This window comes from Aquilutibacter rugosus (assembly GCF_036541335.1).
Classification (GTDB): Bacteria; Pseudomonadota; Gammaproteobacteria; order Xanthomonadales; family Xanthomonadaceae; genus Aquilutibacter; species Aquilutibacter rugosus.
On record NZ_JAZHBO010000002.1, the window covers coordinates 337,838 to 395,508 of the forward strand.

The following is a 57,671-nucleotide window of genomic DNA, read 5'->3' on the forward strand; positions in this document are numbered from 1 at the left end:
GGTCAAGGCCGCGATGACGGCGCCGATCAGGCTCAGTAGCAGCGAGCCAATGGTCAGCGACAGCATTAGCCACGGCAATTGCGCGGCCGGGAACTTCATTAGCAGCGCCAGCAGCGGTATGGCAATCAGCAAGGGAAGCGTCGTCACGCACCAGTGCGAGAACGTACGCGCGGCCATCAGCCAGCCCAGAGGAGCGGGTGAAAGCAACCATTGTTCCAGCGAGCCGTCTTCGGCATCGGAGCGGAACAGTTGATCGAGAGTCAGCAGTCCGGCCAACAACACCGTGACCCAGATGACGGCGACGGAAACGCGCTGCAGCAGTTGCGCATCGGCATTTAACGCAATTGCGAACAGGGCAATGACCAGCACGCTAAACCAGACGGGCTGTAAGGCATCGCCACGACGCCGCCAGGCTAGGCGGACGTCCCGACGCATCAGGGCAGCAGCGGTTCCAATCAGCGACGGCATCATGCGGTGGCCGCCTGCAGGTGCAAGGTGCGCGTGCGCACCGGTGGTGCGGCGTAGGCCCCGTGTGAAGTCAGAATGGCCGCGCCACCGGCGGCAACGTGTTCGGCGATCAGTTGATTGACCAGCTCAATGCCGGGCAAGTCGAGGTTGGCGTACGGCTCATCGAGCAACCACAGCGGCGCTTGCGATCGCCACATGCGGGCCAATGCCAAACGTTTGCGTTGACCGGCAGACAGTTGCCGGAACGGTGTAAAGGTGTAGGCCAGCAAACCCACGCGCTTTAGCGCTTGCATCACCGTGCGGTCCGAACGGTGACCCTGCAATGCGCCCAGATGTTCCAGGTTCTCAATACACTGCAAGTCGGCCTTGAGGCCGGGCAGGTGGCCCAGGTAGCTGATGCCCGTGGCTTGCAGCATGGGCGTAGCGACTAGTCCGTTCAACGTGACCTGGCCATTCTGCGCCTTAAGCAAGCCGGCCAACACACGAATCAGGGTGGTCTTGCCGGCGCCATTTTCGCCTTCGATCAGTAAGGCCTCACCGGACTCGACCGCCAACGACAACGGCCCGAAAACGATCTGATCGTTACGGGCAAAGCGCAGATCCGTTGCGCGCAATAGCGGTGGGTTGGACGGGGCAGTCAAAGGCGACTTGAAAATCCGGACGGTAAACAGCCCATTTTAACCGTTTGGCCACACAGGCTGGTGGGCAGGTGGCTTAAAATCGGTACTTCAATCGCCGATTTGGGCGATAGTCCCGAACCGAATTCAGGAGTTGCACCGAGATGTCGCGAGTTCCCGCGCCGATTACCCGTCTGCCCAAGGTGGGCACCACCATTTTTACAGTCATGTCGCAGCTGGCTATGGAGCATCAGGCGGTCAATCTGGGCCAGGGTTTTCCTGATTTTGATGTGCCGGAACGTCTGATCAACGAGTTGGACAAGGCGATGCGCACCGGTCAGAACCAATATGCGCCAATGCCCGGTACACCGGCGTTGCGCGATGCCATCGCGGACAAGACCTTGGCCTGCTACGGCGTGCGTCCGGATCCTGCCACCGAGATCACCGTGTGTTCCGGTGCGTCGGAGGCCATCTTTAACGCCGTTGCCGCGGTCGTGCATCCCGGCGACGAGGTCATTGTTCTGGATCCCTGCTATGACTGCTACGAACCCGCGATTGATCTGGTCGGCGGTGTTGCCGTGCATGTAGGCCTGGATCCGGAAACGTTCGCGCCCGACTGGGATGCGATTCGCGCTGCGATCACGCCCAAAACCCGTTTGCTGATGATCAACTCGCCGCACAATCCTTCGGGTGCGATCTGGTCTGCGCAGGACATGGCCACGCTCGATGCACTCTTGGCCGACACCGGCATCTATCTGCTCTCCGACGAAGTGTATGAGCACATCGTGTTTGACGATGCGCGCCATGAGTCCGCGCTGCGTTATCCGGGCCTGCGCGAGCGGGCATTCGTGATCTCATCGTTTGGCAAGACCTATCACTGCACCGGCTGGAAGCTCGGCTACGTTGTGGCGCCGCCGATGCTGACGGCGGAGTTGCGCAAAGTGCATCAGTACAATACGTTCTGCACGTTTGCTCCTGCTCAGGCCGCATTCGCTGCCATGATTCGTGATGAGCCCGAACATTATCAGGAGCTCGGAGCGTTCTACCAAAAGCGTCGTGATGCATTCCGTGAGCAGTTGGGTCGTACCCGCTTTCGCGCCTTGCCGGTGCCGGGCGGTTACTTCCAGTTGGTCGATTACTCGGCGATCAGTGATATGAATGACGTCGAGTTCAGTCGGTGGCTCACCATCGAGAAGGGCGTGACGGCCATTCCGTTGTCACCGTTCTACGCGCAGGCGCCGCAGGGTCAGCGACTGGTCCGACTCTGCTTTGCCAAGAGTGATGCCACGCTGGCCGCTGCGATTGAACGCCTGGAGGCTTTGTGAGCGAGCGCGTGAGCCAGCCGCAATTGCGTTTGGCCCTGGTGCAGGGCGATACGCTATGGCATGACCCTGAGGGCAATCGCGCCCATTACGCCAAGCTGCTGGAGCCGCTGCGGGGCCAGGCCGATCTGATTGTGCTGCCGGAGACCTTTACGTCGGGCTTCTCTAACGAGTTTCTGTCGCGAGCAGAATCCGAAGGCGGCCCCACGCTGGAGTGGTTGCACGAGCAGGCGCAGCGGACCGGCGCCGCAATCACCGGTAGCGTCCAGGTTCGCGACGGCGATCAGGTCTTTAATCGCATGTATTTTGTGACGCCCGCAGGCGACGTCAGCCGTTATGACAAGCGCCACCTGTTCCGGTTCGCAAAAGAGCACGAGCGCTACGCTGCCGGTAAGGATCGCGTCATTGTCGAATACAAGGGTTGGCGCATCCTTCTGCAGGTCTGTTATGACCTGCGATTCCCGGTGTTTTCACGCAATGCGCCGGATGCGCAGGGTGAGGCCGCCTTCGATCTGATGCTGTATGTGGCGAACTGGCCTGCGGTGCGCTCGTATCCGTGGATTCAGTTGGCCAAGGCGCGTGCCATCGAAAATCTTGCCTATGTGGCAAGCGTCAATCGTGCCGGAACCGATGGCAACGGTCTGGAGTATTCGGGCGACAGTGCCATCTATGACTTCAAGGGGAAGGTGCTGGCCGAGTGCCGCGATGCGGCCGAGCAAGTGGTCTTCGGATCGGTCTCAATGGCAGAACTGCAAGCGTTTCGTGCGCAGTTTCCGGCCTTGCTTGATGCCGATGCGTTTGAAATTACAGACCGCTAAGCGATTCCAGCCACTTCATTAGGCCGTACAGCACACCGCCGATCAGGGCGCCGATCACGGTGCCGTTGTAGCGTACGTACTGCAGGTCGGCGCCGATGCTTAGCTCCAGCTCGGAGGTGAGTTCGTCGGCCGGCCATCGTTCCACGCGCTCCACGATAAAGCGTCGAATGGATTCGCGATAACGCCCCAACGCGGGATCGACCAGGGCCTCGATTTGCGTATCGAGCCATTGGCGCATCGCTGCATCCTCGGCCAGATTGCTGCCGAACGCGGACACGGTACGCACCACATGCTCGCGCAGAGTGCTCTCAGTGCCGAGCGCTGTATCGGTTTCAATCCACTGCAGAAACTGTCGCCATAGACCTTGCAGATAATCGGCCAATGCAGGATTGGCGAGTAGGGTGTCGCGCAGCTGTTCGATGTGAGCACGGGTATCACCGTCATGGCGCAAGCGTTCGACAAAGGCCAGCATCTCGTCGTCGATTCGCTGCCGCATCGGATGCTCCGGATCTTCGATCATCTCTGCCAGCAAGGTTCGCAACGCATTGAGAATGCGCTCGGTAATACGGTCGGCCACAAGATCATCGACTTGCGCCCACTTGAGAATCTTCCACATCGAATCGCCAACGCGCGCAGTAATCTCCTGGCGCAGTTCATCGGATTCCAGCTTGGAATGCAGGAACACCAGTACGTTGTCGAGCAGGCCGGCATGTCGCCGATCGCGGGTCAGTAGCTCCAGAGCTTGGGCCGCAACCGTAGCGATATCCAGGCGTGCCAGTCGATCAATGGCCGTACGTTGGACAAAATGATGCAGCTGCGGACTGTCGAGCAGGCGGACCAGGTGCGGGAACACACGCAAGGAAAGGTCACCGAGCCGTGCATTGGCCTGCGGGTCATTGACATACCGCGACAGTCGCTCTGCGGGTTGCAGATCCCGCAGCTTGGCGATGACCTGTTCAGTTCCGAGAAAATGATCCGAGATAAAGTGTGCCAGATTGCTGCCGATGGCATCTTTTTTGGCAGGAATGATCGCCGTATGCGGAATCCAGCGCTGACCCATCGGGTGGCGGAATAAGGCGACTACGGCAAACCAGTCAGCAAGTCCGCCGATCATCGCGGCCTCGGACATTGCAATCAGCAGGCCAACCGACCAGTGCGATACGCGCCCCTGCAGCAGGCTGCCCACCACAAACAGCGCGGCAGCGAAAACCAGCATCAGTAGAGCGGTTCGCTTCTTCTGGCGCAGTTGCCGTGCTTTTTCGGCGCGTCGATCCTGGACGGGGTCACTCACTACGGGTAGTCCTTTTCCTACAACGAATGGCGTCGTTTTCCTAAGTGTACTTGGGAGCCGGTCTGATGCCCGTTGACGAAAATTAATCGGACATTAACCTTTCGAATCGGCTCAGCGCTATGAATCTAAGGTCCGAACCGAGCAAAAGTTCGGAAACGCCGATATTCGGGGTCGTAGACGTTGCCTGCTCTGTGTGGGAGAGGCTAGAACATCTACTGGGGGTTTAAAACAATCGAAACGGGGAAAACGGATGAAGCGAAAGCTCTCAGTCATTATTGTCTGTGCGCAGGCATACGTGCGGTCCGCATTGAGGATGCATCTCGAAGGTGCGGGTATTGAAGTCATCGGTGATCATTCCAACAGCACCACCGCATTGCGGGAAATTCGTTCGGTGCAGCCGGATGTGGTTCTCTGTGAGTCCAGGCTGGATGCGATCAATGGCATCGAACTCGCGGCCAGAGTCTGCAGAGCGCAGCCGAATACCAAGGTAGTGGTGTTGTCGGACATCAGTGCAGGCCCGTTGCCCGCACGGGTTATGGAGGCCGGGGCCAGCGCCTACCTGGATATCAACTGTCCAGTTGATGAGGTGATCCGCGTATTGCATCGGGTCAATCGAGGAGAGATCTATTTGTCGCGTAGGGTGGCGCAGCATCTGGCCCTTTCCAGGGGCGGGGAATCCGACAATCGTCTGGCATGCCTGTCTCGGCGCGAACTGGAGGTCGCCTTGCTGCTGGCGCGCGGGTACCGTCTGCAGGGTATTGCCGAACTGCTGTCATTGAGCGTCAAGACCGTGAGTACGCACAAGTCGCGCCTGTTCACCAAGCTCGACGTGAGCAATGTGCCACGCTTAGTGGCGACGTTGCGCGATAACGGTCACGAAGTCACTCCCATCTAAGCAAAAGCCGTCCGGGCACTCGGTGCACGGACGGCTTTTGGCCATACCGTAAACGGTGGCGCTTAGAAACCGCGGTTGCCGTTACCCAAAGCGTTTCGGATCGATGCGGACAGATCCACACCCTGCTGTTGCTGGGCTTGGACGGACTGATTCAGCATCTCGGTCAACGACGGGGCGGGAGCCGCAGGTTCGGTCGGCGCGGGTGCTTCGTCCGCTACGACGGTGTCGTTGGCTTCCGCTGCCGCTGCCGGGTCAGCGGCTGCTTCTGCAGGCGTAGCAGCGGCTGGCACGGCATCAGCGGATGGCTCATCGTCAAAGTCGAATTCCGGCTGATGCGCGCGCGTGGCCATTGTATTGGGCGTGACGGTTTCATCGTCGGTACCGGCATCGTCCTGGTCGTCCAGCATCGAATCCGAGCCTGCAGCACCATCGGCGCTACGACGACGACGACGGCCACCGCGACGGCCGCGCCGACGGCGATTTCCTGCCTCGCGCATGCCGGCTTCATCGGCAGCGGCTTCGGCATCGGCACCCGCGTCCAGTGCGTCCTCTGCGACTTCGGCCGAGATGTCGGCAAGATCAGCAGCAGGCTGCGAGCGGGCGGCAGACACGGGGGCGGTGTTGATGGTCGGGGCAGCAGTTACGGCATCCAAGTTATCCACCGCTGCCGTTTCATCGGTAGCGACTTCGGTGCCGGCGGCGACAGCAGCCGCATTGGCGGCAGCACGGGCACGTCGCGCGTCGCGACGGGCCTCGTTGCGCGAGCGACGACGTGCAGCTTGCGCCGATTCAACCGACTCGACTGTATCTGCAGCCGGCTCACGGTTAGCGACCGGAGCCGTATTCGCGGCCAGAGCGGCGTTGTTGTCCACGTCGACCGCCGGCTTGTTGGCATTGCGGTCACGACGGTTGCCGTTGTTGCCGTTCTTTTGCGAGTCCGGCTTGTTAGTGGCTTCGGCCTTGGCCGGAGCCGGTGTGGCGGCACGTTGCTGTTGCGGCTGCTGCGCCTGATTCGGATTGCGCGGTGCGCGTTCGCCCTTGTTGCCGTTGCCTTGCGCATTGCGGCCGTTACCGGACTCATTGCGACGGCCTTTGCGTTGACGATCACCACGATCCGACGAAGGCTCACCACGTTCAGCGCCTTGGCGATTAGCGTTTGCGTTTGCCGAAGCGCCGGCGGCAGGAGCCGTCGGTGCCGGTGCCCGGAAGAAGCGCATGATGCGTTCCATTACGCCAGCCGACGGTGCCTGTGGCGGCAGCTCGGCGACCGGCGGACGCGAAGGCGCGACGACCGGACGCTCACGCAGCGGAGCCGGCGAGCTGTGTTTGACCGAGGTCACGGCCGGTGCCGGCGGAATGTTCAGATGATCCTTGGTCAGCGCATGGGTCGGCAGCTTGCGCTGCGTACCGCGATGGTACGAGGGCTTGGCGGTTTCATCGCCGAGTTCGTTTTCACGGATGCGAGTCACTTCGTAATAGGGCGAGACCAGCTTTTCATCAGCAACGATGACGATCGGCGAATCGTGGCGACGTTCGATGTCACCAACGGCGCGGCGCTTTTCGTTGAGCAGGTAGTTGGCCACATCAACAGGCGCCTGAACCAGCACTTGCCCCGTGTTGTCCTTCATGGCGTGCTCTTCGACCAGGCGCAGAATGCTCAGTGAATGCGATTCGATTGAGCGCAGACGGCCCATACCCTTACAGTGCGGGCAGGAATCCTGCGATTTTTCACCCAGCGAAGGACGCAGGCGCTGACGGCTCATTTCGAGCAGGCCGAAGCGCGAGATGCGACCGACTTGGACTCGGGCGCGGTCGGACTTGAGGGCCTTGTTTAGAGTGGCTTCGACTTCGCGCTGATGCTTGCTCGAGGCCATGTCAATAAAGTCGATCACGACCAGACCGGCCAAGTCGCGCAGACGCATTTGGCGCGCCACTTCTTCAGCGGCTTCAATGTTGGTGTGATACGCGGTTTCTTCGATGTCGCCACCGCGAGTCGAACGGGCCGAGTTCACGTCGACGGCAGTCAACGCTTCGGTCTGATCAATGACCAGAGCACCGCCCGACGGCAGGCGCACTTCGCGCTCGTAAGCGTTCTCGATTTGCGACTCGATCTGGAAACGGTTGAACAGCGGGGTATCGTCGGTGTAGTGCTTGAGCTTGCGCAGATTGTGCGGCATGACCTGCTCGACGAACTCCAGGGCCTCGGCGTACATTTCGGGCGTGTCTACCAGAATTTCGCCAATGTCCGGGCGCATGTAGTCGCGCAGGGCGCGAATGATCAGGCGCGATTCCTGATAGATCAGGAACGGTGCGGGCTTGCTCAGAGCCGCCTCAGCGATGGCACGCCAGACGCTCAGCAGGTAATCCAAGTCCCATTGCAGCTCTTCGGCATCGCGGCCGACGCCGGCGGTGCGGATGATGACGCCCATGTCTTCGGGGATGATCAGGGCATCCATGGCGCGCTTGAGCTCGGCGCGGTCATCGCCTTCGATCCGGCGCGAAACGCCACCCGCGGTGGGGGAGTTCGGCATCAGGACCATGTAACGGCCAGCCAGCGAGATAAAGGTGGTCAGGGCAGCGCCCTTGTTGCCGCGTTCTTCCTTATCGACCTGAACGACGACTTCCTGGCCTTCGCGCAGCAAGTCCTTAATCGTGGCTTTGTTCGGATCGACCCCGGCCTGGAAATAATCGCGCGAGATTTCCTTTAGCGGCAGGAAGCCATGGCGGGCCGCGCCGTAATCTACAAAGGCGGCCTCGAGCGAGGGTTCAAGACGGGTGATTTTGCCCTTGTAGATGTTGGACTTTTTGAGGTCCGCATCGGGCTGTTCAATGTCGATGTCATACAGATTCTGACCGTCGACGATGGCAACGCGCAGTTCTTCTGCCTGCGTTGCATTGATGAGCATACGCTTCATGTTGGGTATTTCTCCGCGCTAAACCGGCGCGGACCCGAAGTGGCGTTTGTGCCTCTGGATCCCAAACTAGGGGCCGCCGTAACCTGCATCTGAACGCCCGCATCTTGGGCGGGTCTGTCCAACGCAGGCGGCCGACGAGCCACCTTAGGATTTGTCCAGCGCTACAACACCACGGCAGGCCGCGGGAGCGCTTGTCACTTGTTTCTAGGCTGGGCCGGCTGCCCTTGCATAACATGCAGGAAGGCCAACCCAGGGCTTTTGGCTCCGCCGCCGACCTTAATGGCCCGACGACGTTGCCGGATGTAAGTTCACCGAGCTTAACGCCCGAACAGTCCAGCACCCTGGCGCCGGCCCTGCTAAGATGACAACCCCACCGAACGGGCGGGATGTGCATTTGGCGGGCCGCAGCCATACTCCGGTGGGCGTTTGCGCCCTCAGGACGATCACCGGCCGAGCCGGACGTCATGACAACCGTTTGAAATCAGGGTGTTAGCCTGTCCTTTGATTGTAGCAGAATAAGCCGTACATGACGAAATCATCACCAGACCGTCCCGCCGGCGCCGCCAATACGGGCCTTGCAGCCCGCCTGCTGACCATCAGTGCGGATCGGGCCGGCCAGCGGCTGGACAATTTTCTGTTGGGTCAGCTCAAAGGCGCCCCCAAATCCCTCGTCTATAAGGTGGTGCGATCCGGCCAGGTCCGCGTCAACGGCGGCCGAGCCAAGGCGGAGCGTAAACTGGAGGAAGGCGATGTTGTCCGCGTCCCGCCGATGCGTCTGCCCGAACCGGGCGCGGCCGTCACGCCACCGCCGACCGCTTTCCTGCAAGTGCTCGAGCAGGCCATCGTCTTTGAAGACGACCGTCTGCTGGTCCTGAACAAGCCGAGCGGTCTGGCCAGTCACGGTGGCAGCGGCATCCGCCACGGCGCCATTGAATCCTTGCGGGCCCTGCGCCCCGGACAGTCGCTTGAGCTGGTGCACCGCCTCGATCGCGATACCTCGGGCCTTTTGGTCGTGGCCAAAAAACGCTCGGCGCTACGGCAGCTGCAGGCGCTCCTGCGCGAGGACCATGGCGCGGGCATCCGCAAGACCTATCTGGCATTACTCCCGGGTAAATTACCGAAGGGAGAACTGACCGTGCAGGCGCCCCTGCATGTCGGGCTGCGCCAGGGCGGCGAACGGCATGTCACGGTGCATCCACAAGGCAAGGAGGCGATCAGCCATTTCCGAGTCCGCGAGCGACTGTCCGGACTGTCGCTGTGCGAGGTCCGCATCGAGACCGGCCGGACCCACCAGATCCGCGTACATGCTCAGCATCTGGGCTTCCCGGTGGCGGGCGATGACAAGTACGGTCAGGAGACGGTCAACCGCCAGTTGCGCACCCAGGCCGGCCTCAAACGCCTGTTCCTGCACGCCGCTGAGCTGGAATTTGAGCTGGGCGAAGGCGCGGACCGCCGTACTTATTTACTGAATGCAGAACTGCCCGACGACCTGAACTCCGTGCTGCAGGCCTTGCGAAACACCTAAATCGCGGTTGTCCCGTTGCGAAGGCGCCTTAGGCGCCCGGCTTTTCGCACAGTGGATTGGGTTCTTCAGGTGCCTTGAACGACATCGGCGAGCGGATCTTTTTGGCTACCGCCTTGCCGTTGACGTAGGCCGGCTCGAATTTCCACTTGGTGACGGCCGCCTGAGCGGCTGCATCGAGTTCGGGGACACCGCTGGAGCGGTAGACCTGCGAACCGCTGACCTTGCCATCCGCGCCGACCTGCACATCGAGCTCAACGATGCCACCAATGCCATCGCAGGCCTGACGCAGGGGATATTCCGGCGGCGGGGTATCGACCGCCATAAGCTGCGAATTGCGGCCGACCGGCTGTTGCGGCGTTTGCGGGCCACAGGCACTCAGAACCAGAACGGCAGTGGCGCTCAGCACGGCGAAGGGAATGCGTTTCAGACGGTGGGACATGGTCGGAACTCCACAGCAGGGGCGTCGGGGACGCCGGTTAAGCAATCAGGGCGTCGGCCTTGGCGGCACAGATGAAATCATTTTCGCTCAGGCCTTTGACATCGTGGGTATTAAAAGTCACGACGCAGCGGTCATAGTGCACGCCAAGATCAGGGTGATGATCCTCGCGGTGTGCTACCTGGGCCAGCGCATTCACGAACGCCATGGTCCGATAGTAGTCGGCAAAACGGTAAGTACGGGTGATGGCCCGACCTTCGTCTGATAATTGCCAATCGGGGACTTGCGGCAGCAGTTCGCGCACTTGGGCCTCGGTCAGGCGGTGCTGGTCACCACGCTTAGGTGAACAGTGCGCTTGGGACAAGGGGATCAGGTCGGTCATGGGTTCTCCTTCTGGCATTAGAATAAACCCATGATCCAGATTTCTGAAACCGCTCAATCGCACTTCCGTTCATTACTGCAAAAAGAGGGGGTCGAAGGCATGGGCGTGCGCCTGTCCGCCGTCCACGCAGGCACCCCTAAAGCCGACGTCCGACTCGAGTTCGCCGAACCCGCCGATCTCGACGGCGAGGAATGGGCCATCGATTGCGAAGGCTTTACCTTGTGGTTGGACAGCAGCAGTGTCCGTTATCTCGAAGAGGCGGAGATTGACTTCATTAAGCAGGGGGCGGGCATGCAGCTGCAAATCCGCGCGCCGCATATTAAAGGCCAACCGCCGGCAGCGGGCTCCAGTCTGATCGAGCGCGTGCGCTACGTGGTGGAGCACGAGATCAATCCGCAGTTGGCGCAGCACCGAGGCCATGTGGATGTGGACTCGGTTACGGCCGAGGGCGTGGTCTGGCTCCGATTCGGTGGCGGCTGCCAAGGTTGCGGTATGGCCGATGTCACGCTCAAACAGGGCATCGAGACTACCTTGCGCCAACAGGTGCCTGACATCACCGATGTGCGGGACGTTACCGATCACGAACAGGGCGACGCGCCCTACATGCCCCGTACAGCAACAGGGAACTAAGGTCATGGTTTGTTTGTCTGCGGTATAACACCGAAGTGACATCACCCTCCATGCCCACCCCCTCCGATGGCTTGACCATCCCGTTGCCACCCGGTGCCACTCCGCAGCCGCCGCGTTTACCGTGGAGGCCCAAATCGCTGAGTGAAACTCGCAGTGAGCGCTCGCGATGGCAAGCCATTCGCCACTTGCTGCTCGAACAATGGGAGCCGCCGCCGCGCGATGAGCGACCGCTGCGCTGGATTGCGGGCACGTTTTCGCTTCTGCTGAACCTGCTGTTTGCGATCCTGCTGATTTATTTTCTGGTACTGCAGTATCTGGCCATGCATCGGGCCGACGATCAGGAACAGCAAGCCATCATGGTGGAGTTCATCGGTCGCGGCAAACCGCAGGTCGGCGGCGGCGATTCCGCGCCATCCACTGCGCCGGTGTCCTCGTCGAAGGCATCCTCGTCTGCTGCTGCCGCTTCAGCTTCTGCATCGGCTTCGGCTTCGGTGGTCAGCAAGCCCACGCCGACGACCGCCTCCGCGCCGCCGACCGCCCAGCCTGCACCGGTGCCGACGCCGGCACCCAACGTCACCTTGAGCAAGCCCGTCGAGGACGTGTCGCCGTTCCAGGTTCCGGTCGCCGCCGCGCCTCAGGCCAGCGCCTCGTCCCGAGCCTTGGCTGTGCAATCGCGGCAGCTGTCCGAACGTTCGGTCGCCGATCCGCTGCAAGCGCCGGACCTGCGACCGGTAGCCAGCCCGCAACGCACCGTGTCCGAATCCTTAGCGGTGCGACCGTCGGCCACGTTCTCCGAGCGTTCCGTGCGCGATCCGTCGCCCGCAGCCACTTCGGCAGCAACGGTAACAGCAGCGTCAGCGTCGACAGCGTCAGTCTCGACAAGCGCTACGAGCTCATCGACGGCCTCCAACGCCAACGCCAGCACGCCGAGCCCGACCGCCGGTCCACGCCCAGCTGCGCAAACCGGTGGCTGGTATCAGAACGCAACTGCCAATGACTGGGGCAACTCCAATCGTGAACGTCCCGGGCAGAAGCAGGGCGCGCGCGATGGCCAAGCCGGCTTGCAAGGAAACGATCTGTTTGACGAGCAGGGCAAGCCCAAATTGCCCTACAACGGTTCCGCCTCGCGCAACGATCCGCCGGGCCTGGTGAATGGCGAAGTTCGCGATCTCGATCGCGTGGGCACCTGGCGCAAACGCCGTCCGACCGATGCCAATCTTCCGGGTTCGAACATGGTCTGGTTGCCGCACGAAACCTTGCTCGACGAATGGGTACGCCGTGGCGTCAAGGAAGTTCGAGTTCGTATTCCGGGAACCACCACCACGGTTCGCTGCAAGGTGTCCGTGCTGGCCCTTGGGGGTGCCTGTGGCTTGACCGATCCGAACCTCGAAGATCAGGAGGCCATTGCCCGCCCGCCGCCGTCGGTCCCGTTCAAGCCGGAACTCAACCAGCACAATGGCGGCCGCCGTGAGGACCAGAAGGTTGAAGACTTCGGTCCGGGTGCGATCATGCCCGGACAGGCCATCAAGCCGGTGGGTAAAGATGCCTTGCCGCCGTCGCCGCAATTCAAGAAGCCTACCTTTAAGTTCGGCGATGAGAAGTGATCGATGGTCTGCAGGACCAAACTGCTAGCCCAACAAAAAGGACGCCGAAAGGCGTCCTTGTTTGGTGCTACAACGGCGTAAGCCTTATTCGACGTGCGACAGGTCGGTGATGTTGCCTTTGCGCGAAGCGAAGTAGGCGGCAAGATCGGCGACTTGCTGGTCATTGAGATGACCGACTTGACCCTTCATGACGGCTTGATCGCGGCGGCCATCACGGTACGAGGTGATGGCGTATTCGAGGTAGTCAGCATATTGACCGGCCAGCGTCGGGTAGGTCGGGTCGATCGGAGCCGCGCCTTCCTTGCCGTGGCATTCGATGCAGGATTGCTTGCTCGGGGTGTCCGTGCTGTTGGCCAGCTTTTCACCCTCGGCAACGCGGCCATCGGGCAGGCCGGCAGAAGACGACTTGATGGCGTGTTCGGCGGCCTCTTCGGCGTGTTCGCCCTTGGCGGCGGTTTCAGCCGACTCTTGCGACGAGCAGGCGGTCAGCGCCGCGCTTAGCAGCAGAGCAGACAGCAGGGATTTGGCAGTGATGTTCAAAGTCATGACGTTCGGTACCGGATTAAAGGTCACAGGGCGGCTTACGGCTTGACCGAAGCAAGATAGGCGGCGATGTCAGCCAGCTGCTGTTCCGAGTAGCTGGTGGCTTGAGCGCGCATGGTCGGGTGCTTGCGGGTGCCCTTGCGGTATTCCATCAAGGCGCTGCGCAGGTAGGCCTCGCTCTGACCGCCGATGCGCGGCACATGATAGTTCGGGTAGGCGTTCTTGAAGCCGGCCACGCCATGGCAGCCACGGCAGGTGTAGGCGAGCTCCTTGCCGCGCTGTGCATTACCCAGCGAGCTGCTAGGTGCCGCAGCGGTGGCGGGGGCCGTTGCAGAAGTGGCGGCTGCCGTTTTGGCAGGTGCCGGTTCCGCGGACATGGCACCGGCGGCGGCAAATGCCAGACCGGCAATGGCAAGGATCGTCAAGGGTCGCTTCATGGCTGATGGGCTGAATTGATGGTGAATTTCGCATTATATCGGTTTCACGGGCTAAATAGCATCCATTGCCGGCCGGACCCTGCCGGAATAGCCCATGACCTTTGTGGGATAGGCGCGGACATTGGAGTGAGCGTATCGTTGCGCTATGGGCGCGAGGGTGCCCCACGAGCAGGAAGTTGCATTTCATGATGAACCGTATTTCTCCGTCCCGGACCGGCGTTGCCTTTGCATTGGCGTTGGCTGTAATGACCGCGGTACCGGCCTGTAAGAAAGCGGAAAAGGACGATGCCAAGACGGACAAGATCGAAGCCGTTCCGGTCGAGGTCACAGCCGTCCGCACGGATTCGGTGTCCAACAGTTTCTCGGGTACCGCCCCGTTAGAGGCCAAGGGCGAGGCCCAGGTCGTGGCCAAGACCTCGGGTGTTGCTCGTCAGGTTCTGTTTGAGGAAGGCCAGTTCGTGCGTGCCGGTCAGACCATGGTCCGACTGGAGAGCGATCGCCAGCGACTGCAGGTGCAACAGGCTTCCGCACAGGTTGAAAAACTGCAGCGCGATTATGCGCGAGCCGAAGCACTGGCACGCGAGCAACTCATCGCCCGTTCCGATCTGGATCGAATCCGTTTTGAGCTGGCCAATGCTCGGTCTACCTTAAATCTCGCGCAGCTGGAGCTGTCCTATACCAATGTGACTGCACCGATTAGCGGCACGGTGGCATCGCGCAGTATTAAGACCGGCAACTTTGTGCAGATCAGTTCACCAATCTATCGCATCGTCAGCAGCCAGCTGCTCGAGGCCGTGATCAACGTGCCCGAGGCCGAGAAATCCAAGCTGCAGGTTGGCCTTCCTGTACAGATGACTGTGGATGCAATGCCGGGGCAAACGTTCGAAGGCCGCATCTCGCGCATTGCGCCGGTAGTGGACTCGGGCAGTGGTACGTTCCGTGCGGTGGCAGCATTCCCCGGCGGGGTAGGTCTGCAACCCGGTATGTTCGGGCGTCTGAGCGTGGCCTTCGATCAGCATAACAACGCCATGCTGGTGCCGCGTGCAGCTCTGCTCGAAGGCGAGCAGAATTCGGCGGTGTTCGTGGTCCGCAACGGCAAGGCAGTGCGTGCTCCGATCACCACGGGCTACTCGCAGGGCGAATGGATCGAAGTGCGTAGCGGAATCACCACGCAGGATCGTGTGATCACGGCCGGTAAAGCCGCAGTGCGCGATGGCATGCCGGTCACCGTGTTGGCACCCGCCGCGCCGCAGACCACCGCGCCGTCTCCTGCAACCCGCTAAGCCGGAGTCGCATAGTGAGCTTTGATTCCCATCAGCCGCGTTCCTTTGATGTGGTGGAATTCTCGACGCGTCGTCGCGTAACCGTGGCGATGATGACCCTGACGCTGGTGCTGTTCGGTCTGATTGCACTGGGCGCGCTCAAGGTCAATCTGCTGCCCGATATGAGCTATCCCACGCTGACGGTACGCACCGAGTACACCGGCGCGGCACCGACCGAGGTGGAGACGCTGATCAGCGAGCCGCTCGAAGAAGCACTCGGTGTGGTCAAGGGCCTGCGCAAGATCAAGTCGGTGTCGCGTGCGAATCAAAGTGACATCGTGCTCGAATATGCCTGGGGCACGGACATGGATCGTGCCGGTCTCGATGTGCGTGACAAACTCGACTCTGTGAGTCTGCCTCTGCAGGCCAAGTCGCCGGTGGTGCTGCGCTTCAATCCTTCCACCGAGCCAATCATGCGACTGGCACTGACGGAGCCCGATTCGTCCGATCCGATCATGCAGCTGATGGAGCTACGCCGTTTCGCTGACGATGATCTGCGCAAGAAACTGGAACCTGTCGATGGCGTTGCCGCCGTCAAGGTCGGTGGCGGTCTCGAGGACGAGATCCAGGTGGATTTCGACCCGAAGCGTCTGGCGGCCCTGCATATTTCGCCGGAAACGGTGATCAACCGATTGCAGGCCGAAAACGTCAATCTCTCGGGCGGCCGCATCGAGGAGGGCACGCAACGTTATCTGGTGCGTACCGTCAACGAGTTTCAGTCGCTTGATGATCTGCGCAATCTGCTGATCACCACGCAGGCTCAGACCGGTAACGCATCGCAGGATGCGTTAGCCCAAGTTGCATCGCTGGCCGCGGCGCAGGGCAATTCCGCGGCCTTGGCGGCTGCGTCGTCGGCGCAATCGGCGAGTTCATCGAGCGATGCAACGCCCGGGGGCGGCAAGGCCATTCGCCTGGGCGATGTCGCCACGGTGCGGCAGTCGTACAAGGAACGTGAAGCGATCATCCGTCTCAACGGTCGTGAGACTGTGGAGCTGGCAATTTATAAGGAAGGCGATGCGAATACGGTCGCCACCGCCGATGCGCTGATGCAACGTCTCGAGATCATCCGTAAGGAACTGCCCAAGGGCTTTGAGGTCACCACCATCGAAGACCAGTCGCAGTTTATCCGTCACGCCATTGGTGACGTCAAACTCGATGCAGTGATCGGCGCGGTACTGGCCATTCTGATTATCTTTCTGTTCCTGCGCGATGGCTGGAGTACCTTTGTCATCAGCTTGAGCCTGCCGGTCTCGATTATCACCACGTTCTTTTTCATGGGGCAGCTCGGACTGTCCTTGAACGTGATGTCGTTAGGTGGCTTGGCCTTGGCGACCGGCCTGGTGGTCGATGACTCCATCGTGGTACTGGAAAGTATTGCCAAGGCGCGCGAGCGTGGCTTGGGTGTGCTTGAGGCGGCAATTCAAGGTACCCGTGAGGTGTCGCTGGCAGTCGTCGCTTCCACCTTGACGACCATTGCCGTGTTTCTGCCGCTGGTGTTTGTCGAAGGCGTGGCCGGGCAACTGTTCCGCGATCAGGCGCTGACCATTGCCATCGCCATTGCGATCTCGCTGGTGGTCTCCATGACTCTGATCCCCATGCTGAGTGCGCTAAAGGCCCGCTCACCCATGGCCTATCCAGTGGAGCCTGCGCATCCGCAATGGCAACCGACTAAACGCTGGCAACAGCCGTTTGCGTTCGTCGGTCGCTGGATCGGCAAGATCTTCGGCGCGGTGCAGTTTGCGCTGTACTGGCTGGCGTTCCGCATCTGGAATGGTCTGAACCGCGTCGTCGCCCCGGTCATGGGTAAATTCAGTGATCTGGCCATGCGTCCGTATCACTGGCTCGAAGGCCGTTACTTTGCGGCACTGCCTTCGGCATTGACTCGACCGCGTCTGGTCTTGAGCGTGGCCGCCGGTGTGTTTGCCTTGAGCATGCTGATTGTGCCGATGCTGGGTACCGACCTGATTCCGCAGCTGGCGCAGGATCGGTTTGACCTGACCATGAAGCTGCCGCCCGGCACTCCGCTGCAACGCACCGATGCCATGGTCCGCGATCTGCAGGTGGCACACGGCAAGGAGGCCGGTGTGCGTGCTCTGTACGGCGTCTCCGGTACCGGTACGCGTCTGGATGCCAATCCGACCGAGAGCGGCGAAAACATCGGCAAAATCAGCATCCTGATGATTGATGGCGGTTCGGCCAAGGTCGAAGCCGACGTCACGCAGTCGATGCGTCGTTCCTTGCGTAATTATCCGAACGCGCAGGTGACCTTTGCCAGGCCGCAGCTGTTCTCCTTCTCGACGCCACTGGAGATTGAAATCTCCGGCAACGATCTGGAAACGATTCGTCGAGCAGGTCAGCGCATGGCGGCGATGCTGCGAGAGAACGAGCACTATGCAGACGTCAAATCCACCGTCGAGCAGGGCTTCCCTGAGGTCCAGATTCACTTTGACGAAGCGCGTGCAGCGGCTTTGGGCTTAACTTCGCGTCAGATTGCCGATGCCGTGGTGCGCCAGGTCGCCGGTGAGGTCGCGACGCGCTACAGCTTCCGCGATCGCAAGATTGATGTGCTGGTGCGCGCCAACGAAAACGAGCGCAACTCGGTAGATGCAATTCGCGACCTGGTCGTGTCCACGCCTTCGGGTCGTACCATCACGCTGTCGAGTGTGGCGGACATCGTCAGCACCGAGGGTCCTTCGGAAATTCACCGTGCCGACCAGCAACGCGTAGCCGTGGTAAGTGCCACCCTGCGCGGCATTGATTTGGGCGCTGCAGTGCGCGAGGTCAATGCCATGGTTGAGCGGCAGCCGTTGGGTGCGGATACCGCCATCCATATTGGCGGGCAGGGTGCGGAGCTGCAGGAGTCGACCCGCTCGTTGCTGTTTGCGTTCGCTCTGGCGGTGTTCCTGGTGTATCTGGTGATGGCATCGCAGTTTGAGTCGCTGCGCCATCCCTTCGTCATTCTGTTTACGATTCCGCTGGCCATGGTCGGTGCGGTATGGGCATTGTTCCTAACCGGAAATTCGATTTCCGTAGTGGTGTTTATCGGACTGATTCTGCTGGTCGGTCTGGTAACAAAGAACGCCATCATTCTGATCGACCGGATCAATCAGCTGCGTGCTGATGGTATGGCCCTGGACGAAGCGATCACCGCCGGCGCGCGCTCCCGTCTGCGTCCCATTGTGATGACGACCCTGTGTTCGCTGTTCGGCTTCCTGCCATTGGCGATTGCGATGGGGCAGGGCGCTGAAGTGCGCTCACCGATGGCCATCACTGTAATGGGCGGCTTGCTGGTCTCGACCTTGCTGACGCTGTTTGTGATTCCTGTGGCGTATCGCCTGATGGAGAGCCGTCGTCAATGAGCTTGACTGAGTTCAGCCTGCGGCGGCCCATTACCACCATCATGTTCTTCGTGTCCATGCTGGTGATCGGACTGGTATCGGCCGTGCGCTTGCCCTTGGAGCAGCTGCCCGATATTTCGTTCCCGTTTGTTGGCGTCTCCATGGGTTACCAGGGCTCCACACCCGAGGAGACCGAACGCGCTCTGGTGCGTCCTGCCGAAGAGGCCTTATCCACGATCCCCGGCGTCAAGTCCATGAACGGCCAGGCCACCAGCGAAGGGGCCTTTGTCGGATTGTTCTTTAAGGATTGGAGCAAGGACATCTCCCTGTTCGCCGCCGAGGCGCGCGAGAAGATGGATGCCATTCGCGATCAGTTGCCGGCGGATTTTCAGCGCTATCAGATTCTCAAGTTTTCCACGTCTGATGAGCCGGTGTTACGCATTCGCCTGGCAGGACAGGGCGATCTGAGTCGGCAGTACGAACTGATAGACCGGCGCATCAAGCGACGTATTGAACGCATTGATGGCGTGGCCCGCGTGTCCATTTCCGGCGCTATGCCCAACGAAGTGGAAATCTCGGTCCATCCGGACCGGCTGACTGCCAACGGACTCACTCTAAATGCACTCGCCAGCCGATTGCAGACGATGAACTTCTCCCTATCGGGTGGTGTGATTACCGACGGCAATACGCGCTATCGGATTCAGCCGCAGGGCGAAGTGCGCAAGCTTGATGATTACGCCGATCTGGTGCTCAATTCACGCGGCGTGCGTTTACGTGATGTGGCCGATGTGCAGCTCAAGCCGGCGCGTCTGGATTCGGGCCGTCGCATCAACGGCCGACCTGCCATCGGTATTGACGTCTTTAAATCCCGCGATGCGAATCTGGTGAACACCACCGGTGCGGTCATGCGCGAGATTGAGACGCTGGGTTCGGATCCCGAACTGCGCGGCATTGACATCAAGGTGGTGGGTAATCAGGGCGAAGATGTCACCAAATCACTGACAGATCTGGCCGAGGCCGGACTGGTCGGCCTGTTCCTGTCCACCGCGGTGCTGTTCTTTTTCCTGCGGCACTGGCCTTCGACACTGATGGTATCGACCGCGATTCCCATCTGCTTTGTGATGACGCTGGGCTTTATGTATTTTGCGGGTCTGAGCCTCAACATCCTGACCATGATGGGACTGTTGCTGGCGGTCGGCATGCTGGTCGATAACGCGGTGGTAGTGGTCGAGAGTATCTACCAGGAACGCGAGCGCATGCCCGGTGATCCGCAGCGTGCGGCCATCATCGGCACCCGTAACGTGGCGATTGCGCTGTCGGCCGGCACGCTCTGCCACTGCATCGTGTTTGTGCCGAACCTGTTCGGCGAGCGCAACCAGATCAGCATCTTCATGTCACAGATTGCGGCGACCATCTCGGTATCGCTGCTGGCATCGTGGCTGGTCGCCATTAGTCTGATTCCGATGCTGGCTGCGCGCATGAAGACGCCACCGGCAGTGCACAGCAATCAGGGTGTGATTTACCGCCTGCAACAGGCCTACGCCAAACTGCTGCGGCAGTCACTGCGCCATCGTGGCTTGAGTCTGTTGGCGATGCTGCTCGTCCTGCTCATCAGCATCATTCCGATTGTGCTGACCAAGGTCAACATGTTCAATGACAATGGCGGCAGTGAGATCTATCTCGACTACGAGTTCAAGGGTGCGTATACAAAGGAACAGATTTCGTCCGAACTGGCCAAAGCCGAGGAGTTCCTGCAGGCCCATCGCAAGGAATACAAGATCAAGCAGGTTTACGCCTACTACCAGGATGGCGGCGGCGATACCTTTGGCGGGTCCAGTATCAATCTGACCTTTGAAGACGGCACCAAGGACACCAAGGCGATTGCCGAACGCATTTCCAAGGAGTTGCCCAAGTCCGCCATTGCCGACATCAACGTCAGCGGTGCCGGTGATAGTGGTGGCGGTGGCCAGGACAAGATCCAGGTCCATCTGACCGGTGATTCGGTCGGCCAGATTCGTGAAGTGGCCGATGACATCCTGCCGATCCTGCGACGAATTCCTTCGATTCGCGATCTGCGCATTGACAACATGTCGCGACTGACTGAAATGAATGTCAGTGTCGATCGTGATCGGGCCGCCGCGTTCGGGCTGTCTGCAGACGAGGTCTCGCGCTTTATCGGTATTGCCCTGCGCGGCGCGGTGTTGCGATCCTATCGCCAGGACGATGTCGAAGTACCGGTGTGGGTCCGTTTCGAAGGTTCTGAAAAGCGCACGACTGCCGACATGGCCGGCTTCAATATCATCAGCTCCGATGGCCGTACAGTGCCCTTGCTGAGCGTCGTCCGCGTGAATGTCGTACCGACGGCAACGACTATTAATCGCGTCGATCGTCGCACTACCATTACGCTGACCGGCGAACTGGCTCCCAAAGCCACCGTGCCGGAAGCGCGTAAGGCACTTGAAGACACACTCAAATCGGTGGCCTTCCCACCGGGTTACGGCTACAACTTTGAGGGTTCTGCATTTCAGCGCGATGACGAGGCCATGGGCCAGATGATGTTCAATCTGCTGCTGGCACTGGTTATGATCTACGTGGTGATGGCTGCCGTGTTCGAATCGCTGCTGTTCCCGTCGGCCATCATGAGCGGCGTGGTGTTCTCGGTGCTCGGCGTGTTTTGGCTGTTTATGCTCACCGGTACGACGTTCTCGGTCATGGCCTTCATCGGCATTCTGGTGCTGATGGGCGTGGTAGTGAACAACGGCATCGTCATGATTGAGCACATCAACAATCTGCGCCGGAGCGGCATGAATCGGACCGATGCATTGGTCGAAGGCTCAAAGGAACGTCTGCGCCCGATTCTGATGACCATGGGTACGGCGATTCTGGCCATGGTGCCGCTGTCCATTGAACGCGGTGGCGGCAACGGCAACGGGATTGAGTACTTTGTGATGGCGCGTGCTATCGCCGGCGGTCTGTCGTTCTCGACCTTGGTGAGTCTGCTGTTCCTGCCCACCATCTACGCGATCCTCGATGACTTGGGACATCGCAACGAGGGCATGCTGACGCGTGCCCGTAGCTGGCGCCGCCGCGCCGCGGCTTCAGCCGCTGCTGCCGGTAGCTAGTCGCAGGACCAGTCGCTGCAGCATTTCACGGTCGGCATCGCCAAGTTCTCGCAGCACCTTGCCGGCTTGCTCAGGCGACAGCATCGGCAGTGATGCGGCGGCATGATTAGGATCGGGTGATTCCTGCACGCTCAGATACGCGGGAATCGCCGGGCCAACGCCGAGAATTAGCCAGTCCAGACTCACGGTCAGCACACGCGATAGCTTCTCGAGGTGGCGGAAGCTCGGCGTCTCACGGTTGTTCTCCCACGCAGAGATCTGCGTCGGCGAAATGTCCAATTCCAGGGCCAACGTCGTCTGGGTGTATCGGGCATCAAGGCGTGCCTTGCGCAGCCGGTTACCGAAGTCGGGCATGGAAAATGCGGGAATAACCTTTCATTAAACCAAGGTAAGTCCGAACATTTCTCCTGTCGTATTGGAATAGCCTCTGATAACTACTGCTATAGCAGTAGTTCGTGAAATTAACTCACTAATTGTCCGATCATGCGGGCTGTTGCGGCCCACACGCCCACGGCCGTGCCAAGGCTGGTTAGGAAGAAATTAACCAGCGTGCGGGCAACCCGATTGCGCCACCAGCCACCGATCGTCTGCACGTCCTGCCGCAACGCCATGAAGTCTGCATGGGTCGGCTTGCGGATCCAGGCCTCAATCAGAGCGCTGACCGTTCCTGAGGCCAGCGCCGGATGCAGCGGTGTCAGTGGTGAGGACAGGGCGCCGCCCAGGATGCTGAGCGGATGCCCACCTGCAGCCAGAGCACCGAGGGCACCACCTGCCATCGCAAACAGAACATAGCGCAGGATCAGCTCGGAACCGACCTGGTATCCGCCTTGCGCGAAACCGATCGCAAAACCACCGGCCAGGAACACGGCCAGAATGATCGTCATCCACGGGATGTTGCTCTTGGGTTTGGTTTCCGAAAGTGCAAGTCGTCGTGGTTCCGGTGCACTCGTGTCGGTGCGCAGATGTTCGCTCATACCCTGCAGGTGTCCGGCGCCAATCACGGCCAGTACGTTGCGAGGACCTTGCATCTCGCGCAGGGCGCAGGCCATGTACTCATCGCGTTCGGCAATCACGTGCTGATAGATAATCGGCGATTCCGCGGCGAACTCATTGAACGAGGCTTCGAGTACGTCGCCTTCCTTGAGTCTCTCAATGTCATCATCGCTGATGTCCTCGTCGGTGACGATGCCGGCCAACAGGCCCGAACTCAACTTGGCGCGATCCCACCAGCCCAGAGCCTGCGACGTACGCTTGAACGTCACGCCGATATCCCGATCGATCAGCGTGACCGGCAGGCCCATTTCATTGGCTGCGTTAACAGCGGCAATCAGCTCGGCGCCGGGTTCGATCTGCAACTTCTCGGCCATCCGACGCTGATAGGCTGACAGCGCGAGATGCGCGGCGAACAGGGCGGTCTTGCCTTCGCGAATGACTTGCACCAGATCGGTGCGGGCCATGCGATCCGGATCCTGCATCGCTTGCAGGCGATTGGCATCCAGTTCGACGGCCACGCCGTCGTATGCGCCGGTGCGAATCAGTTCACGGACAATCTCGGCACTGCGTGCGGAGACATGGGCGGTTCCGAGAACCGTATAGCGAATGCCATCGCGCTCGATGATTTCGTGCGGCTGATCCTGCAGCCAGGCGGTCGTATCAGTCACGGTAACGTTTCAGCAGGTCCTGGTAGGCATCAATGCGACGATCACGCAGGAACGGCCAGATGCGGCGCACGTGCTCGCTGCGCTGCATATCGACTTCGGCGTAGAGAATGGTCGGGTCGGTGCCGGCTTGCGCCAGGAACTCGCCTTGCGGGCCGAGTACATGGGAGTGGCCCCAGAAATCGATACCGGTAGCGCCCAGAGGCGATGTTTCGTGACCGACGCGGTTGCACGACAGCACCGGCAGGCCGTTAGCCACAGCGTGGCCGCGATGCGACAGAATCCATGCATCGCGCTGGCGATCCTTTTCGTCGTCACTGTCCGAGGGATCCCAACCGATGGCGGTCGGATACAGCAGCAGTTCCGCACCGGCCAAGGCCATCAGACGCGCGCCCTCAGGGTACCACTGATCCCAGCAGACCAGAACGCCGAGACGACCCACCGACGTATCAATGGGTTCGAAGCCCAGATCGCCCGGCGTGAAATAAAACTTTTCGTAAAAACCCGGATCGTCGGGGATGTGCATCTTGCGATACTTGCCGGCAATCGAACCGTCGGCGTCATAGACAACCGCCGTGTTGTGATACAGACCGGCCGCGCGCTTTTCAAATAGCGAGCTGACCAGTACGACGCCATGCTGCTTAGCCAGTTTCGACAGGCGCTCAGTCGAGGGGCCCGGAATCGGCTCGGCCAAATCAAATTCGGCCACGTCTTCGTGCTGGCAGAAATACGGGCCGTTGTGCAGTTCCTGCAGCAGAATCAGCTTGGCACCGTTACCGGCGGCCTCGGCAACTTTGCTTTCGATGTGCGCGAGATTCTCTTCGGCACCGCCCTGATTACGGTCCTGGATCAGTGCGACGGGGAGTTTGCTGTACTTGCTCATGAGTTCAGAACCTTGTCGGCCACGCTGCCGCGCGGCATTTGCATGGTGATGCAATGCAGGCTACCGTTCTGCCAGATCAGCGGACGGCAATTGACTTGCACAATTTCATGTTGCGGGAAGGCTTGCTGCATGACTGCAACAGCCTGCGCATCTTTGACATCGCCGTAGCCGGGCATGATCACGGCGCCGTTGACGATCAGGAAGTTCGCGTACGATGCAGCGAGGCGACGGCCTTCGTCCAGAATCGGATCGGCCCAGGGCAGGGCGAACAGCTGATACGGCTGGCCGTCGGTGGTACGGAATGCGGCGAGCTCTGCGGCCATGGCTTGCAGCGGCTCAAAGTGCGTGTCATTTGCGTCGTCGCAGGACTGATACACGATGCGATCGGCACCGGCAAAACGTGCCAGCGTATCAATGTGTGCGTCGGTGTCATCGCCTTCGAGATAGCCGTTGTCGAGCCACAGAATGCGGTCCTGATTCAGAGTCGATTGCAGGATGGCATTGACCTCATCGCGTGACCGGTCGGGATGGCGAGTCTGCAGGCAGGTCCAGGTGGAGAGCAGGGTGCCGGCACCGTCGGTTTCAATGGCGCCGCCTTCGAGCGCAAAATCAACGCTTTCCAAACGGTCCTGATTGAATGTGCGCTGTTCGCTCAGACGCTGCACCAGCAGGTCATCCTGCGAGGCGCCGAACTTGCCGCCCCAGCCGGTGAAGCGGTAATCAAGCGTCAGGAAGCGATCGCCGTCACGCAGAGTAATCGGGCCGGTGTCGCGCAGCCAAGTGTCATCGTAGGGAGCCTGCAGGAACTTGACTCGCTGCATGTCCACGCGATTAGAGCTCAGGCGTGCTTGCGCATAGGACTCGATGTCGTCATCGGCCGCTACGATCAGCACCGGCTGATAGCGGGTGATGGCCTGTACCAGGGCGATATAGGTCTCTTCGACCTCACCCAGACGATCAGCCCAGTCGGTCTGTTCCGTAGGCCAGGCAATCAGGATGGCGTCTTGGGGTTCCCATTCGGCGGGAAAGCGAAAGGTTTTGTCAGTCATTGCGGTGGGAATGCTCCAGTCAGGCTCCATTGTACGGACAGCCGCGGCAATAAAAAAACCGCCCGATGAACGGGCGGTTTGATAATCACTTTGTTACAAAGTGCGCGCGGATTAGCGCATGCGAGCCTTGAAACGGGGATTGGTCTTGCAAATCACGAAGACCTTACCGCGGCGGCGAACCACCTTGCAGTCGCGGTGACGGGTCTTCGCCGACTTCAGGGAGGACAACACCTTCATGACATAACCTCGGCAGAATCTTAGAAAAATAGTGGATGACATTACTGCCAGCCAGCACCTGGACCCGCAGTAAGCCCAACATTATGTATCAAAAATATTTTCAATTCAAGTGCTTAGCAGATGAATTACGAATCCGCATAATGTCCCGATGATTGAAGACAGCACACCCATTCTTACGATTGACGGCCCAAGCGGGTCCGGCAAGGGCACCATCAGCCGCATCGTGGCCCAGCAACTTGGCTGGCACTACCTGGATTCAGGGGCATTGTATCGTGCCGTGGCGGTAGCTGCAGGCTGGGCCGATGTGGATCTGGCCGACCCCAGTGCCCTGGTGCGCTGCACCTTTGACACCGATATCCGATTTGTCGATGAGCCCGGCCACGAGTTGAAAATCCTGGTCAACGGGGCCGATGCGACGCTCGAATTGCGTACCGAAACCGCCGGCGCGGCGGCTTCGGCCATCGCTGCAATCCCCGAAGTCCGTTCGGCTCTGGTCGAGCGGCAGCGTCGTTTTGCCCGCGAACCGGGGCTGGTCACCGACGGCCGGGACATGGGTACCGTGATTTTCCCGAATGCCCGTTACAAGGTCTTTCTGACCGCCAGTGCCAAGGAGCGGGCCGAAAGGCGCTATAAGCAGTTGATTGATAAGGGAGTTTCCGTTACAATCGACGGCCTACTGCGGGAGATCCTCGCCCGGGATGCGCGCGATTCACAGCGCACCGTGGCGCCGTTACGTCCGGCACCTGATGCCGCACATGTCGACACCACCGGGCTGTCCATCCAAGAGGTGGTCGAGCAAGTCCTAAGCGTGGTTCGCTCTTAGTAGATTCCGGTCCGTCCCGTCATTCCGGCGGCGGCGGTTGTCGCATCATCTTAACCCTGGTGGGTTTGTCGCCGTGTGCCATTGAACGCGGAGTCCGACAGGCCTGTTCCTTTTTTGAGTATTTCATCAATGACTGAATCCTTTGCAGAGCTGTTTGAACAAAGCCAGCAATTCCTGACCAACCTCAAGCCTGGCGCTATCGTCACCGGCACCGTCGTCGATGTCCGTGGCGATGTGGTCGTCATCAACGCCGGCCTGAAGTCCGAAGGCATTGTTCCGATCGAACAGTTCCGTAATGACGCCGGCGAAATCGATGTCGGTATCGGCGACCAGGTTAAGGTTGCCCTTGACTCCATCGAAAACGGCTTCGGCGAAACCGTGCTCTCGCGCGAAAAAGCCAAGCGTGCCATGGTGTGGGACGAACTCGAGCAAGCGCTCGAAAACAACGACACCATCACCGGTCGCATCAGCGGCAAGGTCAAGGGCGGTTTCACCGTCGACATCAAGGACGTGCGCGGCTTCCTGCCGGGCTCCCTGGTCGATGTGCGTCCGGTCCGCGACTCGTCGTACCTCGAGGGCAAAGAACTCGAATTCAAGCTCATCAAGCTGGATCGCAAGCGCAACAACATCGTTGTGTCGCGCCGCGCCGTGGTCGAAACCGAACATTCGGAAGATCGCGAAGAGCTGCTGGGCAAGCTGGTTGAAGGCGCCGTGCTCAAGGGCGTGGTCAAGAACCTCACCGATTACGGTGCGTTCGTTGATCTGGGCGGTATCGATGGCCTGCTGCACATCACCGACATGGCATGGAAGCGCGTGCGCCATCCGTCCGAAGTCGTTGAAGTCGGTCAGGAACTCGACGTCCGCGTCCTCAAGTACGACCGCGAACGCAACCGCGTTTCGCTGGGCCTCAAGCAAATGGGCGAAGATCCGTGGGATAACATCGCTCGTCGCTACCCGGCCAACACCCGTGCCTTCGGTAAGGTCAGCAACGTCACCGAATACGGTGCGTTCGTTGAAATCGAACCGGGCGTCGAGGGTCTGGTCCACGTGTCCGAAATGGATTGGACTAACAAGAACGTCAACCCCGCCAAGATCGTCCAGGTCGGTGACGAAGTCCAGGTCATGGTCATCGATGTCGACGAAGAACGTCGTCGCATTTCGCTGGGCATGAAGCAAGTGACCTCGAACCCGTGGGAAACCTTTGCTGCTACCCACAAGAAGGGTGACAAGGTCGAAGGCCAAATCAAGTCCATCACCGACTTCGGTATCTTCATCGGTCTCGACGGCGGCATTGACGGTCTGGTTCACCTGTCCGACATCAGCTGGTCGAACGACGGCGAAGAAGTCGTCCGCAACTACAAGAAGGGCGACACGCTCGAAGCCGTCGTCCTGGCAGTGGATCCGGAACGTGAACGCATCTCGCTGGGCGTCAAGCAACTGGAACAGGACCCGATGGGTCAGTTCCAGGCTTCGAACTCGCGTGGCTCGATCGTCCGCGGCACCGTGCGTGAAGTCGATGCACGCGGCGCCGTGATCGATCTGGAAGGTGGCGTTGAAGGTTACCTCGCTGCGCGCGACATCTCGTCGTCGCGCGTCGATGACGCTTCGCACATCCTCAAGGTCGGCGACAGCGTCGAAGCCAAGGTCATCGGTACCGATCGCAAGAGCCGCGCCATGCAGCTGTCGATCCGCGCCAAGGACCAGGCCGAAGAGCAGGAAGCTCTGGCTGACTACAACCGCAAGACGGCTGAAGCCGCTTCGGGTACCACCCAGCTGGGCGCGCTGCTGCGCGAACAACTGGGCGGCGACAAGGCCGAGTAATTCGGCTCCTGTCTGCACGCAAAACGCAGTGGCGGTCCGGCACATGCCGGGCCGCCTTCTGCACTAGTGTGCGGTAGCCGTCGCGCGCAATGACCAAGTCCGAACTGATCGAAATTCTGTCCCGCAAGCAAGGCCATCTCAAGGCCGAGGACGTTGACCTGTCCGTCAAATCCATTCTGGATATGATGGCGGCGACGTTGGCGCGCGGTGAACGCATCGAGATCCGTGGCTTTGGCAGTTTCAATCTGCACTTTCGTCCGCCGCGTCTGGGTCGCAATCCCAAGACAGGTGAATCGGTTGCGTTGGCTTCTAAGCACGTGCCGCATTTCAAGCCGGGCAAAGAGCTGCGCGAACGCGTTGCCATGGTGGAACCGCTGCCCGAGGAATGAGTCGGATAGAGTGAAGTGACCGCATAAGCAATTGAAGTCGTTGAAAAGGAGCCTCGGGTTCCTTTTTTTTGGTCGGTACTCGGCGATGCCTTCGTACCGGTGCGGACCTCGTGCCTAAAGTGCAGATCGTGCACTACACTATGTAAATGGAATTTTTAGACGAATGGTTCTGGTTTCTGCTGCTGATACCGGCGGCAGGATTGATCGGTTGGATTGTGGGACGTCGCGGTGGCGAGTTCCATAAAGATACACAGGTCAGTCAGCTTTCCAGTACCTATTTTCGGGGTCTGAACTATCTGCTGAATGAGCAGCCCGACAAGGCCATCGAGCTGTTTTTGCATATTGCGGAACTCGATAAAGAGACCTTTGAGACGCAAGTGGCGCTGGGACATCTGTTCCGTCGTCGCGGTGAGGTCGATCGCGCTATTCGACTGCACCAGGGCCTTGTGCAACGTACTGACATCACCGATGCCCAACGGATCCAGGCTTTGCTCGCTCTGGGCGAAGACTACATGAAGTCCGGCCTGCTCGATCGCGCCGAGACCGTCTATTCCGATCTGGTCGCGCTCGATGGTCGTGCTCCGCAGGCGCTTAAGCATCTGATGGGCATTTACGAAAGTGAGCGCGAGTGGTCCAAGGCAATTAAGGTCGCGCACCAGTACGAAGCCGCTACCGGTGAAAATCTGGGTCGCCTGGTGGCACAGTTCGAGTGCGAACTGGCCGAACGTCAGTTGGCTGCCGGTGATGGCGATTCCGCACGCCAGTCGGTGCAGCGTGCTTACGATGCCGATTCCGATTCGCCGCGTGCCGGCATGATCGAAGGCCGCATGGCCATTCGGGACGGGAACGATGCCGGCGCCATTCGTGCCTTCGAACGGGTGACAAAAGCCGATCCGGACTATCTGCCCGAGGTGCTGCCCGACATGTTGGCGGCCTATCGCCGCCGCAATGATTTTGTAGGTGCCAAATCGTTCCTGAGCGCCATCGCCGAGCATTACAAGGGCGTTGCGCCGGTGCTGGCACTGACCCGCATGGTCGAAGAGGAGCAGGGGGTCCCCGCCGCGCGTGAGTATCTGGCTAAGGAACTCAAGAACCGGCCCTCCGTTCGTGGCGAAGCGGCCCTGATCGATCTGACACTTGCCGATGGGGCCGAACCGATTCGTACGCTCGAGGAACTGCGCGGCATCACCGACCAGCTGCTGGTCCGCAATCCGAGCTATCGCTGCAAGAGCTGCGGCTTTGGCGCCCGTACTCACCACTGGCAATGCCCGAGCTGCCGCGCCTGGGGCACAGTCAAACCCGTGCTGAACTATGCCCTGGTCTGATCCCGTCTTACTGTTTGCCTGTGCGTTTGCAGTTGCGTCCTTAATCCTGACCGGCGTGGCCTTTCTGTACGGACGCCGCGCTCGCTTAGTAGACGAACCCGGCGAGCGCCGTAGCCATACCCAGACCACTGTCCGCGGTGGCGGCATCGGCATCGTGCTGACCCTGGGCCTGGTCATGCTAGTCTTGCGCCGCTTTATCTTTGATCCGCCGTTCGCTGCGTTTGCCATTGGCGTTGTGCTGGTCGGGGGTATCGGCTGGGTCGACGACCATCGCCCCCTGTCGCCGCGAGTCCGTCTGGCGGTGCACGCGCTGGCGTCGCTGCTGTTTGCGGTCGGCCTGGCAGTAACCGTGGCCAACACCACGGTGGCGATCGCATCCGGCGTGCTGGCATTTGCCCTGTGTCTGGTGCTGACTAACGTCTGGAACTTTATGGACGGCATTGACGGCATTGCTGCCTCGAGCGCCGTCCTGGCCGTCGTGCCGGCTGCACTTCTGGCCGGCGACTACTGGTCGCTGTTAGCCGTGGGTCTGGCCGCCGCCTGTATTGGCTTTTTGCCATGGAATTTTCCGCGTGCGCGCCTATTTATGGGCGATGTCGGCAGCGGAGCTTTGGGCTTTGCTGTGGCGGCACTTGCGATGGCAACCGTATTGCAATTGCCCGTACCGGCGATGCTGCAGGGACAGGCTGAGGAATCACCACTGTTCTGGCTGGCCCGTAACGCGATCCTGGTCAGCTTGCCCTTCGCTCCGTTCCTGGTCGACGCGAGCATGACCTTGGGGCGTCGGATTCTGCGCAGGGAGCCGTGGTGGATGCCGCATGTGCAGCACAGCTACCAGGTCGCGGCACGGCGCTTCGGACACCCTAGAGTCACACTGGGTTACGTACTTTTGGCCGCTATTGGCTCGGTCGGCACGCTTTGGTTGACTTGGTGTGAAGAAATTGTCTCACTCTGTTCAGCTACGTTTTGGTATATCTGTCTCGTTAGTATTTGGTTAGTTACGCAGCGGCGCTGGGCAAAATAATAACTAAGCTGTTTCGTCGTTTCACTACACGGTATCATTTCGGCAGAGCATGGGGCGGGTAACCGACAAGTTGCTGAACCTGTTGCCTAAGGCGGCAGTGGTTGCGCATGACTTGTTCATGACGTGGCTGGTCTGGACGTGTCTCGGATATATCCGCACCACCACATACGCCGTCCCGTTGCCCCATAGCTGGTTTGATTCCACTGTCGCGTTTGTACTGCTGACGCAAGGCCTGGTTCTGTGGGGAGTCGGCCTTTACCGCGGTCTGTGGCGCTATGCGAGCATGCCGGACTTTGCCAACATCGTTAAGGGCAGTGCCATTGGCGTGCTGCTGATCGTGCTCGGCTTGTTTCTGTACAACCGCCTCGACTCCGTGTCGCGGGTGGTTTTACTCTGTTATCCCTTTACGCTGACGGCGTTCCTGGGCGCACCGCGCCTGTTCTACCGCGCGTATAAAGACCATCATATTGCGCGCGTCAGTAACGCCAATGCGGTCCGTACTCTGATACTGGGCGCCGGCCAGGCCGGTGATGCCCTGGTTCGCGACATGCGTCGGGTCGGTAATTTCGTTCCGGTCGGCTTCCTGGACGATGCGCCGCGTATGCGTGGCGTCAAGGTGCAGGGCCTGCCGGTGCTGGGCACTCTCGATGACCTCGCATCGGTCGCCCGTGAAACGGCCACTAAACTGATCGTCATCGCCATGCCTTCGGTCAGCGGTGAGGGCACGCGGCGAATTCTGGCCGCCTGTGAGTCCACCGGGCTGCCGTTCCGTACCGTACCGAATCTTGAGGACGTGCTCGAAGGCCGTTCCTTGCCGGGTGAGCTTAAAGAGCTCGCCATCGAAGACTTGCTCGGCCGCCAACCGGTAATGCCGGACTGGAAGGCCATTCGCGGCTGGTTGGGTGGACGCTCGGTCCTGGTCACCGGTGCCGGCGGTTCGATCGGTTCTGAATTGTGTCGCCAAAGTGCACGGAACGGTGCCATACGGCTGAGCTTGGTCGAGATCGATGAGCTGGCCATGATGACCATCTGTTCCCAATTGGCTCGCGAGTTTCCGCATGTCGAGGTGCAGCAATTCCTGGGTAGCTGTGGCGATCCCGCCCTGATGGCTCACGCCATGCGCCGAGCGCGCCCCGATGCCGTGTTCCATGCTGCTGCCTACAAGCAAGTGCCCTTGCTTGAGACTCATTTGCGTGAGGCCGTCCGCAACAATGTGCTGGCAACCGAGACCGTGGCACGCTCCTGTCTGGAGGCCGGTGTCAGCAATTTTGTACTGATCTCCACCGACAAAGCAGTCGATCCGGTGAACGTGTTGGGTGCCTCCAAACGTCTGGCGGAAATGGCCTGTCAGGCGCTGGCCCGCGGTCAGGCCACGCGGTTTACGACCGTGCGCTTCGGCAACGTGCTGGATTCTGCCGGCTCGGTAGTGCCCACGTTCCGCGAGCAGATTCGTCGCGGCGGTCCGGTGACCGTGACCGATCCCGATGTAACGCGTTACTTTATGACCATCCCCGAGGCCTGTCTGCTGATCCTGCAGGCAATGGCGTTGGGTCAGCAAGAGGCCATCTTCACTTTGGATATGGGCGAGCCTGTGCCAATTCGTGTGCTGGCCGAGCAGATGATTCGTCTCGCCGGCAAGACGCCTGGCAAGGATATTGCCATCGTCTATACCGGTCTGCGCCCGGGTGAGCGTCTGCACGAAACGCTATTCCATGCCGATGAGACCTATCGCACCACTTCGCACCCCAAGATTCTGCAGGCCATGCCGCGTGATCTGCAGGTGCAGGAGCTGATGCGCATGCTCGAGGAAATGCGTCGCGAGTCCGATCAGTTCAACGAGGATCGTCTGGCGGAGCTGCTCAAACAGGCCGTTCGCGAGTTCAAGCCGCAGCTCGATCCGCAACGTAAGGATCGCCGTGACTACGTCACGGTGGTGCCGTTCGAGTCCCGTCGCTCGCATCGCAGTTAATGCGAAGATGGGAGCATGACGGCTCCCATTCCGCCCACACCGCAAACGTACTACCGCGCCACGATGCATGCGGCGCAGACTGCCGACGCGCTTAAGTTGGCGTTGCAGCGGTCGCGGTAAAGGATAGGGATTCACGGTCATCTGCAGGCTGCAGTTCGACGTCCACCGTTAGTGGCTCCAACACACGACAGCAGCACGGCAGCACTTCATCAAACCCGACGAAGGCCAGAGGCGGCTCCGGATAATCCACCAGTCCGGTCGTGAACTTGACACGACAGGTGCCGCAAAACCCGGACCGGCACTGGTAGTCGATCTGATGACCGGTGCGAAGCAGACCCTCGAGCAGGGTCTCGCCATCGCGCAGTTCAAAACTGGTGTCCAGCGTGTAGATGCGCATGCCGGGTTACAGCTGGAAGCCGCCGAACTCCTCGCGCGAGAGATCTGCATCAACCTGTCCGACCAGATACGAGCTGACTTCGACTTCCTGCGGCGCGACTTGCACGGTATCGGAAGCGAGCCAGCTGTTAATCCAGGGAATCGGATTGCGCTTGGCATCGGCAAATAAAGGCTCCAAACCGATCGCGGTCATGCGGGCATTGGTGATGTACTCGACATAGCGACAGAGCACATCGGTGTTCAGGCCGACCATCGGGCCATCCTTGAACAGGAACTGTGCCCAGCGCTTCTCCTGCTCGGCGGCCTGTGCAAACAGATCGCGCGCGGCTTCGCGCTGATCGCGGGCGATCTGTGCGAACTCCGGATCGTCTTCGCCCTGGGCCATGATGTTCAGCAGGTGCTGGGTGCCCGACAGATGCAGCGCCTCGTCGCGGGCGATCAGGCGAATGATCTTGGCATTGCCTTCCATCAGTTTGCGTTCGGCAAAGGCAAACGCGCAGGCAAAGCTGACGTAGAAGCGCACGGCCTCAAGGACGTTGACGCTCATGACACACAGATACAGCGTGGTCTTTAGCGCCAGACGATTGGTATCGCTCGGGTCGTCATCGAAGCGGCGAGTGGCGATGATCACTTCGTCGTAGTGACGGGCGATATCAGCGGCACGACGCAAGATGGCTTCGTTGCGCGTGATGTCGTCAAAGATCAGCGCCGGATCGTTGACGATGTTGCGGATGATGTGCGTATAGCTGCGGCTATGAATGGTTTCCGAGAAGGCCCAGGTTTCGATCCATGTTTCCAGCTCCGGCAACGAGACCAGCGGCAGAAAGGCCACGTTGGGACTACGACCTTGGATGGAGTCGAGCAGCGACTGGTATTTAAGGTTGCTCAGAAAGATGTGGCGCTCCGCATCGGACAGCGACGCAAAGTCGATCCGATCGCGACTGAGGTCCACTTCTTCAGGGCGCCAGAAGAACGACAACTGTTTTTCGATCAGTTTCTCAAAGACCGGATAGCGTTGCTGGTCGTAGCGTGCGACGTTGACCGGGGCCCCCAGAAACAAGGGCTGACGCAGTGGATCGGCGTGGTGCGGGTGAAAAGTGCTATAGCGCATGGACATTAGATCTTGCAGGCGCCACCGGCGCAGTCATCGGCCATGTCGTGCTGACCGTCGTCGGCGCCGTCACGGGTGTTGTGGTAGTACAGCGTCTTGAGACCGTATTTGTAAGCCGTCAGCAGGTCCTTGATCAGTACGCGCACCGGGACTTTACCGCCTTCGAAACGTTGCGGATCGTAGTTGGTGTTGGCCGAGATCGCCTGATCCACGAATTTCTGCATGATGCCGACCAGCTGCAGATAGCCGTCGTTGTCCGGGATCTCCCACAGCAGCTCGTACTGATGGCCGAGCGTGCGGATATCCGGTACTACCTGGCGCAGAATGCCGTCCTTGGATTGCTTGACGCTGACCAGACCACGCGGCGGCTCAATGCCGTTGGTCGCATTGGAGATCTGGCTCGACGTCTCCGAAGGCATCAGCGCCGTCAGGGTGGAGTTGCGCAGTCCGTGCTTGCGGATGTCCTGACGCAGCGTCTCCCAATCAAGCTGCAGCGGCTCACTGCAAACCGCATCGAGATCCTTCTTGTAGCTGTCGATCGGCAAAATGCCTTGCGCATAGGTAGTTTCGTCGAAGGCCGGGCAGGCACCCCGTTCTTTTGCCAGACGATTGGAGGCGCGGAGCAAGTGATATTGAATCGCTTCGAAGGCACGATGCGTAAGCGCGTTGGCCGAGCCATCGCTGTAGCGGACGCCGTTCTTGGCCAGGTAATTGGCAAAGTTGATCACGCCAATACCCAAGGTGCGGCGCTTCATGCTGGACTCGCGTGCGGCTTCGACCGGGTAGTCCTGATAGTCGAGCAATGCATCGAGCGAACGCACGGCGAGATCGGCCAGGTCTTCGAGTTCATCGAGCGATTCGATCGCGCCGAGGTTGAACGCAGACAGCGTACACAGCGCAATCTCGCCGCTGGTGTCGTGCAGATCGTTGAGCGGTCGCGTCGGCAGGGCAATTTCAAGACACAGGTTGGACTGGCGAATCGGAGCGACGCGCGGATCAAACGGGCTGTGGGTATTACAGTGATCAACGTTCTGGATGTAAATGCGGCCGGTACCGGCGCGTTCCTGCATTAGCAGCGAGAACAGTTCGACGGCTTGAATCGAGCGCTTACGGATCGAAGGGTCGGCCTCGTACTGCGCGTACAGTCGTTCAAATTCGGCCTGGTCGGCAAAGAACGCATCGTACAAACCCGGTACGTCATGCGGCGAGAACAGAGTGATGTTGCCGCCTTCGATCAGACGCTGATAGAGCAGACGGTTGATCTGCACGCCGTAGTCGATATGGCGGACGCGGTTTTCTTCGACGCCGCGATTGTTCTTGAGCACCAGCAGTGATTCGACTTCTAGGTGCCAGAGCGGATAGAACAGGGTGGCCGCACCGCCACGCACGCCGCCCTGCGAGCACGATTTCACAGCGCTCTGGAACAGCTTGAAGAACGGCAACATGCCGGTGTGCTGCGCTTCTCCACCGCGGATCGGACTGCCGACGGCACGGATTCGACCGGCGTTGATGCCGATGCCGGCACGCATGGATACGTAGCGCACGATGGCCGAGGTGGTGGCGTTGATGGAATCGAGCGAGTCATCGCACTCAATCAGCACGCAGGAGCTGAACTGACGAGAAGGCGTGCGCACACCCGACATGATCGGCGTGGGCAGCGACAGCTTAAAGCCCGAGACCGCATCGTAAAAACGTTGAATGGTGGAAAGACGCGTGGCCGCCGGATACTCGGCAAACAGACACATGCCGATCAGCAGATACAACATCTGCGGCGACTCGTGGACCTGACGCGTGACGCGGTTCTGGACCAGGTACTTGCCCTCGAGCTGGCGCACGGCGGCGTAGGCGAACTGCAGATCGCGGTTGTGGTCCAGCATCGCATCGAGCTGGGCGTACTCGGCCTCGGAGTAATCGCGCAGCAGATGGGCATCGTAGCGCCCGGCCTGAACTTGGGTGCGGACGTGGTCCAGCAGCGAGGGCGGCGTAAATTGGCCGTATGCGGTCTTGCGCAACTGGCCGATGAGCAGGCGGCCGGCCAGATACTGGTAGTCGGGTTGGGCGGCACTGATCCGGTCAGCTGCCGACTTGATCAGGATCTCATGGAGATTAACGGTGCTTAAACCGTCGTGGAACTGTACGCGGGCATCGGCCAGAATCTGCTCGGCAGACACGCCCGATAGGCCCTGCGCAGCGGTCTCCAGCAACTGCAGCAAGCGCTCTTCACGAAGGGGCTCCGTGCGGCCGTCGCGTTTACGGACTCCCGGCACCGGAGTGGCGGCTGCAACGGAGATTTCATCCAATTTGGTCATGACCGGATCCTGAACGACAAAACAGAGACCACAATATCTTGTGGTTTATTCTGCCGTCAAGGCCCCAGATGTGGGATTTTTTGGATGTACTGGAAAAGCCCAGTAAAAACGGCAACGGCCGCAGCGAGAACGTCAAATTCCTCGCAACGACCGTTGCTCTTGACTAACAAATGCGCTCAAACGAGACGATTGTGCGCTGCTTACATGCGCTTACAGCGACTCGAAAATACCCGCTGCGCCCATGCCGGTACCGATACACATGGTGACCATGCCGTAGCGGTCGCCACGGGCCTTCATGCCATGGGTGATCGTCGCGGTGCGGATCGAGCCGGTGGCACCGAGCGGATGGCCCAGCGCGATGGCGCCGCCCAGTGGATTGACCTTGGACGGATCCAGCCCCAGATCGCGGATGACAGCCAGTGCCTGCGCGGCAAAGGCTTCGTTAAGTTCAATCCAGTCGAGCTGATCCTGAGTCAGGCCGGCTTGCTTGAGCGCTTTGGGAATCGCGGCAATCGGACCGATGCCCATGACTTCAGGGCGCACGCCGGCAACCGAGAACGACACGAAACGGGCCAGCGGGGTCAGGCCGTAGTCCTTGATGGCCTGTTCCGAAGCCAGTAGCACAGCACCGGCACCATCGCTCATCTGCGAGGAGTTGCCGGCAGTGACGCTGCCGCCGAACTGACCGTTGCGGAATACGGGACGCAGCTTGGCCAGGCCTTCGGCCGTGGTATCGGCGCGCGGACCTTCGTCGGTCTCCACAACGATGCGACGTTCCTTGATCGAGCCGCCTGCCAGATCCGGCTGGCGGGTGATGATCTCGTACGGCGAAATTTCGTTGCGGAACGCACCGGATGCAATCCCGGCCAAGGCCTTGCGATGCGAATCGGCAGCAAACGCATCCTGGTCTTCGCGCGAGATTTTCCATTCTTCGGCGACCTTTTCGGCCGTAATGCCCATGCCGTAAGCGATGGCGACGTTCTCATCCTTGGCAAACACTTGCGGCGAAAGCGCGACCTTGTTGCCCATCATCGGCACCATGGACATCGACTCGGTACCGCCGGCCAGCATCAGATCGGCATTGCCCAGACGGATCTGATCAGCTGCCATGGCGACCGATTGCAGACCCGACGAACAGAAACGGTTAACGGTCTGGGCCGCAATGTGATTGGGCAGACCGGCCAGCAATGCACCGATGCGGGCGACGTTCATGCCTTGCTCGCCCTCAGGCATGGCGCAGCCGATGATCACGTCATCAATGCGCGAGACATCCACGCCGGGTGCCTGGGCAACGACGTTGCGCAGGACATGGGCGAGCATTTCGTCGGGACGGGTGTTGCGGAAAATGCCGCGCGGGGCCTTGCCGACCGGCGTACGGGTAGCGGCAACGATATAAGCGTCTTGAATGATCTTAGTCATGAGTTGAATTCCTTGCTCAGTTGCGCAGCGGCTTGCCGTTGGTCAGCATATGCGCGATGCGTTCCTGGGTCTTTTGGGTCTTGGCCAGTTCGACGAAATGCTGGCGTTCGAGACGGATCAGCCATTCTTCGTCGACGACGGTGTTGCGATCGACGTTGCCGCCGGACAGTACCGTGGCAATGCGCACTGCAATGTCATAGTCATGCTTGGAGATGAAGTAACCCTCGAGCATGTTGACCAGCATCATCTTGAAAGTGGCAATACCGACATCACCGGCAACACGGATGTTGCGGGCAGGCAAGGGCGGACGGTAACCGCTTTCGGCCAGTGCACGGGCCTGTTGCTTGGCCACATGCAGCAGTTCGAAGGCATTGAGGACGACCACGTCATCCGGACGTGCCAAATGCAGCGACTTGGCTTCGGGCGCCGAGCTCGACACCTTGGCCATTGCCACGCTTTCGAAGGCGGTCTTGAGTTCGGCCAGAACATCGCCGTTGGCGCCGGCACGCTCGGAGGCACGCAGTGCCAGTTCCTTCAGACCACCACCGGCGGGCAGCAGGCCGACACCGGCTTCGACCAGACCGACATAGGATTCGAGTGCAAACACGGCACGGGCCGAATGCATCTGGAATTCGCAACCGCCACCCAGGGCTAAGCCGCGAACGGCTGAAACCACCGGAATCGACGCGTATTTGATGGCTTGCGAAGTGCGCTGGAAATTGGCGACCATCGCTTCGAACGCATCATAGTTGTTGTCTTTCAGCAGACCGAGCGCACCGGCCAGATCGGCACCGGCGGAGAAGGGCTCGGACGCTTGCCAGATCACCACTCCGCGCAGTTGCGATTCGGCAACGCGGATCGCTTCCTGGATGCCGTTGAGAACGTGATCGTTGACCGTGTGCATCTTGGTCTTGAACGAGATCACGCCGATGTCATCGCCTTCGTCATGCCACAGCCGCACGCCGTCGTTCTCCCACAGCGTGGTGCCCTTGGCGAAGGACTCGCCCAGCAACGGATCGGGGAAGCGCTGACGGGCATACACCGGGTTGGTCGAGCGAGCATCGTCGACTTGCGTCGTCGGGTTGTAGGAACCCAACGGCGAATGGACGCCGTTGCGACCGTCAAAGACCCAGTTGGGCAGGGGAGCATTGGCCATCGATTTGCCTTGACGGATGTCGTCGGCAATCCAGTCGGCAACCGTTTGCCAGCCGGCAGCTTGCCAGGTTTCGAACGGACCGAGCGACCAGCCGTAGCCCCAGCGCAGTGCAAAGTCGACATCGCGTGCAGTCGCAGCGATATCGGCCAGGTGGTAAGCGGAGTAATGGTAGGTGTCGCGGAACACGGCCCACAGGAACTGTGCTTGCGGATGCGAGGAGGCGCGCAGAGCAGCAAACTTCTTGACCGGATCGCGTTCTTTCAGAATCGCGAGCACTTCGGGATCGATGGCGTTGTCGCTGTTGCGATAGTCTGCGGCCTTGAGATCCAGGACCATGATGTCCTTGCCGCGCTTGGTGTACAGACCGGCGCCGGCCTTCTGACCCAACGCGCCTTTTTCCACCAGTTGCTGCAACCACGTCGGCGTCTTAAAGAATGAATGCCATGGATCGTTCGGCAACGTATCGGCCATCGTCTTGACGACATGAGCCAGGGTGTCCAGACCGACCACGTCGGCGGTGCGGTAGGTAGCCGACTTCGGCCGGCCAATTAGCGGACCGGTCAGGCCATCGACGGTATCAAAGCCCAGACCGAACTGCTCGGTGTGATGCATCGCTGCGAGCATTGCAAACACGCCAATGCGGTTGCCGATAAAGTTCGGCGTGTCCTTGGCAATCACAACGCCCTTGCCCATGGTCGTGACCAGGAAGGTTTCGAGTGCAGCCAGCACTTCGGGATCGGTGCTTTGGGCCGGAATCAGTTCGGCCAGATGCATGTAGCGCGGCGGATTAAAGAAGTGCACGCCGCAGAAACGCGAGCGCAACGCAATAGGGAGCACGTCGGACAGGGCATTGATTCCAAGGCCGGAGGTGTTCGAGGCCAGGATCGCCTTGTCGCTCACGTGCGGAGCAATCTTGCGGTACAGGTCCTGCTTCCAGTCCATGCGTTCGGCGATGGCTTCGATGATCAGATCGCAATCGGCCAACAGCGCCAGGTGCTCATCGTAATTGGCGGCGACGATACGGCCTTCGGAACCCTTAATCGCCATCGGCGAAGGGCTTAGCTTGCCCAAATTGGCAATCGCCTTGGTGACCACGCCGTTCGCCGGGCCCTCTTTGGCCGGCAAGTCGAACAGAATCGTATCCACACCTGCGTTGATGAGGTGGCCCGCAATTTGCGCGCCCATCACGCCGGCTCCGAGAACCGCAACCCGTTTTACATGTATCACGTTATATATGTCCTATAAGATATTGAAAAATCAGGATTTAAAGCCAGCCGAACAGAAGGAAATCAGAGTGTCTGTCAGCTTGTCCAGGTGCTGGGCTTCGGACACGCCGGCCGCCCGTTTGACCATGCCGAACTCCGACAAGGTGTACGTCAATGCGCCGGCGACAAAGTCGAGCCGCAAGTACATTTGTTCCTTGCTGAGTCCGGGACGGACTTGGTCAATTGCTTTGGCAAAGTCGCGTTGGACGCTGCCGTAATTTTCAGAGAGAAATTTGCGAAGGCGATCGTTCTGCTCCGCATAAGCCCGCGCCAGAATGCGAACGAAGTGCCCGCCGTTGTGTTTACGACCCATCTGCAGCGCCGGTTCAATGTAGGCGCGTAACACCGATTCCAAGGTCACGTCTTTGTCGGAAAGTGCTTTCTGCAAGGCATTTCGGCGGTCTGTGCTCATCTGGTCCATGCGGCGGCGGAACAGTTCTTCGACCAGGTTTTCCTTGCTGCCGAAGTGATAGTTCACCGCGGCGATGTTGACATCGGCATGGCTGGTAATTTGCCGCAGGCTGGTCGAGCCGAAGCCGTGTCTGGCAAACAGCTCTTCGGCGGCGCCGAGGATCCGATGCTTGGTGGAGAACGCCTGGGTCATAGGAGGTGACTGCCGTTTTCGATTCAAACGATCGTTTGAGGATAGGGCAATCGCTGAATCCGTGTCAACGCGGCCGTCCGCAGGCGTATGGAAATCGGTGCCGCGGCTCCTACCGCAGGCGAAATATCGGCGCTAACTCCGTGATTTTCTGATGGTTTTTTGCTAGACTTTACAAGTTAATCATCCCTCTTTAGTTTTGGAGTCCCATATGGCGCTGGAGCGCACCCTCTCGATCATCAAACCCGACGCTGTCGCCAAGAACGTCATCGGTCCGATCTATTCGCGTTTTGAACAAGGTGGCCTGAAAATCATCGCCGCCAAGATGGTCCAACTGTCGCGCGCTGAGGCCGAAGGCTTCTACGCTGTGCACCGCGAACGTCCGTTCTTCAATGCGCTGGTTGAGTTCATGATCTCGGGCCCCGTGATGGTGCAAGTCCTCGAAGGCGAGGGCGCAGTGCTCAAGAACCGCGATCTGATGGGCGCCACCAACCCCAAGGAAGCCGCCGCCGGTACCATCCGCGCCGACTTCGCTGACAGCATTGATGCCAATGCCGTTCACGGTTCCGACTCGCTGGAAAATGCGGCGATTGAAATCGCGTATTTCTTCCCGGCGACTGCCGTGTACGCCGGCCGCTAAGTAACGGAATCGGATCCATTTCAGTTTTCGACATGAGTGCCGTGACGCCAGCCCCAGCCAATACCGAAACCAGGGTCAATCTGTTTGATCTGGATCGGACAGGTCTGGAGCAATTCTTCGATTCCATCGGAGAGAAAAAGTTCCGCGCGCACCAGATCATGAAATGGATCCATCACCGCTACGTCACAGAGTTTGCCGAGATGACGGATCTCGGCAAAGCTCTGCGTTCCAAACTCGAAGAACGCGCCGTGGTCCATGTGCCGCAGGTGCTGTTCGACAAGATTTCCGATGACGGCACCCAGAAATGGCTGTTGGGTATGGATCCCAGAAACGCCATCGAAACCGTTTATATCCCTGAAAAAAACCGCGGCACGCTGTGCGTGTCCTCGCAGGTCGGTTGCGCGCTGAACTGTCAGTTCTGCTCCACCGCAACTCAGGGCTTTAACCGCAATCTCAGCACTGCCGAAATCATCGGTCAGGTCTGGGTTGCCGCACGCGCGCTCGGCAACATCCCGCATCAGCAACGTCGTCTCACCAACGTGGTGATGATGGGTATGGGCGAGCCGCTGGCCAACTTCGACAATGTCGTGCGGGCCATGAGCATCATGCGCGATGACTTGGGCTACGGCCTGGCCAACAAACGCGTGACGCTGTCCACTGCCGGCATGGTGCCGCAAATCGACAAACTCGCCGAGGTCGCAGACGTGTCCCTGGCCGTGTCCCTGCATGCACCGTTCGATGAGCTTCGCACTGAACTGGTACCGCTCAATCGCAAGTACCCCATCAACGAGCTGATGGCTGCCTGTGTGCGCTATGCCAAGCGCAAGAAGGGCACCAGCGTGACGTTTGAGTACACCCTCATGAAGGGCGTCAATGACGGCCCTGAGCATGCGCGTGGTCTGGCCAAACTCATGCGGCAGTTCGATAATGCGGTGCAGATGAAAGACGCCGCCAAAGTCAATCTCATCCCGTTCAATCCGTTCCCCGGGACTCGCTTCGAGCGACCCGAGGAATCCAGTATTCGTGAGTTCCAGACGCTGATGATGGAGTCCAAGGTTCTGACCATGGTCCGTCGCACGCGCGGTGACGATATTGACGCCGCCTGCGGGCAGCTGAAAGGTCAAGTCATGGATCGCACGCGTCGCCAAGCCCAATTCCTACAGCACCTCGCCCAAACGCAATCGCAATGACCGACACCGCACCCGCTTCAACCGGACCTTCTGCCATGAACTCGACCGCCGCGAGAGAGCTGTATCAGCACGCCGGACTCAAACTCAAACTGGCTCGGGAGCAGTCGGGGCAGAGCATCCAGGAGTTATCGGATCGCACCAAGCTCACGCCTAAGGTGTTGCGCGAGCTCGAGGCCGGTGAGGGCGATATTTTTTCGACGCCGGTTTACGTTCGCGGACAGCTGCGCAGCTATGCGCGCGCGCTCGGCGTCGACATCGTGCCGGACATTCAGCAGCTGATGGCACTCGATAATCCGGCGCCGGTTCTGCAAGTGCGCGAAACCACCACGTCGACCTCGCGTGCTGTGGCGAGCGCCGGTCAGTACGCGCTGTACTTTCTGGTCACCGCCTTGGTCGCCGTGCCGGTGATCTCTTCGTTGAATCTGTTCCGTGGAGAGACGCCGCAAACGCGTCCGCTCGATGGACCGGCTGCCACTGCAGAAGCCGCACAAATCACCGAGGAATTGCCGCCGGCTGCAATGGCGCAGGAGCCGATGGTGGCTTCGACGCAACCTGCTGGCACGGCTACGACCGCAGCAGCCACCGCTGCGCCTGCAACTGCAGCTGCAACTGGGGCACCAGATCCTGCGTTGGCCGGCTTCAATGCCAACGTCGGCGCCATGACGCCGGGTCCCGATTCGCGTCAACCTATTGCGGCGTCGCTGACCGGTCTGCCTTCGAACGGAATCGTGTTCCGCTTTAATCAGGATTCCTGGGTAAAGTTCATCGGTCCTAACGGTTCGGTCATTGAACAAGGTCTGCAACCTGCCGGTACCGTCAAGCAATTTGCTGTCGGTCAGCTGGGCAAGGCACGCATCGGCGCGGCCGAACAAGTGCAGATGATTGTGAACGGTCAGCCAGCAGACATCACGGGCTTCACCAAGGGCTCTGTCGCAAACCTTACAATCGGAACGGACGGCCATCCGGTCGCCGCTTCGCGCTAATCGTTTGCGCCTTGCATTTCACACAACTCGACACATTGCGGTATTGAATGGCAATTGATGATCTATTGGACGAACACGAACAGAGTGTTCGACTGCAGCAGTGGCTGCGCAAGAACGGTGGCTCCATCCTGTTGGGCCTGTTGCTCGGTCTGGGTCTGCTTGGGGCTTTAAACTGGTACCAGGGTCACCGCGCCCGTCAGGGCATGGCTGCTGCCGATGGCTATACCGCGGCCGTTGATGCCATCAACGCAGGTAGCGCCGATGCGGCTGCCAAGGTCGATGCGATTGGTACGCCTGCATACAAGGCCCTGGCCATGTTGCACCTTGCGCGCTCGCAAGTCGCTGCCGGTAAGTCGGCCGAAGCCATCGCCACCCTAAAGAAGATTGACACCAAGGATACCGAGCTGCGCGAACTGACCGATGTGCGCCTGGCTCGCCTGTATACCGAAACCGGCAGTGCCAAGCAGGCGATCAGCTTGCTGGCTCCGCGCAAAACACCGGACGCGCTTGAGGCATTGGGTGATGCCTACGCCGCCGATCAGCAACTCGAAGCGGCACGCAAGTCGTATTCCGATGCATTAACGCATATGGATTCGGCATCCGCCAGTCGTCAGGTTGTTGAACTGAAACTCACTCAAGTCGGCGGCACGCCCGTCGTCAAGGCAGAGGCCCCGTAATGAAGAATTCCCGTTCGTTGTTGACCCGCTCGCTGATGGCTGCGGCCATTGTGTCCGTGCTGAGCCTGAGCGGCTGTGCCTCGGTCAAGAATATTTTTGGCAAGAAAGAGGTCGATGCCCACGCGCCCGTCGCGCTGGTTGCATTGAACCCGACCGCCGCCGTGACGCGCGCCTGGAGTGCAAGTGTGGGCAAGGGCGAAGATTCCATCGGTGCGCGTCAAGGTCCGTCCAGCGACGGCAACTTTGTGTACGCCGCCGGTGTGACCTCGGGTGTTCGTGCACTCGATCTGCAAACCGGTCGTACGGTCTGGACTCATGCCAGCAAGTCGCGTTTGAGCGGCGGTCCCGGTGTGGGCGAGGGCGTTGTTGTCGTTGGCGGTCTCGATGGCGAAGTCATTGCTCTGGATGCCACCACCGGTGCCCTGAAATGGTCGCAAAAAGTTTCGAACGAAGTGATCGCCACTCCGACCGTCGGTCAAGGTCTGGCACTGATTCGCAGCAACGATGGCCGCCTCACCGCCTTCGATCTGCAAACCGGTGAACGGCGCTGGTTCACGGCACATGACATGCCGGCTCTGACGGTTCGTGGCAATGATGCCGCTACCCTGGGGCCGGGCGTGGCCTTCGTCGGCAATGACGATGGCACCATGAGTGCGCTGGTGCTGAGCAACGGCCAAGTCGTATTTGATGCGCCGGTCGGTGAACCCATCGGCCGCACCGATCTGGAACGTCTGGCTGACGTTGACGGATCACCTGTTCTCGATGGCTCCACTTTGTATGCCACTAGCTTCAAGAACTCGACTCTGGCAATGGACGGCCCGAGCGGCCGCGTGCTGTGGACGTCGGAGCACGGTGGTGTCGGCCGGGCTGCACCGGCAGCCAACGCGCTGATCGTGGCCGATTCACAGGGTCTCGTCTGGGGTCTCGATAAGAGCACCGGTACTGCTATCTGGAAAAACGAACAGCTCAAGAACCGTCGTCTGTATTCGCCGGTGGTGCATGGCAACTACGTCGCTGTCGGCGATGTTGAGGGCTATGTCCATTGGTTGCGTCTCGATGACGGCGCACTGGCCGGTCGTGCCAAGCTGAGCAAGGCTCCAATCAAGAGCAACCCGATCGTTGTGAATGACCTGCTGCTGGTGCAAGATACCGCCGGCAACGTCAGCGCATTCCGCGTCGGTCAATAAACGTATACGGCCGTCGAGTCTAAATTCATGTTGCCACTAGTCGCACTCGTCGGTCGTCCCAACGTCGGTAAGTCCACCCTGTTCAATGCATTGACGCGTACGCGCGATGCGCTGGTACACGATCAGCCGGGGGTTACACGTGACCGCCATTACGGCGTCGCCCGCCCCGAAGATCAACGTCATTTTGCCGTGGTGGATACCGGCGGTATTGCCGAAGCGTCCGAAGGTCTGGCCGGTGCGACTACGCGTCAAGCCCGTGCCGCCGCCGAAGAGGCCGACCTGATTCTGTTTATTGTGGATGCACGTGACGGCGCCAACGCGCTCGATGACGACATCCTCAAGTGGCTGCGCAAAGCCGACAAGCGGACCTTGCTGGTGATCAACAAGATCGATGGTGTTTCGCTGAACGCCGTCGAATCCGAGTTTGCGCACTACGGCTTCAAGGATCCGATCACCACATCTTCCGCGCATCGTCAGGGCATCGACGAGTTGATGGAGGCCATTCTCGAAAACCTCCCCGAAGAGGGCGTGGTCGATCCGCTGGACACGGATCCGGACCGTATTCGCATCGCCTTTATCGGTCGCCCCAACGTCGGCAAGTCCACGCTAGTTAACCGTCTGCTTGGCGAAGAGCGCATGATCGCCTCCGAAGTGCCGGGCACGACCCGCGACTCGGTGGCCATCGACATGGAGCGCGAGGGTAAGCCGTATCGCCTGGTTGATACCGCCGGCTTGCGCCGCAAGTCCAAGGTTGATGAAGCCGTCGAAAAGTTCTCGGCATTCAAGACATTGCAGGCGATTGAACAGTGCCAGGTGGCCGTCGTCATGCTTGATGCAGGCGAGGGCGTTACTGATCAGGATGCCAGCGTGCTCGGTTATGCACTCGATGCCGGTCGTGCACTGGTAATTGCCGTCAACAAGTGGGATGGCCAGACCGAGTATCAGCGTCAGCAAACCGAAGACCTGCTGTCGCGCAAGCTCGCCTTTGTGCCGTGGGCCGAACGCGTCCGCATCAGTGCTAAGCACGGGTCGGGTTTGCTGGAACTGTTCCGCGCCGTGCACCGTGCACATCGCTCGGCAACGACTCCGATCTCGACGTCCGAGGCGACCAAGGCTCTCGAAATTGCCTACGAAACCAATCCGCCGGCAGTGGTCCGCGGTCATGTCGCCAAGATGCGCTTCTGCCATCCCAGCGGCTTGAATCCGCCAACCTTTGTGGTGCATGGTACGCGTCTGAAAACGCTGCAGGAAAGCTACAAACGCTATCTGGAAAACTTCTTCCGCAAGCGTTTCAAGCTGATCGGTACCCCGGTGCAGTTTATTTTCAAGGACAGCGCAAACCCGTTCGAAGGCAAGAAGAACGTTCTGAACGAACGCCAGATTGCCAAGAAGCGTCGCCTGATCCGTCACGTCAAACGACGCGGCAGCTAATCCGCATCGCGATAGCGATGATTACGCCCGATTCCTCTACAGCAATAACCGCACTCGATCCGGCGGCCGCACTCGCTTGCATGCAAGCCGAGTCCGCCCTGCTGGTTGATGTCCGCGAGTCCGCAGAGTTCGATGCCGGCCATGCGCGGACGGCTTGTCATTTGCCGCTGTCCGTTTTAGAACGTGACACAACCGCCGCAGCCGACTTAAGCCAAACCCCGATTCTCGTGATCTGTCAGAAAGGCCCGCGTTCTCAACGTGCGGCCGAACTGTTGCATCACGCCGGTTTCAATGTGCGCGCCATAGTCGAAGGCGGTTCTGACGCCTGGCTCGCAGCCGGCTTGCCCTGGGAAGCCGGCGACGAGGGCGCGCAACGCTATTCGCGCCACTTGCTGCTACCCGAGGTCGGCCCCGCAGGCCAAGCGCGTCTCAACGCCGCTCACGTCGCGCTGGTCGGTGCCGGGGGTCTCGGCTCGCCGGTGGCTTTGTATCTCGCGGCAGCGGGCGTCGGTACCTTGACCCTGATCGACGACGACCGCGTCGAACTCAGCAACCTGCAACGTCAGGTGCTGCACGGTCAGGCCGATATCGGACGCCTAAAAGTGGAGTCCGCACGCGACCGCTTGCTCGCGCTCAACCCGCGCATCACCGTGCATGCCGTCGCACAACGTCTGACAAGCGACAATGCCGCGGATCTGCTAAAGAACGCCGATGTTGTGGTCGATGGCGCGGACAACTTCGCTACGCGTCACCTGGTGAACGCAATCTGCCACGACCAACGCAAGCCATGGGTCTACGCTGCCATTCAACGCTTCGATGGCCATGCGGCCGTGTTCGACTTGCGCCAGCCCGGAGCGATGCCGTGTTACCGCTGCTTATTCCCCGAAGCGCCCGACGCCCAATTTGCGCCCAATTGCGCCGAAGCCGGCGTGCTCGGCGTGCTGCCTGGCTTGCTCGGCACGATTCAGGCGACCGAGACGCTTAAGCTGCTGCTGGACATTGGCGAGACCTTGAGCGGCCGCGTACTGCATGTGGATGCGCTGACCATGCGCATGCGCGAGAGCCGACTGCAGCGAGATCCCGAGTGCCCGCAATGCGGTCACCCAACAATGCGATAATTACACGGCCCGCCGTAACCGATTCGACTCCATGACGAACACCGCCAAGATTCTGGATGGCAAACGCATTGCCGATGATTTGCTCGATGGCCTACGCACTCGCGTAGAAGCCCGTCTTGCAGCAGGGCAGGCGGCACCCGGACTGGCAGTGATTCTGGTCGGCGCCGATCCCGCTTCGGCCGTGTATGTGCGCAATAAGCGCCGCGCTGCCAAATACGTGGGTATCAGAGCAATAGATTACGATCTGCCGGCGAGTACCACCGATGAGGAACTCATCGAGCTGATTGACCGCCTCAATGCCGATCCGAGCGTGCACGGCATCCTGCTGCAGCTGCCGCTGCCGGGCAACCGAGACGGCACCCGCATCATTCATCGCATTGCGCCCGAGAAGGACGTCGACGGGTTCCATCCGGAGAACGTCGGCCACTTGGCACTGCGTCAGTTCGGCTTACGGCCATGCACGCCGCGTGGCATCACCACCTTGCTCGCCTATACCGACCGCCCGGTGCGCGGTGCCGACGCCACCATCATTGGCGTGTCGAACCATGTCGGTCGCCCGATGGCGCTCGAGTTGCTGATCGCCGGCTGCACCGTGACCAGCTGCCACAAATTCACCAAGCCAGAAACGCTGGAGGCTGCCGTGCGCAACGCCGACATTCTGGTCGTGGCCGTGGGCATTCCGGGGCTGATCCCCGGCGAGTGGGTCAAACCGGGCGCCGTCGTCATTGATGTCGGCATCAATCGCCTCGAAGATGGGCGACTGGTGGGCGATATCGGCTTTGCGGAGGCGGCCAAGCGGGCCTCCTGGATTACCCCGGTGCCGGGTGGGGTAGGCCCCATGACGGTGGCGACGCTTATGCAAAACACGCTCGAAGCGGCCGACGCGCTTGATATGGTAAAATAAACCGCTTCAAATTCTCAGGTGACCTTATGTTGCGCATCCGGGCTGAAGCACTAACCTACGACGACGTTTCTCTTATTCCGGCTCACTCGACCATCTTGCCCAAAGATGTGCAGCTCGGAACCCGCCTGACCCGTAATTTGCGCCTAGGTTTGCCGATTGTGTCGGCTGCCATGGATACCGTGTCCGAAGCGCGCCTGGCCGTTGCCATGGCCCAACTCGGCGGTATTTCCATCATCCACAAGAACATGACCGTCGCCGAGCAGGCTGCGCAAATCCGCTACGTCAAGAAGTTCGAAGCGGGCGTCATCAAAGAACCCTTCACGGTCTCGCCCGACACCACCATCGGTGATGTGCTGGCTCTGACACGAGCTCGCAATATCAGCGGCGTGCCGGTGGTCGATGGCGGTCAGCTGGTCGGTATCGTCACCTCGCGCGACATGCGCTTCGAAAAGAAACTCGATGATCCGGTCCGCCATATCATGACCAAAAAGGAGCGGCTGATCACCGTCCGCGAAGGCGCCCCCGACGCCGAAGTGCTGGATCTGCTACATCGCCACCGCATTGAAAAGGTACTAGTGGTTAACGATGCCTTTGAACTGCGCGGCCTGATCACCGTTAAGGACATCCAGAAAAAGCGGGACAACCCGAACGCCGCCTACGACCGCCACGAGTCGCTGATCGTAGGTGCGGCCGTCGGTGTCGGTGGTGAGACCGAAGAGCGCGTCGCTGCCCTGGCCGAAGCCGGTGTTGATGTGCTGGTGGTGGATACCGCGCACGGTCACTCGCAAGGCGTGATCGAACGCGTGGCCTGGGTCAAGAAGAACTTCCCGCAAGTCGAGGTGATCGGCGGCAACATCGTTACCGGGGATGCGGCGTTGGCTCTGATGGATGCGGGTGCCGATGCGGTCAAGGTCGGCGTGGGTCCGGGCTCGATCTGCACAACCCGCATCGTCGCCGGTGTGGGTGTGCCGCAGATTACGGCCATTGACATGGTCGCTTCAGCGCTGCAGGATCGCATCCCCCTGATTGCCGATGGCGGTATCCGCTACTCGGGCGATATCGGCAAGGCGCTGGTCGCCGGTGCCTCGACCGTCATGATCGGCGGTCTGTTCGCCGGTACTGAAGAAGCCCCGGGCGAAGTCGAACTGTTCCAGGGCCGCTCGTACAAGGCCTATCGCGGCATGGGTTCGCTGGGTGCCATGGAGCAGGGCTCCAAGGATCGCTACTTCCAGGATGCCTCCGATGCCGACAAGCTAGTGCCCGAAGGCATCGAAGGTCGCGTTCCGTACCGCGGTCCGTTGGGCGCTATCGTGCATCAGCTGGCCGGCGGTTTGCGTGCCACGATGGGTTACGTCGGCTGCGCTACCATCGAAGAAATGCGCACCAAGCCCGAGTTCGTCACCGTCACCAATGCCGGTTCGACTGAAAGCCACGTGCACGATGTACAAATCACCAAGGAACCGCCGAACTACCGTTCGCGCTAATTCCCTGTCACCGAGGAGCGACCCGCAATGGCGCTCCTCGTTTTTCATTAGACCCTTAAGTTGTCTTTGCCATGACTGATATCCACAGCGACAAGATTCTGATCCTCGATTTCGGCGCGCAGTACACGCAGCTGATTGCCCGACGTATTCGCGAGATTGGCGTGTACTGCGAGATCTGGGCCTGGGATCATAATCCCGATGACATCGCGGCCTATGGCGCGCGTGGCATTATCCTGTCCGGCGGTCCCGAATCGACCACCGTCGACGGCGCACCACGTGCTCCGCAGCAGGTCTTTGATTCCGGTCTGCCGATTCTCGGTATCTGTTACGGCATGCAAACCATGGCGGCGCAATTGGGTGGTGCTACCGAGGCCGCCGATCAGCGCGAGTTCGGTCATGCGCAGGTGTCATTGATCGCCGAGGACCGTCTGTTCGATGGGCTCAAAGATCATCCTGGTTCCCCCCCGAAACTCGACGTCTGGATGAGCCACGGCGATCACGTCTCCGTTGCGCCGCCGGGCTTTACCATCACTGCCAAGACGGATCGGATCCCCGTTGCAGCCTTCGCCGATGATGCAAGGGGCTGGTATGGCGTGCAGTTCCACCCCGAGGTGACGCACACCAAGCAAGGCGAAAATCTGCTACGCCGTTTTGTGACGGAAATCTGCGGCTGCGCCACCAACTGGACGCCCGCTAAAATCATCGAAGACCAGATCGAACGCGTCCGTGCTCAAGTCGGCGATGACGAAGTCATTCTGGGTCTGTCCGGCGGCGTCGATTCATCAGTGGTTGCTGCGCTTCTGCACAAGGCCATCGGCGAACAGCTGACCTGCGTATTTGTGGATACCGGTCTGCTGCGCTGGCGCGAAGGCGATCAGGTCATGGACATGTTCTCGCGCAACCTCGGTGTCAGAGTGGTTCGCGTCAATGCCGCCGATCGCTATTTCGAAGCACTCAAAGGTGTCGACGATCCCGAGGCCAAGCGCAAGATCATCGGCAATCTGTTTGTTGAAATCTTTGACGAAGAGTCGGCCAAACTCTCTAACGCTAAGTGGCTGGCGCAGGGTACGATCTATCCCGACGTCATTGAATCGGCGGGTAGTGCAACCGGAAAGGCGCACGTCATCAAATCGCACCACAATGTCGGCGGCTTGCCGGAAGACATGAAGCTGGGCCTGGTGGAGCCATTGCGCGAGTTGTTCAAGGACGAGGTGCGTCGCTTGGGCGTCGAGCTCGGTCTGCCGCGCGAAATGGTCTATCGCCATCCGTTCCCGGGTCCGGGTCTGGGCGTTCGCATTCTCGGCGAAGTCAAACCGGAATTTGCGCGCATCCTGCAGATGGCTGATCAGATCTTTATTGATGAGCTGCGCAAATCCGGCTGGTACGACAAGACCTCGCAGGCGTTTGCGGTGTTCCTGCCCGTCAAGTCCGTTGGTGTCGTCGGTGATGCGCGCGCGTACGAGTGGGTGATTGCCCTGCGTGCTGTCGAGACGATCGACTTCATGACGGCCCAGTGGGCGCACCTGCCGTACGAATTGCTTGGCACCGTCTCCAATCGGATCATCAATGAGCTGCGCGGCGTCTCGCGGGTCGTATACGACATCAGCGGCAAGCCGCCCGCCACAATTGAGTGGGAGTGAAATCAGGTCCTTCGGGGACTATCGTTACCTATCAAAAAACTGTCGTAACGTGTTGATTTAGAAAGAAATGCGTCACGGCAGCTATCGGTGGCTATCGCCGACCAGCAAAACGGATTGGCGGTAGAGGTGACGGTAGAAACCGGAGGCCGGATTAAGACCCTCCCGTTTACTATCCAGACCAAACCGGTCTTTGACGGTAAATCACTCCTCAGGAAAGCTTGTTTCATGCGGCTTTCCGAGCATCAGCAGGTCTCCTGACCCCTGACCGTAAAAGCCGTCATGAACAGGAGGAAAAACCTCGATGCTTACCGACACCGCACTACGCAATCTCAAGCCTAAGTCCAAAATTTACAAGGCTTCCGACCGCGACGGCATGTACGTAGCGGTATCAACCACCGGTACCGTCACCTTCCGCTACGATTACCGTCTCAACGGCCGGCGCGAGACGCTGACCATTGGACGGTATGGGCCGTCCGGCATTTCGCTCGCGATGGCCCGCGAAAAGCTGCTGGATGCCAAGAAGGCCGTTGCCCAGGGCAAGTCCCCGGCGCATGAGAAGCAGCGCGAGAAGCGCCGCCTGACCGCCGCCAAGAACTTCGGCGACATGACCGCCCAGTGGATGGCCGGTGCCCGGATGGCCGACAGCACGCGAGCGATGCGCAAGAGCATCGTCGATCGGGACATCCTGCCGGCCTTCCAGAACCGCCTGCTTAACGAAATCACCGCCGACGACTTGCGCGCCTTGTGCGGCAAGGTGAAAGGGCGGGGAGCCCCGGCCACCGCGGTGCACATTCGCGACATCGTGAAGCAGGTCTATGCCTTCGCCATCCTGCATGGGGAGAAGGTGGACAACCCGGCGGCCGACGTGGGCGCGGCGTCGATCGCGACCTTCGTGCCCAAGGACCGTGCCTTGTCGCCCTTGGAGATCCGTCTGATGTCGCGGCAGATGGAGTCGGTGGCCACCTATCCGACCATTCGGCTGGCGTTGCGAATGATCCTGCTGACGCTGGTACGCAAGAGCGAGCTGATCGAGGCCACCTGGGACGAGGTCGATTTCGAGAACGCGACCTGGACCATCCCGAAGCAGCGGATGAAGGGGCGCAACCCACATGTGGTCTACCTGTCGCGTCAGGCGCTGGACATCCTGGTGGCACTGCACACTTGCGCGGCCGGCGCGAAGTTTGTGCTGCCATCGCGCTACGACTCAGACCATTGCATGTCTCACGCGACTCTCAATCGGGTCACTCAGATCGTGGCGCAGCGGGCCAAGGCAGCAGGCCTGCCGCTGGAGCCGTTCACCGTCCACGATCTGCGCCGCACGGGTTCGACGTTGCTCAATGAGATCGGGTTCAACCGAGACTGGATCGAGAAGTGCCTTGCGCACGAAGAAGGGCGTTCCTCGCGCTCGATCTACAACAAGGCAGAGTACGCCGAGCAGCGGCGCCACATGCTGCAGGAGTGGGCCAACATGGTCGATGCCTGGATCGACGGGCAGACCTACGTGCCGAAGCTGATGCCGGAGAACGTGGTCGTGCCGGTGTTGAGTGCGATGGCCTGAGGCAGGGCCAAGGTTGTCACTTGACAACCTTGGCAATCATTCCCATACTGGAGACTGTTGATGGCTCGGTCCTCTCATCCGAAGAAAGAAGTCGAGGAAGCACTCAGGCACGCCGAAGAGCAGGGCTGGCACGTGGAAGTCGGTGGTAGCCACGCCTGGGGGCGGATTTATTGTCCATACAACGATGCGGAGTGTCGCTGCGGCGAGTTCTGTATCACCAGCGTGTGGAGTACGCCGAAGAACCCTGGCAACCATGCGCGCGCCTTGCGGCGAGTCGTAGACAACTGCACGACGCACCGCAAGCAGCAGGAGGCAGCCGACGATGCCGAGGAATAGCACGATGGAATACACCTTCACCCTGAAATACCAACTCGCCGACGATGACCGTGACCCGGATGCGCTGGTCGAGCGCCTGGGCGATGCCGGGTGCGACGATGCCCTGGTCGGCATCGGGCAGCCGGGGCGGCTCGCGCTGGAGTTCACCCGCGAGGCGGACAGTGCGGACGCGGCTGTGCGCAGCGCGTTGGCCGACGTGCGGAGCGCCGTGCCAGCGGCCAGGCTGATCGAGGTCGCACCGGATCTGGTTGGGCTGACCGACGTGGCCGACATCGTGGGCGTGTCGCGGCAGAACATGCGCAAGCTGATGCTGGCCCATCCGGGCACCTTCCCAGCGCCAGTGCATGAAGGCAGCGCATCGATCTGGCACTTGGCGGATGTGCTGACCTGGCTGCAGGCAAAGGGTAGCTACTCGCTGGCCATGGACGTTTTGGAGGTGGCGTGCGTTGCCTTGCAGGTCAACGTGGCCAAGGAGGGGCGGCGGTTATCGCGCTCAGCTTCCAGGGAGCTGGAATCTCTCGTTGGATGAGGGCTGTGAATTGATCTTTTCCTGCTCGTCGAATAGGTACGATGATGCCATTAGTTTTCTAGAGAGGCGATGAATGACTGAGGGAGTGCAAAAAAAGAAAGTATCACCATCGGAGTTCATGCGCCAACTGCGTCCTGCGCTCTACTCAGATACGACTGATCGCACGACCTACCTGCTTGACGCAACGACGCTTGAGTACAGCCTCGACACCATTACCGCACGCAACCAGACTCACGACTTTGAGCTCTTTTGCCGCAAGCTGTGTGAGCGCACGATTTGCCCAAACCTTAAACCTGCCACCGGACCCGAAGGGGGTGGGGACAGCAAGGCTGATACCGAAACCATTCCTGTTGCGGACGAGATCGCAACTCTTACGTATGTGGGCGAACCGAATTCCGGTAAGGAACGTTGGGCGTTCGCCTTCAGCGCTAAGAAGACGTGGGCAGAGAAAGCTCGCAACGACGTGGCAGGCATTGCGGAGACGCAGCGTGGCTATCAGAAGGTCTATTGCGTTACCGCACAGTTCGCCCGTGCGAAGGACCGCGCTCGGGTCGAGGACGAACTCACCAAGAAATATGGCCTGACCGTCACCATTCTTGATCGGAGCTGGATCGTTGAGCAGGTCGTTGGTGGTGATCGCAGGGACCTCGCTTTTAACTACCTCGGTGTTGGACAAGAGATTGCCGACGCGCGCCGACTGGGGCCGACGGACTATTCTCGCTCCCGGCAACTCGAAGATGTCGAGAAGTTGATCGGCAACCCGGAGGCATTTTCCGGAATGGAAATGCAGCGCGTGACGGAGGCTTTGGTTGCGGCCAAGCTTTCGCGCAATTTGGAGCGTCCACGAACAGAAACGGATGGGCGGTTTGCACGCGCAATTCGATTGGCCGAACGAGATGGTACTTCCCGTCAGACGCTTGAAGCGCACTACGAATGGATCTGGACCGCCTTCTGGTGGTTTGACGATGTCGCGCACTTGAACGCCAGCTATGACGCTTTCGAGAAGCTCGTGATCGACACGGATCACGCCAAGAACCTTGAGCTTCTGTGTAACTTGGCTCAACTGCTGTTCAACTCGGTCATTCATCAGCATTTGACTTCCGATGAGGCCAAGCTGGAGGAGCGCATCGCTCGACTGAGCGACAGATTAAAGGCGATGGTGGCGGACCATGATCGTCCAAACAATTCTTTGGAGGCGCGAACCTCACTACTTGTTATCGAAGTCAATCGGGCGGCGCTCAAGAAAGATCCTCAACGACTCAGCTCACTTTGGCCGCAGTTTTCTGAGGTGATCGAGCAAGCAAATGGTCTGGGCGAGTTTGCTGCCGAGCGCTTGACTAAAATGATTGAGGTGTTTGGCAACGTCGCGGGAAAGGATCAGGGCTATACCCGCCTTGTCGACGACGTTGCGGCGTTCGTGTCGGAGCGCACTGGCGAAGCTCAGGGAGCACTCGTACTCCTCAGGCGCGCTCAGCAGCTCGATTTCGAAGACAACTTCGAAATGATCAGGTTGCTGGGCAAGGCCGCGCGGCAGCTCACCAAGAAAGAGTATGCCGACGCGCTGATCGAGACTATGCAACTTCTCACGCTGGCTTATCGCAGTGCCGGACTGCTATGGGCCGCGCGAGCAAGCTGCATTTTTGCAATGGCTTCGATATTCATCGAGGCTGAAGAGAATAGCGATCTTCCGGCCTCAATCGTGCCAACTGTCATGATGCTTGCTTGGATCGCTGTCGAACTGCGGCATTTGCCAGATTGTCTTGAAGCCGTTCGACTGGTTCGAGGCTGTGCGGCAGGGCTTCCGCTCGACGACGCCTCCAATGAGCGTGTCGCGAAGCGCCTTATGGAGTTCGATCTCATTCTTGGTAGCCAGTTGCTGAATTTCACATCAGCAGAGCTTGAGCAAGTTGTTCAACTACCCGACGTTCTTGATCGGCTTGGCTTGCACCAGAGTCGAAATTCGCTGCTCTACGCGCTCGGCTATGAGGCAGTGCTCCGCGATGAGGGTTCTATACCGAAGGAGGAAACGCCAGAGAGTATTGCAGAGTTCTTCACATTGCTCGCTAGTCAACCAGTATCCGACAACTTGCATGGGCCAGTCGTCTTCAACGAGTCAGATTCGCACTCTTATGTGTCGAGAGTGCAGGGCATGCGGATTGTGGTTCACTACCAGATGTCGGAGACTTCGATCCTTGTGGCCGAGTCGGTCGTTGGAGTCATTGAGGCGCTTTTTGCGACAGCTCCTGAGATTGGCGCTGCAGCGCACACTGAAAACTTCCGTATCTCGATTCAAGAGGGTGCTGACGTGCTCGCACCTGACTTCGTGGTTGACGAGGAAGGAATGGCCGCGATTGTTAATTGGCCTGTTGGCTTGGCGCCGGCTACATATGGACGACAAGATGAGGTTCAGAGGGCATTGATTGGTTTGGCTGCGACGATCTTCGCAGCCACCTGCTTCGTGAAGGATTTGCAGCAGACCGTCGAACGCTTCTTTACGAACGAAGCTGTACTCGATCGGGTGTCGATGATTGTTGTAGCCGGGAACAGCCGCCAGCGCATCTTTAAGAAGGCTGTATCAAAGCTCGGTGATTGGGCACAGTTGGCGACGACGTCATTCCCGTTGGTGCAATCGCGCCCGTGTATCCGTCGCCGCGCGCTGGGTGCTGCTGTAGAGAATGACGATGCTGCGGCAATCGATACGAGCAGCCCCTCTTGGCCGAAAAATCACCGCGACCTTGGTGTCCGATCAGTCATCGATTTGCATCTTTGGAATCGCGCAGGGTGGACTGGCGCGGCATTTGCCGACTGGGGGGCGGCTTATCCGCCCGCGATCGCCCTGATGTTTACGGATGAGGATGCTGCTAGGAAGATCTTTCAGCGCTGGCGCGAACGTT

Annotated in this window: 46 protein-coding genes and 1 pseudogene (2 of these 47 running past the window's edge); 28 read left to right on the forward strand and 19 right to left on the reverse strand. The window is 59.9% G+C overall.

From position 1 onward, the window contains the following. Together ccmB and ccmA are read right to left on the reverse strand one after the other, a co-directional pair. A protein-coding gene (ccmB, locus tag V3390_RS06865; protein ID WP_425493026.1) for a heme exporter protein CcmB crosses the window boundary here: on the reverse strand, nucleotides 1-471 show its 5' portion. The gene continues 213 nt to the left of window position 1, outside the view; 471 of the gene's 684 nt are visible here — the first part of the coding sequence; it begins with the start codon at nucleotides 469-471; its stop codon lies beyond the left edge, outside the window. Beyond that, on the reverse strand, nucleotides 468-1,109 hold the full coding sequence (gene ccmA / locus V3390_RS06870) for a heme ABC exporter ATP-binding protein CcmA (RefSeq protein WP_331688593.1): 642 nt from the start codon (nucleotides 1,107-1,109) through the stop codon (nucleotides 468-470). The genes ccmB and ccmA overlap by 4 nt, the downstream gene beginning before the upstream one ends. Before the next feature lie 140 nt (nucleotides 1,110-1,249). On the opposite strand from ccmA, the gene V3390_RS06875 reads away from it, so the two are divergent. Together V3390_RS06875 and V3390_RS06880 are read left to right on the forward strand one after the other, a co-directional pair. Next, complete coding sequence (locus V3390_RS06875; protein ID WP_331703907.1) at nucleotides 1,250-2,410, forward strand: pyridoxal phosphate-dependent aminotransferase; 1,161 nt, start codon at nucleotides 1,250-1,252, stop codon at nucleotides 2,408-2,410. Continuing rightward, nucleotides 2,407-3,225, forward strand: coding sequence for an amidohydrolase (locus V3390_RS06880; protein ID WP_331688595.1), 819 nt, complete (start codon nucleotides 2,407-2,409; stop codon nucleotides 3,223-3,225). The genes V3390_RS06875 and V3390_RS06880 overlap by 4 nt, the downstream gene beginning before the upstream one ends. Here V3390_RS06880 and V3390_RS06885 read toward each other — a convergent pair. Then, complete coding sequence (locus tag V3390_RS06885; RefSeq protein WP_331703908.1) at nucleotides 3,212-4,516, reverse strand: DUF445 domain-containing protein; 1,305 nt, start codon at nucleotides 4,514-4,516, stop codon at nucleotides 3,212-3,214. The genes V3390_RS06880 and V3390_RS06885 overlap by 14 nt on opposite strands. 250 nt (nucleotides 4,517-4,766) lie before the next feature. Here V3390_RS06885 and V3390_RS06890 point away from each other — a divergent pair, with 250 nt between their 5' ends. Beyond that, nucleotides 4,767-5,411, forward strand: coding sequence for a response regulator transcription factor (locus V3390_RS06890; protein WP_331688597.1), 645 nt, complete (start codon nucleotides 4,767-4,769; stop codon nucleotides 5,409-5,411). Between the two features lie 62 nt (nucleotides 5,412-5,473). Here the strand turns inward: V3390_RS06890 and V3390_RS06895 are convergent, their stop codons facing one another. Beyond that, nucleotides 5,474-8,326, reverse strand: a complete 2,853-nt coding sequence (locus tag V3390_RS06895; protein WP_331703909.1) for an Rne/Rng family ribonuclease — start codon at nucleotides 8,324-8,326, stop codon at nucleotides 5,474-5,476. A gap of 526 nt (nucleotides 8,327-8,852) precedes the next feature. Between V3390_RS06895 and V3390_RS06900 the strand changes: the two genes are divergently transcribed. Then, nucleotides 8,853-9,851, forward strand: a complete 999-nt coding sequence (locus V3390_RS06900) for an RluA family pseudouridine synthase (RefSeq protein ID WP_331688598.1) — start codon at nucleotides 8,853-8,855, stop codon at nucleotides 9,849-9,851. Between the two features lie 28 nt (nucleotides 9,852-9,879). On the opposite strand, the gene V3390_RS06905 is transcribed toward V3390_RS06900, so the two are convergent. Together V3390_RS06905 and V3390_RS06910 are read right to left on the reverse strand one after the other, a co-directional pair. After that, the gene (locus tag V3390_RS06905) at nucleotides 9,880-10,290 is read right to left on the reverse strand and encodes an energy transducer TonB (RefSeq protein WP_331688599.1); all 411 of its coding nucleotides are present in this window, start codon (nucleotides 10,288-10,290) and stop codon (nucleotides 9,880-9,882) included. 37 nt (nucleotides 10,291-10,327) lie between these two features. After that, nucleotides 10,328-10,669: a 4a-hydroxytetrahydrobiopterin dehydratase gene (locus V3390_RS06910; RefSeq protein ID WP_331688600.1), complete on the reverse strand. Its 342-nt coding sequence runs from the start codon at nucleotides 10,667-10,669 to the stop codon at nucleotides 10,328-10,330. A gap of 30 nt (nucleotides 10,670-10,699) precedes the next feature. Between V3390_RS06910 and V3390_RS06915 the strand changes: the two genes are divergently transcribed. Beyond that, the gene (locus V3390_RS06915; protein ID WP_331688601.1) at nucleotides 10,700-11,299 is read left to right on the forward strand and encodes an NfuA family Fe-S biogenesis protein; all 600 of its coding nucleotides are present in this window, start codon (nucleotides 10,700-10,702) and stop codon (nucleotides 11,297-11,299) included. A gap of 50 nt (nucleotides 11,300-11,349) precedes the next feature. Beyond that, a complete protein-coding gene (locus V3390_RS06920) occupies nucleotides 11,350-12,903 on the forward strand; it encodes a hypothetical protein (RefSeq protein ID WP_331703910.1) in 1,554 nt (517 codons plus the stop codon). Nucleotides 12,904-12,987: 84 nt separating this feature from the next. Here V3390_RS06920 and V3390_RS06925 read toward each other — a convergent pair whose 3' ends face one another. Both V3390_RS06925 and V3390_RS06930 read right to left on the reverse strand, forming a co-directional pair. Continuing rightward, nucleotides 12,988-13,449: a c-type cytochrome gene (locus V3390_RS06925; protein ID WP_331703911.1), complete on the reverse strand. Its 462-nt coding sequence runs from the start codon at nucleotides 13,447-13,449 to the stop codon at nucleotides 12,988-12,990. Between the two features lie 35 nt (nucleotides 13,450-13,484). Next, complete coding sequence (locus V3390_RS06930; RefSeq protein WP_406805101.1) at nucleotides 13,485-13,883, reverse strand: c-type cytochrome; 399 nt, start codon at nucleotides 13,881-13,883, stop codon at nucleotides 13,485-13,487. 185 nt (nucleotides 13,884-14,068) lie between these two features. On the opposite strand from V3390_RS06930, the gene V3390_RS06935 reads away from it, so the two are divergent. The 3 genes and pseudogenes from V3390_RS06935 to V3390_RS06945 all read left to right on the forward strand — a co-directional run bounded on the left by V3390_RS06935 (nucleotide 14,069) and on the right by V3390_RS06945 (nucleotide 21,665). Further along, nucleotides 14,069-15,166 (forward strand): efflux RND transporter periplasmic adaptor subunit, encoded by a 1,098-nt coding sequence (locus tag V3390_RS06935; RefSeq protein WP_331703912.1) that lies wholly within the window; start codon nucleotides 14,069-14,071, stop codon nucleotides 15,164-15,166. 14 nt (nucleotides 15,167-15,180) lie between these two features. Then, nucleotides 15,181-18,555, forward strand: a pseudogene (locus V3390_RS06940) (efflux RND transporter permease subunit); the annotation flags it as partial. A 5-nt stretch (nucleotides 18,556-18,560) separates the two neighbouring features. Continuing rightward, nucleotides 18,561-21,665: an efflux RND transporter permease subunit gene (locus tag V3390_RS06945; protein ID WP_331703913.1), complete on the forward strand. Its 3,105-nt coding sequence runs from the start codon at nucleotides 18,561-18,563 to the stop codon at nucleotides 21,663-21,665. Here the strand turns inward: V3390_RS06945 and V3390_RS06950 are convergent. The 5 genes from V3390_RS06950 to ykgO form a co-directional block, all read right to left on the reverse strand. Continuing rightward, a complete protein-coding gene (locus tag V3390_RS06950; protein WP_331703914.1) occupies nucleotides 21,642-22,019 on the reverse strand; it encodes a helix-turn-helix domain-containing protein in 378 nt (125 codons plus the stop codon). The genes V3390_RS06945 and V3390_RS06950 overlap by 24 nt on opposite strands. Nucleotides 22,020-22,126: 107 nt before the next feature. Then, a complete protein-coding gene (locus V3390_RS06955) occupies nucleotides 22,127-23,326 on the reverse strand; it encodes a TraB/GumN family protein (RefSeq protein WP_331703915.1) in 1,200 nt (399 codons plus the stop codon). Next, nucleotides 23,319-24,206: a carbon-nitrogen hydrolase gene (locus tag V3390_RS06960; RefSeq protein ID WP_331688608.1), complete on the reverse strand. Its 888-nt coding sequence runs from the start codon at nucleotides 24,204-24,206 to the stop codon at nucleotides 23,319-23,321. Before V3390_RS06960 ends, V3390_RS06955 begins: the two co-directional genes overlap by 8 nt. Continuing rightward, a complete protein-coding gene (locus V3390_RS06965; protein WP_331703916.1) occupies nucleotides 24,203-25,255 on the reverse strand; it encodes an agmatine deiminase family protein in 1,053 nt (350 codons plus the stop codon). Before V3390_RS06965 ends, V3390_RS06960 begins: the two co-directional genes overlap by 4 nt. A 111-nt stretch (nucleotides 25,256-25,366) precedes the next feature. After that, a complete protein-coding gene (gene ykgO, locus V3390_RS06970; protein ID WP_331688610.1) occupies nucleotides 25,367-25,492 on the reverse strand; it encodes a type B 50S ribosomal protein L36 in 126 nt (41 codons plus the stop codon). A gap of 151 nt (nucleotides 25,493-25,643) precedes the next feature. Here ykgO and cmk point away from each other — a divergent pair, with 151 nt between their 5' ends. The 6 genes from cmk (at nucleotide 25,644) to V3390_RS07000 (ending at nucleotide 32,843) form a co-directional block, all read left to right on the forward strand. After that, nucleotides 25,644-26,315: a (d)CMP kinase gene (cmk, locus tag V3390_RS06975; RefSeq protein ID WP_331704334.1), complete on the forward strand. Its 672-nt coding sequence runs from the start codon at nucleotides 25,644-25,646 to the stop codon at nucleotides 26,313-26,315. 129 nt (nucleotides 26,316-26,444) lie between these two features. Continuing rightward, nucleotides 26,445-28,136: a 30S ribosomal protein S1 gene (gene rpsA, locus V3390_RS06980; protein WP_331688611.1), complete on the forward strand. Its 1,692-nt coding sequence runs from the start codon at nucleotides 26,445-26,447 to the stop codon at nucleotides 28,134-28,136. 89 nt (nucleotides 28,137-28,225) lie between these two features. Then, nucleotides 28,226-28,525 (forward strand): integration host factor subunit beta, encoded by a 300-nt coding sequence (locus V3390_RS06985; protein WP_331688612.1) that lies wholly within the window; start codon nucleotides 28,226-28,228, stop codon nucleotides 28,523-28,525. A gap of 146 nt (nucleotides 28,526-28,671) precedes the next feature. Further along, a complete protein-coding gene (gene lapB / locus V3390_RS06990; RefSeq protein ID WP_331703917.1) occupies nucleotides 28,672-29,850 on the forward strand; it encodes a lipopolysaccharide assembly protein LapB in 1,179 nt (392 codons plus the stop codon). Next, nucleotides 29,837-30,874 carry an MraY family glycosyltransferase gene (locus tag V3390_RS06995; protein WP_331703918.1) on the forward strand — a complete coding sequence of 346 codons (1,038 nt, stop codon included), beginning with the start codon at nucleotides 29,837-29,839 and terminating at the stop codon, nucleotides 30,872-30,874. The genes lapB and V3390_RS06995 overlap by 14 nt, the downstream gene beginning before the upstream one ends. Before the next feature lie 49 nt (nucleotides 30,875-30,923). Beyond that, nucleotides 30,924-32,843 (forward strand): polysaccharide biosynthesis protein, encoded by a 1,920-nt coding sequence (locus V3390_RS07000; RefSeq protein WP_331703919.1) that lies wholly within the window; start codon nucleotides 30,924-30,926, stop codon nucleotides 32,841-32,843. 91 nt (nucleotides 32,844-32,934) lie between these two features. Here V3390_RS07000 and yfaE read toward each other — a convergent pair whose 3' ends face one another. The 6 genes from yfaE to V3390_RS07030 all read right to left on the reverse strand — a co-directional run bounded on the left by yfaE (nucleotide 32,935) and on the right by V3390_RS07030 (nucleotide 41,103). Further along, entirely contained in the window at nucleotides 32,935-33,240 is a 306-nt protein-coding gene (gene yfaE, locus V3390_RS07005) for a class I ribonucleotide reductase maintenance protein YfaE (RefSeq protein ID WP_331703920.1), read from the reverse strand. A 6-nt stretch (nucleotides 33,241-33,246) separates the two neighbouring features. Then, nucleotides 33,247-34,350, reverse strand: a complete 1,104-nt coding sequence (nrdB, locus tag V3390_RS07010) for a class Ia ribonucleoside-diphosphate reductase subunit beta (RefSeq protein WP_331703921.1) — start codon at nucleotides 34,348-34,350, stop codon at nucleotides 33,247-33,249. A 5-nt stretch (nucleotides 34,351-34,355) separates the two neighbouring features. Beyond that, nucleotides 34,356-36,659 (reverse strand): class 1a ribonucleoside-diphosphate reductase subunit alpha, encoded by a 2,304-nt coding sequence (gene nrdA / locus V3390_RS07015; RefSeq protein ID WP_331703922.1) that lies wholly within the window; start codon nucleotides 36,657-36,659, stop codon nucleotides 34,356-34,358. Nucleotides 36,660-36,869: 210 nt separating this feature from the next. Beyond that, a complete protein-coding gene (locus V3390_RS07020; protein ID WP_331703923.1) occupies nucleotides 36,870-38,078 on the reverse strand; it encodes an acetyl-CoA C-acyltransferase in 1,209 nt (402 codons plus the stop codon). A gap of 16 nt (nucleotides 38,079-38,094) precedes the next feature. Further along, nucleotides 38,095-40,470, reverse strand: coding sequence for a 3-hydroxyacyl-CoA dehydrogenase/enoyl-CoA hydratase family protein (locus V3390_RS07025; protein WP_331704335.1), 2,376 nt, complete (start codon nucleotides 40,468-40,470; stop codon nucleotides 38,095-38,097). Between the two features lie 21 nt (nucleotides 40,471-40,491). After that, nucleotides 40,492-41,103 carry a TetR/AcrR family transcriptional regulator gene (locus V3390_RS07030; protein WP_331688620.1) on the reverse strand — a complete coding sequence of 204 codons (612 nt, stop codon included), beginning with the start codon at nucleotides 41,101-41,103 and terminating at the stop codon, nucleotides 40,492-40,494. A 208-nt stretch (nucleotides 41,104-41,311) separates the two neighbouring features. Between V3390_RS07030 and ndk the strand changes: the two genes are divergently transcribed. The 13 genes from ndk to V3390_RS07100 all read left to right on the forward strand — a co-directional run. After that, entirely contained in the window at nucleotides 41,312-41,740 is a 429-nt protein-coding gene (gene ndk, locus V3390_RS07035; protein WP_331688621.1) for a nucleoside-diphosphate kinase, read from the forward strand. A gap of 32 nt (nucleotides 41,741-41,772) precedes the next feature. After that, nucleotides 41,773-42,930 carry a dual-specificity RNA methyltransferase RlmN gene (gene rlmN, locus V3390_RS07040; protein WP_331703924.1) on the forward strand — a complete coding sequence of 386 codons (1,158 nt, stop codon included), beginning with the start codon at nucleotides 41,773-41,775 and terminating at the stop codon, nucleotides 42,928-42,930. A 35-nt stretch (nucleotides 42,931-42,965) separates the two neighbouring features. Beyond that, nucleotides 42,966-43,913 carry a helix-turn-helix domain-containing protein gene (locus V3390_RS07045; protein WP_331703925.1) on the forward strand — a complete coding sequence of 316 codons (948 nt, stop codon included), beginning with the start codon at nucleotides 42,966-42,968 and terminating at the stop codon, nucleotides 43,911-43,913. 47 nt (nucleotides 43,914-43,960) lie between these two features. Further along, on the forward strand, nucleotides 43,961-44,590 hold the full coding sequence (locus tag V3390_RS07050; RefSeq protein ID WP_331688624.1) for a YfgM family protein: 630 nt from the start codon (nucleotides 43,961-43,963) through the stop codon (nucleotides 44,588-44,590). Between the two features lie 35 nt (nucleotides 44,591-44,625). Continuing rightward, nucleotides 44,626-45,777, forward strand: coding sequence for an outer membrane protein assembly factor BamB (gene bamB, locus V3390_RS07055; protein WP_425493046.1), 1,152 nt, complete (start codon nucleotides 44,626-44,628; stop codon nucleotides 45,775-45,777). Nucleotides 45,778-45,804: 27 nt separating this feature from the next. Further along, the gene (gene der, locus V3390_RS07060) at nucleotides 45,805-47,208 is read left to right on the forward strand and encodes a ribosome biogenesis GTPase Der (protein ID WP_331688626.1); all 1,404 of its coding nucleotides are present in this window, start codon (nucleotides 45,805-45,807) and stop codon (nucleotides 47,206-47,208) included. Between the two features lie 17 nt (nucleotides 47,209-47,225). After that, nucleotides 47,226-48,326 (forward strand): molybdopterin-synthase adenylyltransferase MoeB, encoded by a 1,101-nt coding sequence (moeB, locus tag V3390_RS07065; RefSeq protein ID WP_331703927.1) that lies wholly within the window; start codon nucleotides 47,226-47,228, stop codon nucleotides 48,324-48,326. A 31-nt stretch (nucleotides 48,327-48,357) separates the two neighbouring features. After that, complete coding sequence (folD, locus tag V3390_RS07070; protein ID WP_331703928.1) at nucleotides 48,358-49,230, forward strand: bifunctional methylenetetrahydrofolate dehydrogenase/methenyltetrahydrofolate cyclohydrolase FolD; 873 nt, start codon at nucleotides 48,358-48,360, stop codon at nucleotides 49,228-49,230. A 26-nt stretch (nucleotides 49,231-49,256) separates the two neighbouring features. Beyond that, a complete protein-coding gene (gene guaB, locus V3390_RS07075) occupies nucleotides 49,257-50,714 on the forward strand; it encodes an IMP dehydrogenase (protein WP_331703929.1) in 1,458 nt (485 codons plus the stop codon). 71 nt (nucleotides 50,715-50,785) lie between these two features. Then, entirely contained in the window at nucleotides 50,786-52,354 is a 1,569-nt protein-coding gene (guaA, locus tag V3390_RS07080; RefSeq protein WP_331688630.1) for a glutamine-hydrolyzing GMP synthase, read from the forward strand. Nucleotides 52,355-52,655: 301 nt separating this feature from the next. Further along, nucleotides 52,656-53,912, forward strand: a complete 1,257-nt coding sequence (locus V3390_RS07085) for a tyrosine-type recombinase/integrase (RefSeq protein ID WP_331703930.1) — start codon at nucleotides 52,656-52,658, stop codon at nucleotides 53,910-53,912. Nucleotides 53,913-54,252: 340 nt separating this feature from the next. Continuing rightward, entirely contained in the window at nucleotides 54,253-54,777 is a 525-nt protein-coding gene (locus V3390_RS07095) for a helix-turn-helix transcriptional regulator (RefSeq protein WP_331703932.1), read from the forward strand. 73 nt (nucleotides 54,778-54,850) lie between these two features. Further along, nucleotides 54,851-57,671: the 5' portion of a tetratricopeptide repeat protein gene (locus tag V3390_RS07100; RefSeq protein WP_331703933.1), read on the forward strand. 371 nt of this gene lie beyond the right edge of the window; 2,821 of the gene's 3,192 nt are visible here — the first part of the coding sequence; the start codon lies at nucleotides 54,851-54,853; its stop codon lies beyond the right edge, outside the window.

Coding starts and splice junctions, on each gene's coding strand:
- V3390_RS06875 (WP_331703907.1), top strand. CDS start 1,250: ATGTCGCGAGTTCCCGCGCCGATTACCCGTCTGCCCAAGGTGGGCACC.
- V3390_RS06890 (WP_331688597.1), top strand. CDS start 4,767: ATGAAGCGAAAGCTCTCAGTCATTATTGTCTGTGCGCAGGCATACGTG.
- V3390_RS06895 (WP_331703909.1), bottom strand. CDS start 8,326: ATGAAGCGTATGCTCATCAATGCAACGCAGGCAGAAGAACTGCGCGTT.
- V3390_RS06900 (WP_331688598.1), top strand. CDS start 8,853: ATGACGAAATCATCACCAGACCGTCCCGCCGGCGCCGCCAATACGGGC.
- V3390_RS06905 (WP_331688599.1), bottom strand. CDS start 10,290: ATGTCCCACCGTCTGAAACGCATTCCCTTCGCCGTGCTGAGCGCCACT.
- V3390_RS06910 (WP_331688600.1), bottom strand. CDS start 10,669: ATGACCGACCTGATCCCCTTGTCCCAAGCGCACTGTTCACCTAAGCGT.
- V3390_RS06915 (WP_331688601.1), top strand. CDS start 10,700: ATGATCCAGATTTCTGAAACCGCTCAATCGCACTTCCGTTCATTACTG.
- V3390_RS06920 (WP_331703910.1), top strand. CDS start 11,350: ATGCCCACCCCCTCCGATGGCTTGACCATCCCGTTGCCACCCGGTGCC.
- V3390_RS06925 (WP_331703911.1), bottom strand. CDS start 13,449: ATGACTTTGAACATCACTGCCAAATCCCTGCTGTCTGCTCTGCTGCTA.
- V3390_RS06930 (WP_406805101.1), bottom strand. CDS start 13,883: ATGAAGCGACCCTTGACGATCCTTGCCATTGCCGGTCTGGCATTTGCC.
- V3390_RS06935 (WP_331703912.1), top strand. CDS start 14,069: ATGATGAACCGTATTTCTCCGTCCCGGACCGGCGTTGCCTTTGCATTG.
- V3390_RS06945 (WP_331703913.1), top strand. CDS start 18,561: ATGAGCTTGACTGAGTTCAGCCTGCGGCGGCCCATTACCACCATCATG.
- V3390_RS06950 (WP_331703914.1), bottom strand. CDS start 22,019: ATGCCCGACTTCGGTAACCGGCTGCGCAAGGCACGCCTTGATGCCCGA.
- V3390_RS06960 (WP_331688608.1), bottom strand. CDS start 24,206: ATGAGCAAGTACAGCAAACTCCCCGTCGCACTGATCCAGGACCGTAAT.
- V3390_RS06965 (WP_331703916.1), bottom strand. CDS start 25,255: ATGACTGACAAAACCTTTCGCTTTCCCGCCGAATGGGAACCCCAAGAC.
- ykgO (WP_331688610.1), bottom strand. CDS start 25,492: ATGAAGGTGTTGTCCTCCCTGAAGTCGGCGAAGACCCGTCACCGCGAC.
- rpsA (WP_331688611.1), top strand. CDS start 26,445: ATGACTGAATCCTTTGCAGAGCTGTTTGAACAAAGCCAGCAATTCCTG.
- V3390_RS06985 (WP_331688612.1), top strand. CDS start 28,226: ATGACCAAGTCCGAACTGATCGAAATTCTGTCCCGCAAGCAAGGCCAT.
- lapB (WP_331703917.1), top strand. CDS start 28,672: ATGGAATTTTTAGACGAATGGTTCTGGTTTCTGCTGCTGATACCGGCG.
- V3390_RS06995 (WP_331703918.1), top strand. CDS start 29,837: ATGCCCTGGTCTGATCCCGTCTTACTGTTTGCCTGTGCGTTTGCAGTT.
- V3390_RS07000 (WP_331703919.1), top strand. CDS start 30,924: ATGGGGCGGGTAACCGACAAGTTGCTGAACCTGTTGCCTAAGGCGGCA.
- yfaE (WP_331703920.1), bottom strand. CDS start 33,240: ATGCGCATCTACACGCTGGACACCAGTTTTGAACTGCGCGATGGCGAG.
- nrdB (WP_331703921.1), bottom strand. CDS start 34,350: ATGCGCTATAGCACTTTTCACCCGCACCACGCCGATCCACTGCGTCAG.
- nrdA (WP_331703922.1), bottom strand. CDS start 36,659: ATGACCAAATTGGATGAAATCTCCGTTGCAGCCGCCACTCCGGTGCCG.
- V3390_RS07020 (WP_331703923.1), bottom strand. CDS start 38,078: ATGACTAAGATCATTCAAGACGCTTATATCGTTGCCGCTACCCGTACG.
- V3390_RS07030 (WP_331688620.1), bottom strand. CDS start 41,103: ATGACCCAGGCGTTCTCCACCAAGCATCGGATCCTCGGCGCCGCCGAA.
- ndk (WP_331688621.1), top strand. CDS start 41,312: ATGGCGCTGGAGCGCACCCTCTCGATCATCAAACCCGACGCTGTCGCC.
- rlmN (WP_331703924.1), top strand. CDS start 41,773: ATGAGTGCCGTGACGCCAGCCCCAGCCAATACCGAAACCAGGGTCAAT.
- V3390_RS07045 (WP_331703925.1), top strand. CDS start 42,966: ATGAACTCGACCGCCGCGAGAGAGCTGTATCAGCACGCCGGACTCAAA.
- V3390_RS07050 (WP_331688624.1), top strand. CDS start 43,961: ATGGCAATTGATGATCTATTGGACGAACACGAACAGAGTGTTCGACTG.
- bamB (WP_425493046.1), top strand. CDS start 44,626: ATGGCTGCGGCCATTGTGTCCGTGCTGAGCCTGAGCGGCTGTGCCTCG.
- der (WP_331688626.1), top strand. CDS start 45,805: ATGTTGCCACTAGTCGCACTCGTCGGTCGTCCCAACGTCGGTAAGTCC.
- moeB (WP_331703927.1), top strand. CDS start 47,226: ATGATTACGCCCGATTCCTCTACAGCAATAACCGCACTCGATCCGGCG.
- folD (WP_331703928.1), top strand. CDS start 48,358: ATGACGAACACCGCCAAGATTCTGGATGGCAAACGCATTGCCGATGAT.
- guaB (WP_331703929.1), top strand. CDS start 49,257: ATGTTGCGCATCCGGGCTGAAGCACTAACCTACGACGACGTTTCTCTT.
- guaA (WP_331688630.1), top strand. CDS start 50,786: ATGACTGATATCCACAGCGACAAGATTCTGATCCTCGATTTCGGCGCG.
- V3390_RS07085 (WP_331703930.1), top strand. CDS start 52,656: ATGCTTACCGACACCGCACTACGCAATCTCAAGCCTAAGTCCAAAATT.
- V3390_RS07095 (WP_331703932.1), top strand. CDS start 54,253: ATGGAATACACCTTCACCCTGAAATACCAACTCGCCGACGATGACCGT.